Source organism: Pseudomonas sp. 05L36 (genome assembly GCF_056398125.1).
Genome location: NZ_JBFTOU010000034.1, coordinates 1 through 51109 on the forward strand (window position 1 = coordinate 1; position 51109 = coordinate 51109).

A 51109-nucleotide genomic window follows, 5' to 3' on the forward strand; every position below is an offset into this window, starting at 1 on the left:
TTTTGCAGAGGCCGTCCGGATGGTGAACGAGTCGGTGCAGATCTATAACAACGAGCGGCCTCATCTGTCGCTGAAATACAAAACGCCCGATGCGGTGCATCGGGCGTTTTGAGGCTGAAACAGGTGTAAACCTATTTCAGGACTAGACAGTGTGGAATTTGCCCCCCGACCCTCAATAAATAAGTTGCGTGACTGATAACCTGTTGCAGAACCGGCCGGTGCTTTCCCAGTCTTACGTACAGGCCCTGACTCTTAATGAGGAAAAGCATGAAATCGCGTTTCTGGCGTTTGGCCGGTGTTGGTTTGCTGTGTGTCAGTGTCACTGCGCAAACGATGGCCGATGAGCAGCAAAACCGTGGCCATGACGGCGGGCAACATGGCCAGGGGGAGCATCAGGGTGATAACCAGGGCCAGGGTGGCAACAACCAGCCGCACCCGCAAAACGGCCAGCAGCAGAATCAGCCCCGCGCGCAGAACAATGACAACCGCCAGTCCGAGCACAACGGCCAGAATCAACATCAGAACAATGGTCAGTGGCAGAACCGTCCAGCGCCGGACTTCAACAGCCGGGTTCGCTCGCCGCCTCCACCGCCGCAGGCGCCGGCCACTGACATGCCGATCCAGCCCCGCCCCGACACCGTGCACCAGACCCAGCCGCCGCAGCGCGGTTACTACCAGGATCAGCCGCGTCGCAACGATTACAACCAGCACTGGAATGGCTACACAGGCGCACCGTCCAATGACAATCACTGGCAGGGGCGCCCGAGTGGCCATGGTAACGGCTGGGGGGCAGGCCCCAGGTATCGCCCCGGCCAGGTGATCGACCGCTTCCCCGAGCGTAACTTCCGCGTGCCTTACCGTGGCATGGATTACTACTATTCCGGTGGCTACTGGTATCGCCCGCTAGGCCCGCGTTATGAGGTGGTAGAGCCACCGCGCGGGATTCGAGTCAGATACCTGCCCGATTACGCCCAGCAGTTGTGGATCGGCGGGGCGCTGCTGTTCCTCGCGGCGGGCTCCTATTACGCCTATCAGGAAAGCACTCAGGACTACGTCGTGGTCGAGCCGCCGGTTGGCCAATCGCAACCACCCGCCGGCAACAATGGTTATGACGTGGAGGCATATCCAGCCAACGGGCAGTCGCCGGAGCAGGTCAGTCGGGATGGTTACGAGTGCTATCAATACGCGGTGCAGCAGAGTGGTTTCGATCCACGAACCGCCACCTACCAGCCAGACCCGGCGGTGGTGCAAGCCTACCGACAGGCTCAGGGCAACTGCCTGAGCAGTCGCGGTTATCAGGTGAATTACTGAGCCCGGGCGGCTTTCACCACTTCCCGCGGGTCGGCGTGCACCAGCACTTCGGCGCGCGGGTAGGCGCTGTGAATGGCTGCGGCCGCCTGATCGCTGATGCCGTGGGCGACTGACAGCGTCAGTTCCCCCGGCAACTCCAGATGCAACTGCACAAACCACTGGTTGCCGGAGATCCGCGTACGCAAGTCATGCGCACCCAACACACCGGGCACGCTGCACGCCAATTCCAGCATGTGCTGGCTGACATCCGGCGGCAGTTCTTCATCCATCAACACCGCAAAACTCTCCCGGGCGATCTGCACCGCGCTCCAAAAGATATAAGCGGCGATGCCCAGACCAAACCAGGCATCGACCTGATCCCAGCCAAACCCGGCCAGTACCAGCGCCAGCAGAATGCTGCCGTTGAGCAATATGTCCGAACGGTAATGCAGCGAGTCGGCACGCACGGCGTTGGAGCCGGTTGCCTTGACCACCCGATGTTGCAACATCAGCAAGGCCAGGGTCAGGGCGAGCGAGAACACAATCACACCGATGCTGATCCACGGCGCGCCGACCGGTTCGGGGTGTTTCAGCCGATCATAGGCATGCAACGCAATCAGTACCGCACTGCCGCCAATGAACAGCGCCTGGGCCATGCCTGCCAATGACTCAGCCTTGCCGTGCCCGTAGCGATGATCATTGTCGGCGGGGCGCAGGGCGTAATGCACCGCCAGCAGGTTGAGCAATGACGTGACGCCGTCGAGTGCCGAGTCGGTGAGCCCGGCGAGCATGCTCACCGAGCCGCTCAGCCACCAGGCGATGCCTTTGGCGACGATCAAGGTGCACGCCACCGCCACCGAGGCACGGGTCGCCAGCCGCAGCAGGCGGGCGTGTTCGGAGCTGGAGGTCATAGTGGCCATCGTTCCTTGAGGATTCCTTTGGTGCGCAGGGATTACGCGGCTGGTTGCAGGCCGAACATCGCCAGTTGTTGGGCGCTGCCTTTGCTCTGGATCAGGCGTGGATCGTCCAGCGGGAAGCTGCGGCCCAGTTCGCTTTCCAGAATAGTCTGCAACTTGCGGTTATCGACCTTGCCGTCGGGACCGATGGCGTCCTTGAGTTTTTGTGGATCGACCTGGGCGGTCTTGCCCGGCTCGAAATAAATCGCGCCAGTGGCGAAGTCCACGGCAAACGCGATCAGGCCGGGGATGATGTAGAACAACAGGCCCACGGCGTCGAGCGCGGCGATGGCCGGGTCGATCTTGCCTTCGATCTGGCCGCGGCGATCGGGGTAGAAGATCGAACCGCAGGCTGTCACTTGAGTCAGCAAGGTTGCGACCAGAACACTGCCAATCAGGCGAAAGGGAGCACGCATTTGAAATCTCCTGAGTAATCTCGAAACGAAACGTCGTCGGTATGAATTAAGACCCTGACGAACGCCTTGCAGTTCGCCGTTATACTCGGCCCTCTGTTTTGGAGCCAGCATGATTTCTTTGCCGATCGATGAAGTTTTACCCGCTCTGCGTGAAGCCCTCGCTACACGCCACGAAGCCGTGCTCGAAGCGCCGCCCGGCGCCGGTAAAACTACCCGCGTACCTTTGGTCTTGCTCAACGAGCCGTGGCTGGCCGGGCAGACCATCCTGATGCTCGAACCCCGCCGGTTGGCCGCGCGTGCAGCGGCGGAACGGCTGGCCAATGAGCTGGGGGAGAAGGTCGGCGAGACCGTGGGCTATCGCATTCGGCTCGACAGCAAGGTCGGCCCCAACACCCGCATCGAAGTGGTCACCGAAGGCATTCTCACCCGGCGTTTGCAGGACGACCCGGCACTGGAAGGCGTGGGCCTGCTGATCTTCGACGAATTTCACGAGCGCAGTCTCGACGCTGATCTGGCGCTGGCCTTGAGCCTCAATGGCCGCGAACTGTTCCGTGACGATCAGCCGCTGAAAATCCTCTTGATGTCCGCCACGCTTGAAGGCGAACGCTTGGCCGGGTTGCTCGACGACGCGCCGATCCTGCGCAGCGAAGGGCGCATGTACCCGGTGGCGATGCGCTGGGGCCGGCCGTTCCAGTCTGGTGAATTCATCGAGCCGCGTCTGGTGCAGACCATCCTCGAAGCCTTGAACGACGAGACCGGCAGCGTGCTGGTGTTCCTGCCGGGGCAGGCAGAAATCCGCCGCGTGTATCAGCAGTTGGCCGATGCCTTGGGTGAAAACACTCAGGTTCTATTGTGTCCGTTGCACGGTGAACTCGACCTCGCCGCGCAACGGGCAGCAATCGATCCGGCACCGGCGGGCAAGCGCAAAGTGGTGCTGGCCACCAACATCGCCGAAACCAGTTTGACCATCAACGGCGTACGCGTGGTGATCGATGCCGGGCTGGCACGGGTGCCGCGTTTCGACCCCGGCAGCGGCATGACCCGCCTCGACACCCAGCGCATTTCCAAAGCCAGCGCCACCCAGCGCGCGGGCCGGGCCGGGCGACTGGAACCGGGCGTGTGTTATCGCTTGTGGTCCCAGGACCAACACGAGCAACTGGCGGCCTATGGCAGTGCGGAGATCCTTTCGGCGGACCTCGCCGGGCTGGCCTTGCAACTGGGACGTTGGGGCGTGACGCCCGGGCAACTGGTGTGGCTCGACGTGCCGCCGGCCGCCGCTTATGCACAGGCTCAGGACCTGCTCGAACGCCTGGGAGCTCTGGAGGGGGACGCATTGACCCGCCACGGTCAGGCCATGGCCGAACTGCCGGCGCATCCGCGTATCGCGCATTTGCTGTTGCGTGGCCAGGCACTGGGTCTGGCGGAAATGGCCTGCGATGTCGCGGCGCTGCTCGGCGAGCGCGATATCTTGCGTGGCGGCGGGGCGGACTTGCACAGCCGACTGGTACTGCTGTCTGGCGAAGAGCGCGCCACTCGGGGTGCTCAGGGCGGTGTGCAGCGCGCACGGCAACTGGCGCGGCAGTATCGTGGTTACCTGCGCGGCAAAGCGGCGGAGCCGGTCAGCGATCCGGATCATCCGCGCTGGCTCGGCGCGTTGCTGGCGCTGGCCTATCCCGACCGTGTCGCCCAACAGCGACGTGCCGGTGGCGCTGAGTATCGTTTGGCCAACGGCCGTGCCGCACTGTTCGCCGAGGCCGACAGTCTGATGAAGCAGCCGTGGCTGGTGATCGCCGATCTGGGCAGTCGCCAGGGCCAGCGTGAGGAGCGGATTTACCTGGCGACGGACTTCGATCCGGCGTTGTTCGATTCAGTGCTGGCAGAGCAGGTGCGCTGCGTCGATCAACTGGATTGGGATGAGCGTGAAGGCGTGCTGCGGGCCGAGCGTCAGCGCAAGGTCGGTGAACTGATCCTCAGTCGCGAGCCACTCACGGGCCTCGACGAAACCGCCCGCAGTCAGGCGCTGGTGAACCTGGTGCGGCGCAAAGGCCTGGAGCTGTTGCCGTGGACCCCGGAGCTGCGTCAGTGGCAGGCGCGGGTGGCGTTGTTGCGGCAACTGGACCTCGCCGGAAAGGGTGACAGCGAGTGGCCGGATGTCAGCGACACGGCGTTGCTCAAGAGTCTGGAGCACTGGCTGATGCCGTATCTGGGCAAGGTTTCGCGGCTCAGTCACTTCGCCAATCTGGACCTGTCGAGCATCGTCCACAACCAGCTGCCGTGGCCGCTGCCACAACGCCTGGACGAGCTGGCACCGCATCATTTGAGCGTGCCGTCGGGTTCGTCGATTCGTCTGGACTACAGCGAACAGCCGCCGATTCTGGCGGTGCGATTGCAGGAGTTGTTCGGCCTGGCCGAAACCCCGCGCATCGCCGGGGGCCGGCAGGTGGTCAAGCTGCATCTGTTGTCCCCGGCGCGCCGGCCGGTGCAGGTGACTCAGGACCTGGCCAACTTCTGGCGCAGCACCTACGCCGAAGTGAAGAAGGATTTGAAGGGGCGGTACCCGAAGCACTACTGGCCGGATGATCCGCTGGTGGCCGAAGCCACCGCGCGGATCAAACCGCGCAAGTAATCGCAGCGCGATAACGTAGGAGCTGCCGCAGGCTGCGATCTTTTGATCTTAAAAAATCAACGTCAAAAGATCGCAGCCTGCGGCAGCTCCTACACGGACGGCGTTGAGCTTTCGGATTTTGCGGTCAGCTGTTCGCGGCAATAGTCCGCGAACAACTGCGCCGGTTTGGTCAGTTGCCCGCGCTTGAGCCATGCCGCCACCAGCCCCGAACCGGTGACGTCTTCGGCGATGTCCACGCACACCACTTTCTGCCCGTCGTAGGTGCACTCCGAATGCGGCTTGGTCACCAGGATCGAAAAACCGAATCCCTGGCCAACCATGCCGCGCACCATCTCGATCGACGGTGAGCTGAAGGCAATGCGTGGCGTCAGGCCCAGCTCATCGAACAGGCTGACGAAGTAGGTCCGGCTCGGCTGCACGTCCAGAAGAATCATCGGCTCCAGGCACAGGTCCCGCAGCGACACCTGCGCCTGCTGGGCAAAGCGGTGATCCGCCGGCAGCAATGCGTAAGGCCGTTGCGCCGGCATCAAGGGTTCGGTTGCGATGGTGCCGTCGAGGTCGTGCTCGTAGAGGATCGCCAGATCGAAAGCACCGGAAGTCAGGCCCTGCACCAGCTCTTGTTGCTCGCCGTCGCGGATGCGGATTTCCACCCCCGGGTACAACGCCGAAAACCCGGCGATCAATTGCGGCAGGTACAGCGGTGCGACGGTTTCGAAACAGCCGATATCGATCTGCCCGGACACCACGTCGTTGTCGGCCAGGGCGTTCTGCTCGAACTCCTTGGCCATGCGCAGCAGCTCCTGGGCCTTGCGGTAAAAGCGGGCACCGCTGGGGGTCAACGACACGCCCTGGGCGTGATGGCGGATCAGCAGTTGCACACCGAAACTGTCTTCCAGCCCTTTGATGGCCGTGGAGATCGAAGGCTGGGCGATGTACAGCTTGCGCGAGGCCTCGGCGACGCTGCCGCATTCGACGGTGGTGATGAAGTATTTCAATTGACGCAGATTGTAGGCAGCCACAGCAAACCTCGGGGGAGAACGGATCAGGCATCCTGGCAATTTGCGCGCCACCCCTATCCGCTCGGGTAGCGATTTGTTGTGGTTGAACAATAACCACATGCTGCGCCAGAAGGGAGATTGGCTACGTAGTTTTTTCTTGGCCTGCGAACACATTTTTACTGGTTTTCCACCGCTCGGGCCTGAGCGACTATCCAATACACAAGAATGTCCTCTGGAGCATCTGAACGTGTTCGAGCTTGAGTATTGGCAACGCAAAGTCGCATCCCTGCGGTTTCCCGACCATGCCGTGATCGACGGCCAGCACCGTGGGGCGCAGTCGGGGCAGACTTTCGCAGCGATCAACCCTGCCACCGGGCAATGCCTGGCCAACGTTGTCGCTTGCGGCGAAGAAGACGTGAACGCGGCGGTGCGTAATGCGCGGCAGGTCTTCGAGGCGGGTACCTGGGCGGCGCGTTCACCGACCGAACGCAAGCAAGTGCTGTTGCGCCTGGCCGACTTGATCCTCGACAACCGCGAAGAACTGGCGCTGCTCGACTCGCTGAACATGGGCAAGCCTGTCGCGGACGCCTACAACATCGACGTGCCGGGTGCCGCTGGGGTGTTCCGCTGGTACGCCGAAAGCCTCGACAAACTCTACGATCAGGTCGCGCCGAGTGCGCAGAACGTGCTGGCGACCATCACCCGCGAAGCCCTCGGCGTGGTGGCGGCCGTGGTGCCGTGGAATTTCCCCCTGGACATGGCGGCGTGGAAACTCGCGCCGGCCCTGGCCGCCGGTAACTCGGTAATCCTCAAACCGGCCGAGCAGTCGCCGTTTTCCGCCCTGCGCCTGGCTGAGCTGGCGCTGGAGGCGGGTCTTCCTCCAGGTGTACTCAACGTGCTGCCGGGCCTCGGCGAGCAGACAGGCAAGGCCCTCGGCCTGCACCCGGACGTCGATTGCCTGGTATTCACCGGCTCCACCGAAGTCGGCAAATATTTCATGCAGTACTCGGCCCAGTCGAACCTCAAGCAGGTGTGGCTGGAGTGCGGCGGCAAGAGCGCCAACCTGGTGTTCGCCGATTGCCAGGACCTGGATCTGGCGGCCGAGAAAGCCGCATTCGGCATCTTCTTCAATCAGGGTGAAGTCTGCTCGGCCAACTCGCGATTGCTGGTGCAACGCTCGATTCATGACGAGTTCGTCGAACGCCTCAAGGCCCAGGCCGAGCGCTGGTTGCCGGGGGATCCGCTGGACCCGTCGAGCGCCGCCGGGGCCATCGTCGACAGCCGTCAGACCGCGCGCATCATGAAATTCATCCAGCAGGCCGAGCAGCAAGGCGCGACCAAGGTTTGTGGCGGTCGGCAGTCGATCTTCAACGGCTCGGACAACTTCATTCAGCCGACGATTTTTACCGGCGTGACCCCGGACATGCCGCTGTTTCGCGATGAAGTGTTCGGCCCGGTGCTGGCCGTCACGGCGTTCGACGACGAGGCCCATGCCTTGCACTTGGCCAACGACAGCGTCTACGGGCTGGCAGCTTCACTGTGGACCGACGACCTCAACCGCGCCCATCGTGTGGCCCGACAATTGCGGGCCGGTACGGTGTCGGTCAACAGCGTTGATGCGCTGGACGTGACCGTGCCTTTTGGCGGCGGCAAGCAGTCGGGTTTCGGCCGCGACCTGTCCCTGCATTCATTCGATAAATACACCCAGTTGAAGACCACCTGGTTTCAATTGCGCTGATAACAAAACGGAGAACTGGCGATGACCACATCACGTGACACCCGCGACTACCAGGCCGCCGACGCTGCGCACCACATCCATGCGTTCGTCGATCAGAAAGCCCTCAACGAAGAGGGGCCACGGGTGATGGTCCGTGGCGAACGCCTGCACCTGTGGGACAACGATGGCCGGCGTTACCTCGACGGCATGTCCGGGTTGTGGTGCACCAACCTCGGTTACGGGCGCAAGGACCTGGCCTTTGCTGCGAGCCAGCAACTGGAGCAGCTGCCGTACTACAACATGTTTTTCCACACCACCCACCCGCAGGTGATCGAGCTGTCCGAGCTGCTGTTCAGCCTGCTGCCGGGTCACTACAGCCACGCGATCTACACCAACTCAGGCTCCGAAGCCAACGAGGTGTTGATCCGCACGGTGCGTCGCTACTGGCAGGTGCTCGGCAAGCCCGAGAAGAAAATCATGATCGGCCGCTGGAACGGTTACCACGGTTCGACCCTGGCTGCGACGGCACTGGGTGGCATGAAGTTCATGCACGAAATGGGCGGCATGATTCCGGACATCGAGCACATCGATGAGCCGTACTTCTTCGCTCATGAGGGCAACCTCACGCCGGTGGAATTCGGTCTGCGTGCAGCGCAACAGCTGGAAGCGAAGATTCTCGAACTGGGCGCCGACAAGGTTGCAGGCTTCATCGCCGAGCCGTTCCAGGGCGCCGGCGGCATGATCTTCCCGCCGGAAAGCTACTGGCCGGAAATCCAGCGCATCTGTCGCAAGTACGACGTGCTGCTGTGCGCCGATGAAGTGATCGGCGGCTTCGGTCGTACCGGCGAATGGTTCGCCCACGAGTACTTCGGTTTCGAGCCGGACACCCTGTCCATCGCCAAGGGCCTGACCTCGGGCTACATCCCCATGGGCGGCTTGATCCTGTCGAAGAAAATGGCCTCGGTGCTGGTGGAGCAGGGTGGCGTGTTTGCCCACGGCCTGACCTATTCCGGGCACCCGGTGGCGGCGGCGGTGGCGATTGCCAACCTCAAGGCGCTGCGCGATGAAGGCGTGGTGACGCGGGTCAAGGATGACATTGGTCCGTACCTGCAACAGTGCCTGCGCGAAGTGTTCGGCAAGCACCCGCTGGTGGGCGATATCCAGGGCACGGGCATGGTCGCGGCGCTGCAACTGGCTGAAGACAAAACCAGCCGCAAGCGCTTTGCCAACGAGAACGACATCGCCTGGCGCTGCCGCACCATTGGTTTCGAGGAGGGGGTGATCATTCGCTCGACCTTGGGCCGGATGATCATGGCGCCGGCGTTGATTGCCAGCCGTGAAGAGATTGATGAGCTGATCAGCAAGACCCTGAAAGCGGTGGATCGTACGGCGCAGGAATACGGCCGGCTCTGACTTTGTAGCGCTCTAGCGGGCCTCTTCGCGGGCAAGCCCGCTCCCACAGGATTTGTGTCGGCCGCACGTTTTGGGCACGACACATAACCTGTGGGAGCGGGCTTGCCCGCGAATGCTATGGCCGATTCAACACATTTTTCATGCCTTGCACTGACCTTGTGCATCCTCGCCATTGCCGCCTTTTAGCAGTGCGCGCTAACGAGTTTTTTCATCGTTCGCATCCACATATTTCCTCATTTTCCTAATCCCGCCCTTAGGCCAACATCGATCTCGCCAGCCCGCCGAATGCTGCCCGCCGAAGGGTCCCCGAGAGACCACAGGTTGCAGCCGATTCAGAGCTCGCCGTACTGCCCATGACAAAACTAAATCAACAGCTTTGGGAGTGCTCCATGATCAAGTCCTTGCTTACGCGCGTTGCCCATCCACTGGCGGTCACCGCCATCGCCGCGACGGTCGCCACCAGCGCCCAGGCCGGCACCCTGTCCATCGGTCATACCACCTGGGTCGGCTACGGCACCCTGTACCTGGCCCAGGACCTTGGCTACTTCAAGGAAAACGGTTTGACCGTCGAGTTGCCGGTGGTCGAAGAAGCGGCGATGTACATGGCCGCACAAGCCTCCGGCGAGTTGTCCGGCTCGGCGTCGACCATCGACGAGGTGCTCAAGTACCGTCCGCAATTCTGCTTCAAGGCTGTGGCCGCGCTGGACGACAGCCATGGCGGCGACGGCGTGCTGGTCGGCAAGGACGTCAAGAACCTGCAGGAGCTCAAGGGCCAGGCCGTGGCAGTAAACGAAGGTTCGACTTCGCAATTCTGGTTGTCGTATCTGTTGAAAAAGAACGGCATGAAAATGAGCGACATCACCGTGCAGAACATGACGGCCGACGACGCCGCCACCGCGTTCATCGCCGGTCGCGTACCGGCTGCCGTGACCTGGGAACCGCACCTGTCGATGGTTCGCGACAAGAAGCAAGGCAAGGTGCTGGTCGACAGCAGCAGCACACCGGGGGTGATCGTCGATGTGGTCGCACTGAACTGCACCGTCATCGAAAAACAGCCGGAAGACGTCAAGGCACTGGTGGCCGGTTTGTATAAAGCCGTGCAGTACACCAAGGATCATCCACAGGAAGCCTACAAAATCATGGCCAAGGGCGTTGGCGGTTACCTGGCCGATCCGAAGGAGCTGGAAGCCGCCGCCCAGGGCGTGCGCTTCTACGATCAGGCCATGAGCGAAAAACTTCTGGGCGCACCGGGCAAGCCGGGTGACAGCGCGCCGCTGATCAAGCTGGCCAACGAGACCGCCAGCGAGCTGCAAGGCAAGCCCTACAACGTCAGCAATGACGACCTGATCGACAACCGCTTCGTCACCCCGCTCTAGGAGGCTGCATGTTCAAGCGCAATTCATGGCTGAGCCGTTGCATCACGCCCAAGACCGGATTGCCGGTCTCGGTGATCTGGAGCGCGAGCGGTCTTGCCTGGGTGCTGTTGGTCGGCCTGTGGGCCGGCTTGTCCTACGGTGGCGTGGTGCCGGGCATGTTCCTGCCGACGCCGGGCGCGGTGGTCGAGGCCGCCGTGCGCCTGGGGCGCGACGGCACCCTCGGCCAGCATGTGTGGGCCAGTGTCGAAGTGGTGATGGTCGGCTTCATCGTGTCGTCCCTGGTGGCGGTACCGCTGGGACTGCTGATGGGCAGCTTCCGCATCGTTCAGGCGTTCCTTGAGCCACTGGTGAATTTCATTCGCTACCTGCCGGTGACCTCGTTCGTGCCGCTGTTCATCCTGTGGATCGGCATCGGTCTGGAGCAGCGGGTGTCGGTGATCATCTTCGGCGTGTTCTTCCAGCAACTGGTGATGATCGCGGACGTGTCCAAAGGCATCTCCAAGGACCTGATCAATGCCTCCTATACCCTCGGTTCGAACCGTCGTGACGCGGTGCTGCATGTGATCGCCCCGGCGTCCCTGCCGGGCGTGCTCGACACTTTGCGGGTGACCATGGGCTGGGCCTGGACTTACCTGGTGGTGGCTGAACTGGTCGCCGCTTCCAGTGGCCTGGGTTACCTGAGCCTCAAGGCCATGCGTGGCTTTCAGGTGGATGTGATTTTCCTCGCCATCGCGATCATCGGCCTGCTGGGCCTGGTCACCGATCAACTGTTCCGTTTCCTACGTCTGAGGATCACCGCATGGGCTCAGTAACCGCCGCCACTCATCGTTTTGTTGCCCCTCAGGCTGCCCCGGTGAACGCCCCTCGGCTGCAAGTGGACAAGGTCAGCCTGCGTTACAAGAAACCCGATGGCGGTACCTTTACCGCGTTGGAAGAAGTGTCGTTCGAGGTGCCGGACCAGCAATTCGCGGTACTGGTGGGGCCTTCGGGTTGCGGGAAGTCGAGCCTGCTATACCTCACCGCCGGCCTGGCCGAACCGACATCAGGCGAGATTTACGTCGGCGGCCAACAGGTGGAAGGCCCCGGTGCGGATCGCGGCATGGTGTTCCAGAGCTACACGCTGTTCCCGTGGCTGACGGTGCGCCAGAACGTCGAGTTCGGCCTCAAGCGGCGCGGCATGCCAGCGGCGCAACGCAAGGACATCGTCGATTACTACGTCAATGAGGTGGGCCTGAGCGGCTTTGCCGACAACTACGCCAAGCAGCTGTCTGGCGGGATGATGCAACGCGTGGCGATTGCCCGGGCGCTGGCGAACGACCCGCAGATCCTGCTGATGGACGAACCCTTCGGCGCCCTCGACAGCCAGACGCGCCTGCAAATGCAGCAGTTGTTGCTGCGGGTGTGGGGCAACAGCAAGAAGACGGTGTTGTTCGTGACCCACGACATCGACGAGGCGATTCTGCTGGGCGATCGGGTCTACGTCATGGGCGCCAGACCTGGCCGGATCAAACAGATATTGGATGTGCCGATTGAGCGTCCACGCAACCTGGACATGGTCATGGAGCGCTCGTTCATCGAGATGAAGCGCGAGATCTTCGGGTTGCTGCATGATGATCTGGAGGAGGTGCATTAAGTCGGGCATACACAGACCCTGTGGGAGCGAGCTTGCTCGCGATGGCGGCGGCACATTCAACACATCTGTGTCTGATGAACCGCTATCGCGAGCAAGCTCGCTCCCACAGGTTATGTGTCTGACTGGAGTGAGGTGTCAGGGTGCAGCCGGCAACAGGAACCGCGCAATCACCGGCAGATGATCGGAGATTCGCAACGTATCGTCCTGCCGCACCATCGCCTCCACCCGTTTGATCCGCGGGCTGTAGAACAGGTAGTCGACGGTCCGGTCCGGTCCGTTCAGCCCGGGATCGTTCGGGTAATGGGTCAGCCAGCGTTCGCGGTCGATACCACTGGCTTCATTGTTGCTCGGGATCATCGGGTACTTGTCCCACAGCAGGTGTAGCGGGCTGTCGGCGGAGTAGGGTGCGCGTTGCGCATCGGACAGGCGCCGATACTGGCCCAGCGGTAACAGGTTGAAGTCCCCACCGATCAGCCACGGCGTGCCACGGCTTTCGAGTTTATCGAGGGCCCTGACCACGGCGGTCACCTGGTTTTGCAAGGCATTGTCAGCTTGGGTGGCGCGGTCCAGATGGGTATTGAGCACCGTTATTTGTCCGCCATCACTCAACGGCAAGTAGCTCACCAGCAAGGCGTCTTTGGGTTTGAATTGGCTGCTGACCGGATTTCCCGAGGCGATGGGCAGTTGCAGCCGTTCGGCATGTTCGATCTGGTAACGGCTCAGGGTCGCCAGTTGCCGGCCGACACTGCCGAAAATGTGCGGGTTCGGCACGAAATCGGCCTTCCAGTCGAATGCGCTGGTGCCACAGGGATACAAGTCGGCGAGCCGTTCTTGCAGCAGTTTGAACTGGTGCTGGTAATCACTGGCCTTGGCGCCATCGTCCAGTTCCTGCAACAGCACGATGTCCGGCTGTTCGTCGCGAATCACCCGCGCCACTTCGTCGAGGCTGAAAGCCATGTCTTCCGCTGTGGGACGTTCGTCGGGACCGGCGGCCAGGTCATTCCAGAACACGTAACGCTTGCCGGCAAGGTACTGGACGTTCCAGGTCATCACCTTCAACGCCTGCCCGGGGACCAGGGTGGGTGCCTGGGCGCTGCAACTGACTGGCAAAACTTCTTTGGCGTCGGGGCGCCAGGTCAGGCTGTAGATCATCACGGCGATCAGGCCGATCACGATCAGCAGGCCCAGCAGGGTGTAGCGCAGTAGACGGGTCATGGCTCGGCTTATTGGCGTTACAAAATTGTTCCCGAGCATACCCGAGAGCGATGGTCGCGCCCAAGGTCAGAGCGAGCTGTCATTTCTTTCAGTCAACGGGTTGATCAGCATGAACAGACGGAACAACACCACGCTGGTAAACAGCTGCAGGAAACTGTGGGCGCTGTCGATAAGCAGCGAGATCACCGGGTTTTGCGGTTCCGGATACACCGCCAGGGTTGCCCCCTTGAGCAGCCACAACGGCCCCATCACACTCAGGATGCACAGCAGGATGCGCAGAAAATGACCTTTGGTCATGCGCAGGCTTTCCTTCATGGCTGCCAGCGGCGCCAGGCCACGCAACACCAGCAGGTATTCGCCAAATGCCAGGGTCACCATCAGGTAGATACCCGGCAGGAAGTACAGTGACAGGCCCAGCAGAATCAGCACGGTATTGAGCGCCGTCAGCAGGGCGAAGCGTGGCCACAGGCTCGCCGCCGTCGCCAGCAGGTCGCGGTTGCGCGGCGACTCGCCGCGGCTGCGGGCGTCGAGAAACAGAATCAGCGCGGCGGTGTACAGCGGGTACACCAGCAAGCCGACAATCACGCTGATGCCGGGGAAACTGTCCGGCTCCGTGGAGTGGTCGACCACTTGTTGCAGCAGCGCCTCAAGCATCACCAGCGGCAGGCACAGCTGCACGATCTGGCCAAGATTGCGCTTGAAGAAATACAGCGAGTCACGCAGGACATCTAACGGATTCATCAGTGGGTATCGCAGGTTGGAAGCAGTCGCTCACTTTAACCGATCAAGTGCTCGGGGACGCAAACGTAAACGTTCGGTAAAGGTCATTGAAACATCTTGTTTCAGCCTCCATTAAGGTCGAGCACCTTATCCTCAGTGGAAAAGGGCAACGATTTCCCCCGGCAATCTACGAGGTCGCCATGAACAGCGAAGAACAAACCCTGATCGATGGACTGTTTTCCCGGCTGCAACAGGCCGAAACGGACTCAGCCCCGCGCGACGCCCAGGCCGAGGCGCGGATCAAGGAACACCTGACGCGCCAGCCGGCGGCAGGTTATTTCATGACCCAGGCGATTCTGGTGCAAGAGGCGGCGATCAAGAGCCTCGATGAACAGAACAAGCAACTGACCGGGCAAGTCCAGCAGTTGCAGGCCGAATTGCAACAGGTCAAGGCTCAGGCAGCCCCGGCTCCGGCTCCGAGTAACGGTGGCTTTTTGTCGAGTATTTTTGGTGGCGCTTCCCGTGATCCACAACCGGCACCCACCCAGAGCGCACCGCCATCGAGCGGTGGCTGGCGTGAGCCGGGACGCTCGTCGTTCGGTTCGCAACCGCCACAGCAGAACTTCGGTGCCCCACAGCAGAACTTTCCACAGCAAGGCTATGCGCCGCAACAGCAGGCTCCGGCAGCGGCCGGCAGCAGTTTCCTCGGTGGTGCGCTGAAAACCGCCGCCGGCGTGGCGGGTGGCGTGATGCTGGCACAAGGCATCAGCAGCCTGTTCCATCACAATCAGCAACCGGAAGTCGTCGAAGTCATCAAGGAAGAGCCGGCCAAGGTCAATGACCAGGGCAACAATGGCTGGGGCGATGACCAGCGCATGGCCGGTAACGACTCCTACGGCAACGATCAGGGCGGGTTCAGCGACGCCGACTACAGCGATGACAACTCATCGTTCTTCGGCGGCGACGACGATTCCTTCGTCTGACACATATGTGGCAAGGGAGCTTGCTCCCTTGCCACATAGCTGATTATTCGCGGAACAATCCTTTGGGCTGGCATACTGGGCGACCTTTCGGGCCTGGTGCCTGATTCAGCCTTGAGGAAAGCCGGTGAAAAAAATCGCAGTGTTCGCCGATGTCCAGAACCTCTACTACACCGTGCGTCAGGCTTATGGTTGCCACTTCAACTACGCCGCACTGTGGGCTGACATCAGCAAACAGGGCGAGATCGTCGAAGCCTACGCCTACGCCATCGACCGTGGCGACAGCAAACAGCAGCAGTTCCAGCAGATCCTGCGCAACCTCGGTTTCACCGTGAAGCTCAAGCCGTACATCCAGCGCAGCGATGGTTCGGCCAAGGGCGACTGGGACGTGGGCATTACTCTCGACATCATGGATGCCGCCGACCATGTCGATGAAATCGTCCTGGCCTCCGGCGATGGTGATTTCGACATGCTGCTGGAACGCATCATCAGCAAGCACGGGGTGCAGGCGGTGGCCTACGGCGTGCCGGGCCTGACCGCCAACTCGCTGATCCGCGCCGCCAGCCGCTACGTGCCGATCGAAGGCGCGTTGTTGCTCAAGAATTGATTTTTACGGAGTTGAACCAGGTTTGGAACGCATAGCAGTCATCGACTTCGAAACCACCGGGATCTCCCCGAGCAGCAGCTGCCGGGCCACGGAAATCGCCGTGGTGATCCTTGAACAGGGGCGCATCGTCGAGCGTTACCAAAGCCTGATGAACGCCGGTGTGCGCGTCCCGGCCTTCATCGAGCAACTCACCGGCATCAGCAACGCCATGCTGCGTACGGCGCCGTCGGCGGAGCAGGTGATGAACGAAGTGAATGAATTCGTCGGCACCACGCCACTGCTGGCGCACAACGCCGCATTCGACCAGAAGTTCTGGGACTTCGAACTGGGGCGAATCAAACGCACCCGCTTGCAGAACTTTGCCTGCTCGCTGCTACTGGCCCGCCGGCTGATGCCCGCCGCGCCGAACCACAAGCTCGGCACCCTCACCACATTCGCCAACCTGCCCCACACCGGCAAGGCCCACCGGGCCATGGCCGATGCCGAGATGGCCGCCAACCTGACGGCGCACCTGGCCGAGGAGTTGCGGCACAAGCATGGCTTGCGCGAGCTGTCCCATGACTTGTTGTGCAAATTGCAGAAAGTGCCGGCGGCGAAGGTGAACGAACACCTCAAGCGCTATCGCGGATTCTGAATTCACCACACATCCCCTGTAGGAGCTGCCGAGTGAAACGAGGCTGCGATCTTTTGATCTTGATCTTTAAAATCAACGTCAAAAGATCGCAGCCTCGTTTCACTCGACAGCTCCTACAGTCCTACAGAAAGCTATTTGCCATTGCCTTCGATATGCCCCAACGGCACCCGCTTCTCGATGGCGCTGGACAACACAATCGACGTCTTGCTGAACCCGAACGTTGCGATCCGGTTGATCAGTTCTTCCAGCTCCGGCATCGAGCCCACAGCCGCTTGCATGATCACGCATGGGTCACCCGTCACCCGATGGCATTCGGTCAATTGCGGGATTTTGATCAGGTCGTCGTAGGCTTTCTGGTTGCCGTGCTGGTTCAGGCGCAGTTCGATCACGCACTGGATCGGCAGGCCGAGCTTGGCCATGTCGACCTTTGCCTGATAGCCGGTGATCACGCCGCTGGCTTCGAGCTTGGCCACGCGCTCGGCCACCGCCGGGGCGGACAGGTTGACCTTGCGCGCAAGGTCCGCGTAGGACGCGCGACCGTTTTCCAGCAGGGCGCTGAGCAGCATGCGGTCGTACTTATCCATCGCGGTGACTCCTGAAAATGACCGACTTTCGAAAACACGGTTTATAGCGCTTAACTCCGTGTTTTGAAAAGTGTACTGGCGCTTTAAACAGGTTTTGTAACTTATTTTTCGACGCTGGCCTTTCTAGAATAGCCGTTCACTTGTCCTTGCCTGTGAGCTGCCCCATGTCCGGCCTTCGTCGCTTTCCCTTACCCTTGATCGCTGCCTTCTTCGCCTTGTATGTGATTTGGGGCTCGACCTACCTGGTGATCCGCATCGGCGTGGAATATTGGCCGCCACTGCTGCTTGCCGGCATCCGCTTCGTCATCGCCGGAACGTTGATGTACGCCTTCCTGCGCTGGCGAGGGGCACCGGCGCCGACCTGGGCACAGTGGAAGGCCGCCGGGGTTATCGGTGTGTTGCTGCTCGCCTGTGGTAATGGCGCGATCAGTGTTGCCGAGCACACCGGTGTGGCTTCCGGTGTCGCCGCGTTAGCGGTGGCGACGGTGCCGCTGTTTACCTTGCTCTGCGGCTATTTCTGGGGTGCACGTAATACCCGTCTCGAATGGGCAGGGATCGTGCTCGGGCTGGTCGGTATTGCCATGCTCAATCTCGGCTCCAACCTGCAATCGAGCCCGCTGGGCGCGGCCCTGCTGATTTTCGCGGCGGCGACCTGGGCCTTCGGCTCGGTGTGGAGCAAGCATCTGCCATTGCCTCAGGGCGCAATGGCCAGTGCCGTGGAAATGCTGGTGGGCGGCGTGGTGCTGCTGATTGGCAGCGCGGTAAGCGGTGAACACCTGGAAAAGATGCCGCCGATCGAAGGCTGGGCCGCGCTGGCCTACCTGACCGTGTTCGGTTCGATCATTGCCTTCAACGCTTACATGTACCTGTTGAAACACGTGCGCCCGGCGGCGGCTACCAGTTATGCCTACGTCAACCCGGCGGTGGCTGTGTTGCTGGGGATCGTGTTCGTCGGCGAAACCATCGGTATCGAAGAAGCCCTGGCGATGGCGGTAATCATCAGCGCCGTAGTATTGATTGGCCTGCCGCAGTGGCGTCGCACGCCAGCGCGGCCAGTGGTGGCGACGGTAGTACCGACAGAATCCCGTGTGAATTAGGGTAAACTGCGCGCCATTGCATCTTGTTTTGCACACTTGTTTTGAACAACCCGCGCTGAATTTTCCTACGGTACTCCCATGACTTTCGCCACCCTTGGCCTGATCGAACCCTTGCTGCGCTCCCTCGAGACGCTCGGCTACCAGACTCCGACGCCGGTTCAGGCGCAAGCCATTCCGGCGGTGCTGGCCGGTCGCGACCTGATGGCCGCGGCCCAGACCGGCACCGGCAAGACCGCCGGTTTCGCCCTGCCGCTGTTGCAACTGCTGGCCATGGAAGGGCCGAAAGTCACCGCCAACTCGGTGCGCGCGCTGATCCTGGTGCCGACCCGCGAACTGGCCGAGCAGGTTCACGAAGCCGTGCGCCAGTACGCCGAAAACCTGCCGCTGCGTACTTACGCGGTGTACGGCGGGGTCAGCATCAACCCGCAAATGATGAAGCTGCGCAGCGGTGTCGACCTGTTGGTGGCGACCCCGGGCCGCTTGCTCGACCTGTTCCGCCAGAACGCGCTGAAGTTCAACCAACTGCAGACCCTGGTGCTGGACGAAGCTGACCGCATGCTCGATCTGGGTTTTTCCGAGGAGCTGGCGAACATTTACCGCGCGCTGCCTGCGAGACGTCAGACGCTGCTGTTCTCCGCGACCTTCTCCGATGACATCCGCCTGCTGGCCGGGCAGATGCTCAACGACCCGCTGAGCATCGAAGTCAGCCCGCGCAACGTCGCGGCCAATACGGTCAAGCAATGGATCGTGACGGTGGACAAGAAGCGCAAGCCGGAACTGTTCGTGCACCTGATGCGCAAGGGCAAGTGGAAGCAGGTGCTGGTGTTCGCCAAGACCCGCAACGGCGTGGACGCGCTGGTGGATAAACTCCAGGGTCTGGGCATCAACGCTGACGGCATCCACGGCGACAAACCCCAGGCGACTCGTCAGCGCGCACTGGACCGCTTCAAGGCGAGTGAAGTGCAGATCCTGGTCGCCACCGATGTGGCGGCCCGTGGCCTGGACATCGAAGACCTGCCGTTGGTGGTCAACTTCGACTTGCCGATCGTCGCCGAAGACTACATCCACCGCATTGGTCGTACTGGCCGCGCGGGTTCGACGGGCGAGGCGATTTCCCTGGTCTGCGCCGATGAAGTGAATCTGCTGTCGGCTATCGAGATGCTGACCCGCCAGACCTTGAAGCGGCAGAACGAGCCGGACTTCGAGCCCGAGCACCGCGTACCGGACACCGATGCCAGTGGCCAGGTCGTCAAGAAGCCGAAGAAACCGAAGAAGCCCAAGGCTTCCGGTGGTGGCGGTGGTAAACGCAATCTGGGTAAGTGGGTGGATAGCGGAGAGGTTGCGCCGGCGGAGCCTTCGATCAAGCCTGTGCGCAAGGTGCCGGTGTTCAATACCGGGCCGCGTAAGCGCAAGCCTTAATAGCTGCAGCGTCGGCTAGACCGCTATCGCGAGCAGGCTCGCTCCTACAGGGGATTTGTGGACAACGCAGACCCCCTGTAGGAGCGAGCTTGCTCGCGATGGGTACGATTGGGTCTTCAGCCTAGCGCCGCAACCACTCCACCATCCCCAACCCCGCCGCTCGCCCACTGGCGAAACACGCGGTCAGCAGATAGCCGCCGGTCGGGGCTTCCCAATCGAGCATTTCCCCGGCGCAAAACACGCCAGGCAGTTGCTTGAGCATCAATCGCTCATCCATCGCCTCGAACAACACACCGCCAGCGCTGCTGATGGCCTCATCCAGTGGACGGGTTTTCACCAGCGTCAGGGGCAATGCCTTGATCGCGTTGGCCAGCAAGGCCATGTCAGCAAAGCAGTCGACGCCGGTCAGTTCACGCAATAGCGCCGCTTTGACCCCATCGATACCCAACTGACTGTGCAGGTGCTTGGCCATGGAGCGCGATCCCCGGGGTTTGCTCAACGCCGCCATAACTTTATCCACAGGCCGGCCCGGCAACAGGTCCAGATGAATCGTTGCCGAACCGTGCCGGTTGATCGCCTCGCGGATCGCTGCCGACAGGGCGTAGATCAGACTGCCCTCGATCCCGGTGGCGGTAATCACACATTCGCCGAGCCGCGGCACGTCATCGTTAAGGCCAATGGCGATGTTTTTCAGCGGCGCGCCAGCGAATTTGCTGACCATCAATTCGCTCCAGGCCTGTACCTCGAAGCCGCAATTACTGGGTTGCAACGGCGCCAGTCCCACGCCGTGTTGCTCCAGCGACAACATCCACGCGCCGTCCGAGCCCAGCCGCGACCAACTGCCGCCACCGAGGGCGAGCAGGGTGGCATCGGCTTGAACGGTCTTTTCGCCTTCCGGGCTGTCGATGCGCAATCCGCCACGCTCGTCCCAGCCGAGCCAGCGGTGGCGGGTGTGGATAACTACGCCGCTGTCGCGCAGACGCTTGAGCCAGGCGCGTAGCAGCGGCGCGGCTTTCATGTCGGTGGGGAATACCCGGCCGGAACTGCCGACGAAGGTTTCGATGCCTAGCTCGTGAATCCATTGGCACAGCGCATCGGCACCGAAGTCGCGCAGCAGCGGGGCGATCTGCGGGGCGCGTTCGGCGTAGCGCGAGAGAAACGCCGGGTAGGCTTCAGAGTGAGTGATGTTCATGCCGCCGACGCCGGCCAGGAGGAATTTTCGTCCGACCGAAGGCATGCCGTCGTACAGGTCGACCTTGATCCCGGCCTGGCTCAACACTTCGGCCGCCATCAGACCGGCGGGGCCGCCGCCGATGATGGCGACGTGAGGGGGGAGGGCTGGCGAGGATTGGGTCATGGGGTGCGCTGTGGCCTGGCGGGATAAGCCGGGCATTCTACCGCCCTGCCTTCTGTAGGAGCGAGCTTGCTCGCGAAGGTCTTGAACGATAACGCGGATGACCAGCTGCTCAGCGGCGACGGTGAGTTTTTCGCGAGCAAGCTCGCTCCTACAGAAATCATAGGTGCTTTTGAAGGTGGTTAAAAAACAACCACTACTCTGTAGCCTATACGTAGTTTGGGCTGCAGGCCCTTTCACTCAGGTTATCCACAGGCAGTTCCACAGGCATTGTGGGTAAAGCATCCACAGCTCAGTGACAACCTGATGACTGCCAGACGCGTTGCGCACTGTGATGAAGGATGCCGTGACGGCGGGCCAGGGCCTGGCGGTCCTTGCTGTAGCCACCGCCGATTACCCCGACCAGCGGAATGTCGCGAGCCAGGCAATGGCGCATCACGCTTTCATCGCGGGCGGCGACGCCTTCGTCTGTCAGCTTCAGATAACCCAGTGCGTCGTCCTTGTGCACATCGACTCCGGCGTCATACAGCACCAGATCCGGTTGGTAGAGCGGCAGCAGGTAGTTGAGTGCATCGTCCACCACCTTCAGGTAGTCGGCATCGCCCATGCCGTTGGGCAGCGCAATGTCCCAGTCGCTTTCGGCCTTGCGTGCGGGAAAGTTCTTCTCGCAGTGCAGGGAAACGGTCACTGCTTCCGGGGTGTTGTGCAAAATTCGTGCAGTCCCGTCGCCCTGATGCACGTCGCAATCGAAGATCAGTACCCGGTTCACCCTTCCACTTTCCAGCAGGTAATGGCTGATCACCGCCAGGTCATTGAAGATGCAGAACCCGGCCGGGTAGTCGTAGTGCGCATGGTGGGTGCCGCCCGCCAGGTGACAGGCCAGGCCATGCTCCAGCGCCTGCTCGGCGGCGAGCAACGAGCCACCGACCGCCCGCACCGTTCGCCGGGCCAGGGCTTCGCTCCAGGGCAGCCCGAGGCGGCGCTGGTCTTCGCGGGATAATTCGCCACTCATGTAGCGTTCGATATACGAAGGGTCATGGGCGAGGGCGAGAATCTCTGCGGGGCATAGATCCGGGCGCAACAGGTCGGTGTCGCGGGTCAGGCCGCTGTCCACCAGGTGATCGCGCAACAGGCGGAACTTGTCCATCGGAAAGCGGTGATCCGCCGGAAACTCGGGGCTGTAGTCTTCGTGATAAATCAGCGGGAGCGGCATGATGATTTCATTCAGGAATGAGAGAAGGATCCTACCAGCGTTGTAGACTTGCGGCATGCAAACGGAGGGCGGGGAGCAATGGAGCCAATACTGGAACTTGAAAGCGCTCGGCTGCTGTTGCGCCAGTGGCGCGATGAAGATTTAGCGGACTTTGCGGCGATGTGTGCCGACCCGCAGGTGATGCGCTATTTCCCGGCAACCTTGAGTCGGCTGGAAAGTGCATCATTGATCGGGCGAATCCGTGGCCATTTCGCCGAGCATGGTTTCGGCCTATGGGCTCTGGAACGCAAGGACACCGGCCAATTCATCGGTTTTACCGGGCTCGGTGTGGTCGGTTTCGACGCGCCTTTCACCCCTGCCACGGAAATCGGCTGGCGCCTGGCCCGCGAGCACTGGGGCCTGGGTTACGCCAGTGAAGCGGCGTGGACCGCTCTGCGCTGCGGGTTCGACCGCTTGCCGTTGAAAGAGGTTGTGGCCTTCACCACGCAAACCAATCTGCCGTCAGAGAAAGTCATGCAGGCCATCGGCATGCACCATGATCCGGAAAATGACTTCGATCACCCGCGACTCGAAGCCGATCATCCGTTGCGTCGGCATGTGTTGTATCGCATCAGCCGCGAACAATGGCTGCAAACCTTGCATGGATAACCTGACACGGACGTTTACAATGGCCTTCATGGGCCCGGTCCAGAAACTGAATCGACCGTTGCAGCCAAGGCTGCGCGGCAATGTGTTGCGTGAGGAGCATCTGAATGAGCCAAGTGTTGGATGATCTGGTCGACCTGCTGACCCTGGAACCGATCGAGGAAAACCTGTTCCGTGGCCGCAGCCAGGATCTGGGTTTTCGCCAGTTGTTCGGTGGGCAGGTGCTCGGCCAGTCGCTGTCGGCGGCCAGTCAGACGGTGGAAGAGGCGCGCCATGTGCATTCGATGCACGGCTATTTCCTGCGTCCGGGCGATGCCGGGCTGCCGGTGGTGTATCAGGTTGACCGGGTGCGTGACGGTGGCAGTTTCAGCACGCGCCGGGTGACGGCGATCCAGAAGGGCCACCCGATCTTCACGTGCAGTGCGTCGTTCCAGTACGACGAAGAAGGTTTTCAGCACCAGAGCGAAATGCCGCAAGTGGTCGGTCCGGAAAACCTGCCATCGGAACTGGAAATTACCCAGCAGCGCGCGCACCTGATCCCCGAGAAAATGCGCGAAAAACTGCTGTGCCCGAAGCCGATCGAATTTCGCCCGGTGACCGAGAAGGATCCCTACAACCCGCTACCCTCCGACCCGGTCAAGTACGTCTGGTTCCGCGCCGACGGGGCGTTGGCCGATTCGCCGGCGCTGCATAAGTATTTGCTCGCCTACGCATCGGACTTTGGCTTGTTGACCACCTCGATGCAGCCCCACGGCAAGTCGGTCTGGCACAAGGACATGCAGGTCGCCAGCCTCGATCACGCGTTGTGGTTCCACCAGGATTTGCGTGCCGATGACTGGTTGCTCTACGCGATGGACAGTCCGTGGGCCGGCAACTCCCGTGGATTCTCCCGTGGCAGCGTGTTCAACCGCGCCGGGCAACTGGTGGCCTCGGTCACCCAGGAAGGCTTGATCCGTCATCGCAAGGACTGGGCATGAGCCTGGCCGATGTACGTCACTGGGTGTTCGACATGGACGGTACCCTGACGGTCGCCGTGCACGACTTCGCGGCGATTCGCGTGGCGTTGGCGATCCCTGCCGAACACGACATCCTGACTCACCTCGCCGCACTGCCGGCCGATGAAGCCGCAGCCAAACATGCGTGGCTGCTGGAGCATGAGCGGGACCTGGCCCTCGGTTCGCAACCGGCACCGGGCGCGGTGGAGCTGGTGCGTGAACTGGCCGGGCGCGGTTATCGCCTGGGCATTCTCACGCGCAATGCCCGGGAGCTGGCGCATGTCACGCTGGAGGCCATTGGCCTGGCCGACTGCTTTGCACTGGAAGATGTGTTGGGTCGCGATGATGCACCACCCAAACCGCATCCGGGCGGGCTGCTGAAACTGGCCGAAGCGTGGAAGGTGCCGGCGAGCGAGATGGTGATGGTCGGTGATTACCGCTTCGATCTCGATTGCGGGCGAGCGGCGGGAGCGCGGACTGTTTTGGTGAATCTGCCGGATAATCCATGGCCGGAATTGACCGATTGGCATGCGGCGGATTGTGTCGAGTTGCGGCAGATGTTGTCGGCTTGAAGAATTTGTCGTCTGCTAAATCGCCATCGCGAGCAAGCTCGCTCCCACAATAGGTCTGTGTGGACTCGATATTGAATATCACTAGAGAACCACTGTGGGAGCGAGCTTGCTCGCGATGGCGTCAGATCAGGCAGTGCATAACCTACTGACCAAACAAAGCCTTCTGCCCCTCCGGCGAGGTAAACATCCCATCTCCGTCATGCCCGACTCCAGGTACTTCAATCAGTTGCTGATTCAACCCTTGCGGTTGCAGCCGCTTCAGATAATCAAAGTAAAAATGCCCGCGCGCCAATCGATAAGGTCCTTGCGCCCGAGCCTCGCAGCTCTTGTCCAGCGCCGGATGATTCGGGTCGGTGTCCTGCTGGCCCAGTAGATAAACGATGTCACGCGTGAGGTACTTTTCCTGCAGTTGTGCGAGAGTTTGTCCTTCGGCGTAGGCGGGCAAATCCGTCAGCCCATATTTCCAGCGATTGAATTGCGGGCAACCCGCGTGGCTGAACGCCACTGGCCGGCGCTCATCGAAATAGGCGTAGGACGACGGATTGGCGATCACGTATCGCACCTGCACGCCTGCTGCTTCAAGGGCTGGTTGATCGTGGCCGAGCAACGCATAGCGCTGAACCACCTGCGCGCCGCCGGAGTGCCCGGCGATGACGATTTGCTTCACATCCGGAAACTGCTGACGGTCACCCAAGCGGGCGATGATTTCGTCGAGCGCGGCGTAGGAACTCAGCCGAAACGGTGCCGTGGATTCGCCGCCAGCCATCCATTCATTGCCTTGCCAGCGCAAAACCGTGTCGGCCACCGGATGGACCGCAACGTCGGTTTCATTGAGAAACTGCGGGGCGATCACCAGGGTCGTTGCACTTTGTCCGGCCAGTTCGGCCGCGTGCTCACCGCTCTGCAGATAGGTTTGCGCATTGCGCAAGCGACCGTGGAGGATGATCAGCACCCGTTCGATTTTTGCCGGGGCGGGGCTGATGCCCACCGCGATTTCACCTGATTTCAACAGCAGGCGCCCTGAGCTGAGCTCCTTGACCTCATGCTCGGCGGCCTGGGACGTTGCGCAAGTAAACAGAACAACCAACAACCAATTCTTCATTTACAGATTTTTCGCCGCAAAGGTATCGCACTGGCCAACCTGGCCTTGGGCGAAACCGGTTTTGAACCAGCGCACCCGTTGCGCCGACGTACCATGGGTGAACGAGTCCGGGACCACGCGGCCCTGACCCTGTTGCTGCAAACGATCGTCGCCGATGGCGTTCGCTGCGTTCAGTGCTTCTTCGATGTCGCCCGGTTCCAGCCAGTTCAGGCGCTTCTGCGCATTGTTGGCCCAGACGCCGGCCAGGCAATCGGCTTGCAGTTCCTGACGAACCAGCAAACCACCGTCGCCCTCCATCTGCCGACCCTGCTGGCGCGCTGCCTGAATTTTCGCGGAAACCCCAAGCAGGGTCTGTACATGGTGTCCGACTTCGTGAGCGATCACGTAGGCCTGGGCGAAGTCGCCTGCGGCGGAAAAGCGTTGGGACATTTCCTGGAAGAACGCCATGTCCAGGTAGACTTTCTGGTCCGCCGGGCAATAGAACGGGCCGGTCGCCGAGGTGGCCAGGCCGCAGGCCGAATTCACGCGGTTGCTGAACAGCACCAGGGTCGGGTCTTTGTATTGGCGGCCAGCCTGCTGGAAAATCGCACCCCAGGTGTCCTCAGTATCGCCGAGGATCGAACGAACGAACTCCGCGCTTTCATCATTGACCGGCGGTGCCTTGCGACTCTGGTTGGTAGCGGGCGCCGTTTGCTGGCCCGTTTGCCCGGTCAGTTGTCCGAGGATTTGCAACGGATCCTGGCCGGTGATCCAGCCGATGCCGACGATCAGGAGGATTGCCGTCAGGCTCAGGCCCTTGCCACCGCCGAAGCGCATCCCACCGCCGCCACTGCCGACATCATCGCCACGGGCATCGACCACGTTGTCACTGCGTCGGCCTTTTTTCCATAGCATGCGGGAATCCTCTTTTGTTCCGGGTAAAGAGCCGTGCGATGAGTGTTGCTGCGAATTGAGAGCCGCGCCAGTCCGATAGTCAGACTGCCGGTTGTGCGACTGGTTCCAATTTTGCTTCGTGGGGCTTCTCTTCTAGAATCAGCCAAATTTTGTTTGGGACCTACCATGGCCGGCAGTCAGATCGAACGTGTCTTCAGCGTGCTGGAAAGCCTGACCGGTGAACCGCAGGGTCTGCCGATGCAGACGTTGGCCGAGCAATTGGAAATCCCTAAAAGCGCGACTCATCGGTTGCTCGCCGAACTGATTCGCCTGGGTTACGTGCGGCAGAATCCGGACAACCTGCGCTATCACCTGTCGACCAAGCTGGTGGCCATGGGCTTTCGATACCTGTCCGGCAGCGGTGCGGATATCGTTCAGCCGGTGCTTGATCGACTGGCCGGGGAAACCGGTGAACTGGTGCGTCTGGGGGTGATTCAGGGTGAGCGGCAGGTCTGGATCGCCAAGTCCCAGGGTGCCCGCTCGGGCCTGCGCTACGACCCGGACATGGGGCGTGATGCGCCTTTGTTCTACACGGCTTCCGGGCATGCGTGGCTGGCGTGCATGAGCGATGCCGAGGCGCTGTCGCTGGTCGAGCGGCAAGGGGGCGGATTGCCTCGGGACATCGGGCCTAATGCACCGCGTTCGAATATTGAACTGCTGGAGCGCTTGCGTCTGGCGCGGGAGCAAGGCTACGCCTGGGTCGAGGAAAGTTCGGCGGTGGGCACCTCGGCGATTGCCGCCGTGGTACGTCATCCACTGGATGGCCGGGTGATTGGCGTGCTCAGTATTGCCGGGCCAAGCGCGCGAATGCCCGGTGCGCGCTTGCATGAGTTGGCGTCGACCTTGTTGAAGTACGCCGAAGAGCTTTCGCTGGCGAGCCAGGCGTCAGAGTTGTTCAGTTGAGCGTGATGTCTGCTTGAATAGAGTGTGCGGTATTCGCACACTTTCTTGAGTCATTGATGTCATAAAGTGGAACTGGGTTCTAAATTATTCAAGTCTCGCCTCAACCCATAAAAGGACTTCGTCTTGACGTCGCCCAGCAGCACCCCGCTTTCCGGCGTCAATCAGCCCTTCAAAGGGATCCTGCTGATCGTTGTCGCGACCTTCCTGTTTTCCAGCCACGACGCCTTTTCCAAATATCTCTCGGGTTTCTATCCCATTGTCATGGTGGTCTGGGCGCGTTACGTGGTTCACACCTTGCTGATGGCCGGGATTTTCCTGCCGCAATCCGGGCTGCGAGTGCTGCGTACCAAACGGCCATTGCTTCAGCTGATCCGGGCGCTGTGCCTGCTGGGTACCAGTCTGTTTTTCACCACAGGCTTGATGTACATCCCGCTGGCCGAGGCTACGTCGGTCAACTTCCTCGCTCCGGTGCTGGTCACCGCGTTGTCGGTGCCGCTGCTGAAGGAGCGGGTGACACGAGGGCAATGGCTGGCGGTGATTTTCGGTTTTAGCGGGGTGCTGATCATCGTTCACCCCGGCGGTGATCTGTTTACCCCGGCGGTGTTGCTGCCATTCTGCTCGGCGCTGTTTTTCTGCTTCTATCAACTGCTGACGCGCAAGCTCAGCGAGATCGACAGCCCGACCACCAGCAACTTCTTCGCAGGCTTGTGCAACACGCTGGTGATGAGTGCGCTGGTGCCGTTCTTCTGGCAGACGCCAAACCTGATGCATGGCGCGATGATGCTGGCGCTGGGGGCCTGCGGGATGACGGCCCACCTGTTCCTGACCCAGGCTTTCCGCCTCGCGGCACCGGCACTGCTGGCACCGTTCAGCTATTGCCAGATTATCTTCGCCGGCCTGCTGGGCTGGCTGCTGTTTTCCCATACGCCGACACTGACCACCCTGCTCGGCATTGCCGTGATTTGCTGCAGCGGGTTGGCAGCGGCCTGGCAACAAAGCCGCCGCTAAAAAACCTGTGAGGGTGATGATGTTTTAGTCGGTGACGGTAGGAATCTTGCGCGGTGCCATGAAGTACATCCAGGTCAGCGCAATGAAGTACATCGCCGGAATCATGGTGAACAGCACGGTGTAGTTGTTGTTGGTGACGGTCAGGATGTGGCCGACCAGCTGGGTCATGAACATCCCGCCAATCGCCGCACACATGCCGCCGAAGCCGAACACCGTACTCATCATGTGCTTGGGCGTGTAGTCCATCACCAGGCTCCAGATGTTCGCGGTCCAGGCCTGGTGTGCGCCGATGGCCAGGGAGATGGCGAACACCGCGACCCACAGGTTGCTGGAACCGGCGGCCATGATCACGCCGATGATGCAGCAGGCGAACAGGAACATGGACATCAGTCGCGCCTTGATCGGGTTGACTCCGCGACCGATCAGGAACGAGGAGAGGATGCCGCCGCCAACGCTACCGAAGTCGGCAGTGAGGTAGATGATGATCAGCGGGATACCCATCTGGGTGACGTTGATGCCCAGATTGTATTGCTGGTTGAGGAACGGCGGCAGCCAGTACAGGTAGAACCAGAACACCGGCGCCGTCATCGAATAGGCGAGGGCGAAGGCCCAGGTGCCGCGCATGCGAAGGATTTTCGAGAACGGCACGCGGGTTTGTTCCGGTTCGACTTCGTTCTGGATGTAGTCCAGCTCCGACTGTTTGACGCTCGGGTGATCTTCCGGGTTGAAGTACTTCAGGCCCCAGAACAGCAGCCAAATCCCGCCCAGTGCCGACATGCACAGGAACGCGGCTTGCCAGCCCCAGACGTGCAGGATCAGTGGCAGTAGCATCGGCGTGAACATCGCGCCGACGTTGGTGCCGGCGTTAAAGATACCGGTGGCCACGGCGCGCTCGCCGGCCGGGAACCACAGGCGTGTGGTTTTCACGCAGGCCGGGTAGTTCGCCGCTTCGGTCAGGCCGAGGATGAAGCGACAAACCATGAAGCCGACCGCCGAAGTGGCCAGACCGTGGGCGCCGGTCGCCAGGCTCCAGAGCAGTACGGCGCAGAAGAACACGCGCTTGACGCCGACCCGGTCGATCAACCGGCCCTGCAGAACGAACCCGATGGCGTAACCCACCTGGAACCAGAAGTTGATGTTGGCGTAATCCATCGCCGTCCAGCTCATCTCCTTGGCCAGGATGGGCTGCATCACGCCCAGGGCGGCGCGGTCGATGTAGTTCAGGGTGGTGGCGAAAAACACCAGCGCCAGCATGCCCCAACGGGTTTTGCCGACCGCTATGGCGCCGCGGATTTTGTCGCCGATGCCACCGGCAGTGACGTTCATGGCCGGAGCCATGCGAGAGCTTTGGGAAGGAATCATGTGTACCACCCGTTTTTTGAATTTGTTATTTGGTGTTTTGGACATCGCGGCCGGTGCTGCGTGTCCGGACTTAATGTGGGGACGATGTTGGGCAGTGGACAAAAAATCGTCAATTCGCCAACCACCATTTTGTTCGATAATCGAACACAAAACTAACTGGGTAGTACACTTTGAATTGCCCAATGGACAACCCGGCTCAATAATCCGCTCACTCTTTTAAAAGCGGCGCAAATTCCCTGTAGCCGAAGCCTCCACCGGGAGCCGAAATATGCAGCGTTCCATTGCCACCGTATCCTTGAGCGGTACCCTGCCGGAAAAACTCGAAGCCATTGCTGCCGCCGGTTTCGACGGCGTCGAGATTTTCGAGAACGACCTTCTCTACTACGACGGTAGTCCACGGGAAATTAAACAGATGTGCGCCGATCTCGGGATCGCCATCACCCTGTTTCAACCGTTCCGTGATTTCGAAGGCTGTCGGCGAGATCGGCTGTCGCGCAATCTGGAACGCGCCGAGCGCAAGTTCGACCTGATGCAGGAGCTGGGCACTGACCTGGTGCTGGTGTGCAGCAACGCCTCGGCCGAGTCCATCGGTGATGAACGGATTCTGGTCGATGACTTGCGCCTGCTGGCCGAACGCGCCGGGGCACGCGGCCTGCGCATCGGTTACGAAGCGCTGGCCTGGGGCCGGCATGTGAACACCTGGCAACAGGTGTGGAACATCGTGCGGCAGGCCGATCACCCAAGCCTTGGTGTGTTGCTGGACAGCTTTCACACCTTGTCGCTCAAGGGCGATGCGAGCGCTATCGCCGAGATTCCCGGGGACAGGATTTTCTTCGTGCAAATGGCTGACGCGCCGATCCTGGCCATGGACGTGCTGGAGTGGAGTCGGCATTTTCGTTGCTTCCCGGGCCAGGGCGAATTCGACCTGCCGGGGTTCCTCGCGCCGATCATCAAGAGCGGGTACACCGGGCCTTTGTCGCTGGAGATCTTCAACGACGGTTTCCGCGCCGCGCCGCCACGAGCCAACGCCGCCGACGGCTTGCGCTCGTTGTTGTACCTGGAGGAGAAAACCCGCGAGCGTCTGGCCCGGGAAGCCAGGCCTGCGACCAACCCCGAAATTCTGTTCGAAACGCCCAAGGCCAGCGAGTACAACGGCATCGAGTTTCTGGAGTTTGCCGTGGACGAAAGCCTCGGCGCCAAACTCTCCCATTGGCTGGAACGGCTAGGGTTCGCCAAGGTCGGGCAGCATCGCTCCAAGAGCGTCAGCCTGCTGCGTCAGGGCGATATCAATCTGATCCTCAACACCGAACCTTACTCGTTCGGTCACAGTTTCTTTGAGGCGCACGGCCCTTCGTTGTGCGCCACCGCCGTGCGGGTCAAGGACAGCGCCAGCGCGCTGGCCCGAGCCGTGGCCTACAAGGGCCAGCCCTATCGCGGACTGGTCGGCCCCAATGAACTGGAACTGGCGGCGGTGCGTGCGCCGGATGGCAGCCTGATCTATCTGGTGGACCAGGATGCTGACGTCTACGGCACCGACTTCAATCTGTACCCGCAAGCGCCGGCCAGCGGCGGCCTCAAACGCATCGACCACATGGCCATGGCGCTGCCGGCCGACAGCCTCGACAGCTGGGTGCTGTTCTATAAGAGCCTGCTGGATTTCGAGGCGGACGATGAAGTCGTGCTGCCCGATCCTTATGGTCTGGTGAAGAGCCGTGCCTTGCGCAGTCGCGACAGTTCGATCCGCCTGCCGCTGAATATTTCCGAAAATCGTAACACCGCGATCTCACACGCGCTGTCGAGTTATCGCGGCTCCGGTGTGCATCACATCGCGTTTGATTGTGATGACATCTTTGCCCAGGTCAGCCGTGCAAAAGAGGCGGGCGTGCCACTGTTGGATATCCCGCTCAACTACTACGATGACCTGGCGGCGCGGTTCGATTTCGACGACGAGTTCCTCAGCGAACTGGCCTACTACAACGTGCTGTACGACCGCGACGCTCAGGGCGGTGAGCTGTTTCATGTGTACACCGAGCCGTTCGAGGGGCGATTCTTCTTCGAGATCATCCAGCGTAAAAACGGTTATGCCGGCTACGGCGCGGCCAACGTCGCGGTGCGGCTGGCGGCCATGGCCAAATCCCGTAGCGGCGCATTGCGCCAGGCGAAGTTGTAGGGAATTCGTAAACGCGGGATTAAACGTGGGCTGTGCAGCTTCCTTCACCGTGTCGCGCGGCCCATAATCGCCAGCCTGTGCAGTGATGGCCGTGAGCCCGCAATGACAATGACCTCAGAACTCCCCGCAGCCCACGTAGAATCGGGTACCGAGCCGCGCAAGAGTCGCAAGAACAATCCGGAAAAGACCCGCGAAAACATCCTGCAGGAGGCGATTGTCGAATTCGTCCAGCAGGGGCTTTCCGGTGCTCGCGTCGATGCCATCGCCGAGCGCATCCACACCTCCAAGCGCATGATCTATTACTACTTCGGCAGTAAGGAACAGCTCTACGTCGAAGTGCTGGAGAAGCTTTACGGCGATATCCGCAACACCGAAAGCCGCCTGCACCTGACCGAACTGCCTCCGGTGGAAGCCATTCGGCGGATGGTTGAATTCACCTTCGACCACCATGATCGCAACGTCGACTTCGTGCGCATCGTCAGTATCGAAAACATCCACAACGCCGAGTATGTAAAGCGTTCCGAGGCGATCAGGGCGATGAACAACACCGTTCTCGATTCCCTCGATGTGATTCTGCGTCGTGGTGTTGAAGAGGGTGTCTTCCGCGCCGGCCTGGTGCCGCTGGATGTGCATCTGCTGATCAGTTCGTTCTGCTTCTATCGCGTGTCGAACCGCCATACCGTGGGCGAGATTTTCCAGATCGACTTGCCGGACGAACGCATCAAGCAGCGTCATCGGGAGATGATTTGCGAGTCGGTTCTGCGCTACCTGCAGGCTTGAAAAGATCGCCCGGGCGATCTTTTGATTTTCAGTCATTCATGCTCTGGAAATGCTCAAGCATGCGCTGGGCATCGGGCACCACGCCGCTGAACAGCTCGAACGCCTTCACCGCCTGAAACACCGCCATATTGCCGCCGTCCAGCGTTCGGCAACCGAGGGCGCGGGCGTGGCGTAGCAGTTCGGTTTCCAGCGGGAAGTAAACGATCTCCGCCACCCACAATTCGGCCCGCAGCAACGCGACCGGCACCGGCATGCCCGGCAGTTTTTTCATGCCCATCGGCGTGGTGTTCACCAGGCCGTCAGCCCGCGCCATGGCGCTCGGCAGGTCATATCCGGCCACCGCCCGACCGACGCCGAAATGCTGATTGAGATTGTCAGCCAGATCCTGGGCGCGGCGGATGTCCACGTCAAAAATGCTCAGTTGTGGTACGCCTTCGCTCAACAACGCGTGGGCCACCGCCGCACCTGCGCCGCCGGCGCCCATCTGTACGACACGTTCAACGGCAACACCCTTCAAACCCCGGCGAAAACCCTCGGCAAAGCCCAGGCAATCGGTGTTGTGGCCGATGCGTTTGCCATCCTTGAGCACCACCGTGTTGACCGCACCGATACCGCGGGCCTCTGGCGAGAGCTCGTCGAGCAGCGGGATGATTGCCTGCTTGCAGGGAAAGGTGATGTTCAGCCCGGTGAAGTTCATCCGTTCGGCAGCCATCAACAGGTCGGGCAGGGCGTTGCTGTCGAGTTTCAACTGATCAAGATCAATCAGGCGATAGAGGTAGCGCAGCCCTTGGGCATCGCCTTCATGCTCGTGCATGGCCGGTGTGCGGGAAGCCTGGATGCCGGCGCCAATCAGGCCGGCCAGTATCACGTGGTTCTGAGTCACGGCGATCACCCCTTCAAACGATGACTGAAGTGTTCCAGCGCCAGGCGATAGCCGTGACTGCCAAAACCGGCCATCACCGCAGTCGCAATGGCGGAGACGAACGAGTGGTGACGAAAAGGCTAGCGGGCATGGACGTTGGACAGATGGACTTCGATGACTGGCAGTTCGCTGGCAACCAAGGCGTCGCGGATGGCGACCGAAGTGTGGGTCCACGCGGCAGGATTGATCACGATCCCGGCGCAGCGACCGCGGGCGGCGTGAATCCAGTCGAGCAATTCGCCTTCATGGTTGGTCTGGCGAAACTCCACTGCCAGGCCGAATTCTTCGGCGGCACGTGCGCACAAGGTCGAGATGTCTGCCAGGGTTTCGTGGCCGTAGGTCGCCGGTTCACGGGTGCCGAGCAGGTTCAGGTTCGGGCCGTTGAGCACCAGAACGATAGGGGACATCGGAATCTCTCCACTTATTATTTTTGGAATCGGCTGAAGTTTTCGGCCTGTGGAGATAAATTGTACTAACTAGTTAATTCGGTCAATTGAAGAGAAGACACGCTGACGGTTTGTGGGCGGTGATCGGACACTTTCGGTGTTCAGCGCGGCAAATGCTCCACCAGAAAATCAATGAACGCCCTCAAGCGCAGCGGCACATGACGACTTTGCGGGTAAAGCAGCGTGAATGGCCGCGAGCGCCCGCCATAGGGCTTGAGCACTTCCACCAGCGAGCCGTCGGCCAGTTCCTTTTCAACGATAAAACGATAGGTCTGAAACAACCCCGCCCCGTGTTTGGCCAGGGTCACACCGCCCAGCACATCGTCGGAACAACTGAGGTTGCCCTCGGCCAGAATCTCCCGGGGCACGCCTTCATCGTTGAACAACCAGGCAATGCGCCGGCCGCTGCTGGGCAATTCGTACTGAATGCATTCGTGGTTTTCGAGGTCGTCGAGGGTTTGCGGAGTGCCGGCCCGTTTCAGGTAATCAGAGCTGGCGATCAACACCAGAGCGGCATCTTCCAGCTGCCGGGCGATCAGGCCGGAGTCCGGGATGGCTCGCACACGAATCGCCATGTCGTAGCCTTCGCCGACGAAATCGATGTTGCGATTACTGATATGCGACTCGACCTTCACCGCCGGATAGCGCGCCCGAAATTCGGGCAACAAAGGCAGGATTCGATGATGCGCGTAGGTGGTCGGAATACTGATGCGCAAAGTACCGGACGGCACTTGCTGTTGGCCCATGACCTCACGCTGGGCCTCGACCAGTTGTGCCAGGGCCAGGCGGCACTCCTCGTAATAGCGGCGACCACTGTCGGTCAGCTTCACGCTGCGGGTGGTGCGCGCAAACAGGCGCACACCCAGGCGTTCTTCCATGCGCGACACTGAACGGCTCACAGCAGCGGGCGTGACACCTGCCACCAGCGCCGCGGCAGTAAAACTGCCGGCCTCGGCGGCCAGGCAAAACAGCTCGATGCTGCCTAACTGAAGATCGTCGAATTGTCGCTGCATTATTGATGACGCCGGGGATCAAATGAAGAAGCTGGATGAGTATTTATCAGGTGCCAGCGCCGCAATGAAAGGACTTCTTACCATTTCGCATGGTGTTCCACAGGCCCGGCAAGTGCCAGGACGCTAGCCTGTGGACGGAAGAAGTGATTCCTCTGCCAATGCCAGCGGTCGGATTTTCCAGGGAATATCGGATCCTCGGATTCATTAACCTAACGGATGGGTTAGCATGAAGGTATGCAATTACAAAGGACTGTCGGTAGTGATCATGTTGCGAGACGAGCATTGTCCGCCTCATGCGCATGTGGAGGCGGGTACGTGGAGTGCGAGATTCAGGTTCAGCTTTTGGCACAACGGTGTCGAGCTCTGGGATGTAGTTCCGCTATCGCGTCGGCCACCGATCGCGGTGCTTGAGGGATTGCGCCAATCGCTCCAGCAACCTGCCCATTTGCGGCGCGCCCGCGGCATCTGGTGGCGAAAATTACAAACAGCTTGTCTCGATAATCAATTGTGGGACTGGCAAAGCAACGAAGTCGTAGTGGTGAAAAGGGTTGTCAGTACCACCAATATGATTGGATCGGCTTGCTACGAACCTGAATCGAACAAGACGTTGCTGTCTCTGATAGGCGCACAGGAAAGTGTGGAGATCGAGTTATGAAAACGATAAAAGCCAAGGTTCAGGCCGATATTCCCGTAACGGAAAGTAGCCTGGACAAAGCCATTGAACGTGGCGAATCACGTAAAAAAAATAGCCTGCAAGCGACGGCGGTTACCTACCTGGCCCCCTGTCTGGCCGTCAGCTTCGAAGATGGCAGCGGCGTATTGTTGCCCGTGGCCAACTATCCGGAGTTCGATGATTTTGAGGTCGAGGACTACGCTGGACTGACTGTTGGCTACGCGGGTACTGCCCTGTGCCATGAAGGCAAGGACCTGCATGTATCGATCGCCGGGATGATTTCTGCGAGCAAGCCGCTGATGGCCATGGCGGCCTCGCTCGTCGCTTCGCGCAATGGTCGCCAGAGCAGCGCCGCAAAGTCTGAAGCCGCGCGGGCCAACGGCAGGAAAGGCGGGCGCCCGCGCAAGGTCGATGTTGTCTTGTAAGTGCCCACAAAAAAGCCGTCGTGAAGACGGCTTTTTTGTGCCTGGCAGGAGCCATCAACGCCGGGTGAGCATCACCCCGGACTCCATGTGATGGGTCCACGGGAACTGGTCGAACATCGCGCATCGGGTGATGCGGTGGGTGTCGTGCAGTTGGGCGATATTGGCCGCCAGGGTCTCCGGATTGCAGGAGATGTACAGGATGTTGTCGAAGCGCCGGGTCAGTTCGCAGGTGTCCGGGTCCATGCCGGCGCGGGGCGGGTCGACGAACACGCTGCCGAACTCGTAGCTCTTGAGGTCGATGCCATGCAGGCGGCGGAACGGGCGCACTTCATTCAGGGCTTCGGTCAGCTCTTCAGCGGACAAGCGCACCAGAGTGACGTTATCCACCACGTTCTCGCTGAGGTTGCTCAGCGCCGCATTGACCGAGGTCTTGCTGATTTCGGTGGCCAGCACTTTGCGCACGCGAGTGGCGAGCGGCAGGGTGAAGTTGCCGTTGCCGCAATACAGCTCCAGCAAATCATCGGAGCGATCGCCAAGCGCGTCGTACGCCCAGTTGAGCATCTTCTGGTTCACCGTGCCGTTGGGCTGGGTGAACGCGCCTTCCGGCTGGCGGTAGCTGAAGGTGCGGCCGCCGACTTCCAGCTTCTCGACCACGTAATCGTGACCGATGACTTCGCGCTTGCCCTTGGAGCGGCCGATGACGCTGACGTTCAGGTCCGTCGCCAGTTTCGACGCCGCCGCGTGCCAGTGCTCGTCCAGCGGGCGGTGATAGCACAGGGTGATCATCGCGTCGCCAGCCAGCGTGGTCAGGAACTCCACCTGGAACAGCTTGTGACTCAGGGCCGTGCTGGCTTGCCATGCTGCCTTGAGTTGCGGCATCAACTGGTTGATGCGCAGGCTGGCAATCGGGAACTCTTCGATCAGGATTGGCGTGCGTTTGTCTTCCTGGGAAAACATTGCGTAATGACGCTCGCCGGCCTCGCGCCACAGGCGGAACTCGGCGCGCAGGCGGAAGTTTTTCAGCGGCGAATCGAAAACGGCTGGCTCGGGTGCATCGAACGGGGCCAGCAGGTCACGCAGACGCGTGACCTTTTCTTCGAGCTGAACGGCATAGGCCTGGGAATCAAAAGTCATGCGTTGAACCAACCCAGCTTGATCACGAACAGAATCGACAGGATCACCAGTGCCGGGTTCAGCTCACGGCCGCGACCGGACATCAGCTTGATGGCGGTCCAGGAAATGAAACCGAAGGCGATGCCATTGGCGATGGAATAAGTGAACGGCATCGCCAGCGCAGTGATTACCACCGGCGCGGCAACGGTGATGTCGTCCCAGTCTATTTCGGCCAGGCCGGATGTCATCAGCACGGCGACGAACAGCAGGGCCGGTGCAGTGGCGAAGGCTGGAACGCTGGCGGCCAGTGGCGAGAAGAACAGCGCCAGCAGGAACAGGATCGCGACCACGACGGCGGTCAGGCCGGTGCGGCCACCGGCACTCACGCCAGCGGCGGATTCGATGTAGCTGGTGGTGGTCGAGGTGCCCAGCAGGGAACCGGCCATGGCTGCAGTGCTGTCGGCGATCAGCGCGCGACCCATTTTCGGCATGTGACCGTCCTTGCTCATCAATCCGGCACGCTTGGCGACGCCGATCAGAGTGCCGGAGTTATCGAACAGGTCGACGAACAGGAAGGCGAAGATCACGCTGACCAGACCGATGTCCAGTGCGCCCTTGATGTCCAGTTGCAAGAAGGTCGGGGCCAGGGACGGCGGCATCGACATCACGCCGCCGAACGGGGTGAAGCCCATCACGATCGAAACGATGGTCACCACCAGAATGCCGATCAGCACCGCACCGCGCACGGCAAGGGCTTCGAGGGCGACGATCAGGGCAAAACCGAGGGTAGCGAGGATCGGAGCCGGTTGTTTCAGGTCACCGAGGCCGACCATGGTCGCCGGGTTGCTGACCACGATTCCGGCATTGTGCAGGGCGATCAGCGCCAGGAACAGGCCGATACCGGCAGCAATCGCCGAGCGCAGCGGGAGCGGGATGCTATTGATGATCCATTCACGGATGCGGAAGATCGACAGCAGGAAGAAACACACCGCCGAGATGAACACCGCGCCCAGTGCCACTTGCCAGGTGTGGCCCATGTGCAGGACCACGGTGTAGGTGAAGAAGGCGTTCAGGCCCATGCCCGGTGCGAGGGCGATCGGGTAGTTGGCGATCAGGCCCATGGTCGTCGAGCCGATGGCGGCTGCCAGACAGGTGGCGACAAACACCGCGCCCTTGTCCATGCCGGTCTCGCCGAGGATGCTCGGGTTGACGAACAGAATGTAGGCCATGGCCAAAAAGGTCGTGACGCCCGCCAGAATCTCGGTCCGCACGTTGGTGTTGTGTGCCTTGAGTTGAAACAGCCTTTCCAGCATGTCTGCTCCCCGTGGCGCGCCGGGCGCCGTGAATGTATCGACCTCAACAGCAAAGCACAGGCAGCAGAGCGCGCCTGGAAATTACTGTGGGCCGGAAAAAGCCGCGCATCATACCAGTAGCTTGGGGATATGGCTGCTTATGGCGGTGATCGTCGTCGATGTTTTGCGACAACACCAAGTACGCCATACTGTGGGCCGGTTTTTTGGGTGGATGGGGCCTGCATGAAAAGGCGTCTGGTTAGCGTGTTCGGCGTATGGATGGCGTTGTTTCTCGGGGCTCAAACGGCCGTGGCGGCCTCTGCTACGCCACTGACGCAATTGAAGGTGCTCAAAGTCGCGTCGCCGTCCTGTGGTGTTGAAAACATCGACGAAGGGCAAACCCGGACTCGCTGCGATCACAATGGCCCGAACATCACGGTGTACGTGCTGGAAGTGGGTTATGGACGCGAGGCCCATGTCACCCTGGACGGTTTCGAAGTGAATGGCACCCGCACACCGGTCTGCGCGTTCAAGAACGGCAACCTGACCAGTTGCACCCCCGGGGAAAAAACCGTCGGCTATTTGTATGCCCTCGATCTGGCTGGCAAGCAGGAAGGCACGCTGACCTTCAGTAATACCTCGATCAACGCGCCCGGCAATACGATGTCGACGCAGCTTTTCATCAAGTAACCACAGGTCCCGAACACGGGGCAGGAAAGCTGGCTACGCTTAAAAGATCACTCTGTGGACAATACCTGATGACCTTTAGAGCCTTGATTGCCCTCGCCGAGGGCACCGATGACCTGCAAACCGTGACCCTGATCGACGTACTGCGCCGCGCCAAAATAGAAGTGGTGGTGGCCAGTATCGAAGGGCGGCGCATGCTCACCTGCGCCCGCGGCACGCGCCTGACGTCCGATGCCATGCTGGTGGATTTGCTGGCGCAGCCCTTCGACCTGATCGCCTTGCCGGGTGGTGCGGTGGGTTCGCAGCACTTGGCAGCACACCAACCCCTGCAACAATTGATCAAGGATCAGGCGGCAGCCGGTCGCCTGTTCGCCGGCATCGCCGAGGCGCCCGCCGTGGCGCTGCAGGCCTTTGGCGTATTGCGTCAACGGCGCATGACCTGCCTGCCCTCGGCCAGCCATCAATTGTTGGGCTGTAACTTCGTTGATCAACCGGTGGTGGTCGACGGCAATTGCATCACCGCCCAGGGCTCGGCTGGCGCCTTGGCATTTGCTTTGGCGCTGGTGGAACAACTCTGCGGAAAAGCCACACGTGCGGCGGTGGCGGGGGAATTGCTGGTTTAGCCTGCTTGGACTTTTGCTTCTTCCCTTTCTTCATCTTTAGCCACGTGCATGCGATCGCGGCTGGCCAGTGTCGGGAACAGTTTGACCCACGCCCCGGTTACCACCAGCGTGCCGATCCCGCCCATGACCACGGCTGGCACGGTACCGAACCAGTGGGCAGTCAGGCCCGATTCGAATTCGCCCAACTGGTTCGAAGCACCGATGAACAGACCATTCACGGCGCTGACCCGGCCGCGCATTTCGTCCGGGGTTTCCAGTTGCACGAACGAGGCGCGGATCACCATGCTGATCATGTCTGCCGCGCCCAATACCACCAGCACCGCCAGGGAAAACCAGAACGAGGTCGACAAGCCGAAGGCGATGGTTGCCACGCCGAAAACGCCCACAGCGGTGAACATCACCCGCCCGACGTTGCGCTCCACGGCAAACCGCGCCAGGAACAGCGACATCAGCAGCGCACCCACTGCCGGTGCCGAGCGCAACAGGCCCAGCCCCCACGGGCCGGTCAGCAGGATGTCCTTGGCGAACACCGGCAGCAACGCCGTCGCACCACCCAATAGCACCGCGAACAGATCGAGGGAGATCGCCCCGAGAATGTCCGGACGACTGCGGATAAAGCGAATGCCCGCCAGCAGTGAGTCCAGAGTGGCCTTGCCCTTGTTCAGCGGGGTTTGCCGGGCTGGCAGGTTGAGCATCAGCGAACAGGCGATGACATACAAAAGCACCGTCGGGCCATACACCCAGACGCTGCCGAAGGCGTAGAGCAAACCGCCGAGGGCCGGGGCGACGATGGTTGCCGATTGCTGGGCCGATTGCGCGGCGGCCACCGCACGGGGAAACAGCGCGCTGGGCACTATGCTGGGCAGCAGCGCCTGGGTGGTCGGCATTTCAAAGGAACGCGCGGCGCCGAGCAGGAAGGCCAGGATAAAGATCATTTCCCGGGTGACATGATCGGTGGCACTGCCGATGGCCAACGACAGGGCGATCAGTGCCTGCACGGACTGGCAGATCGCCGCGACCTTGCGCCGGTCATAGCGGTCGGCGACGTGTCCTGTGTGCAGCATGAACAGCACGCGCGGGGCGAACTCGACCAGGCCGACCAGACCCAGGTCGAGCACGTTGCCGGTCAATTGATACAGGTTCCAGCCGATGGCCACGGTGAGCATCTGGAAGCCGCTGGCGGTGAATACCCGGGCCATCCAGAACGCTAGAAAAGGGCGATGGTGACGTAACAGCAAGGGCTCTTGGCTGGGCATCTGCGGGACAATCTGGGGAGAGGGGAGCGGCGAGATTATCATCAACCTGTAACAGGAAGTTGTCATGGCACAAAATTTAGTTAGCCAGACATCGATTTTTCATACATCGAAAACCTTGTGGCGAGGGAGCAAGCTCCCTCGCCACAAGGAATGTGTTGCCGCAGATATCAAAAGCCGTGAGGCAACTTGTCACGCGGCAAAAGACCACGCGGTTCATCCCCGAAATTGGGACTACTCTTTCAACGTTGATTGATCCAGATCAAAACCCACAAAAGGAATTGATCCGGCGGCCGCAAGGCCAGATTCCCTGCGTTGTGATGCGTGCAAAAAAAAGAACAAACAGAGATTCGCCACACTCCATATCCGTGGGGACCGTGGGTGCAGGCTTCCAGCCAGCAGCCGTACTACCTGACAGAGGAAGACTTATGTTCGGTTTAGAGGCACTTGATCTCGCCCGAATTCAGTTCGCGTTCACCATCTCGTTCCACATCCTGTTTCCGGCCATCACCATCGGCCTGGCGAGTTACCTGGCGGTACTCGAAGGCCTGTGGCTGAAAACCCATAACGACACCTACCGTGACCTCTACCATTTCTGGTCGAAAATCTTTGCCGTCAACTTCGGCATGGGGGTGGTTTCCGGCCTGGTCATGGCCTATCAGTTCGGCACCAACTGGAGCCGCTTCTCGGACTTCGCCGGTTCCGTGACAGGGCCGTTGCTGACCTATGAAGTGCTCACGGCGTTCTTCCTCGAGGCCGGGTTCCTCGGCGTCATGCTGTTTGGCTGGAACAAGGTCGGACGTGGCCTGCACTTCTTCGCTACCGTAATGGTGGCCATCGGTACATTGATCTCGACGTTCTGGATTCTTGCCTCCAATAGCTGGATGCAGACCCCGCAGGGCTTCGAGATCGTCAACGGTCAGGTCATACCCACCGACTGGCTGGCGGTTATCTTCAACCCGTCGTTCCCGTATCGCCTGATGCACATGGCCACGGCGGCGTTCGTCGCCACGGCCTTCTTCGTCGGTTCCTCCGCGGCCTGGCATTTGCTGCGAGGCAGGGACAACCCGGCGATCCGCAAAATGCTCTCGATGGCCATGTGGATGGCATTGATCGTCGCGCCGATCCAGGCGGTCATTGGTGATTTCCACGGTCTGAACACGCTTGAGCATCAGCCGGCAAAAATCGCCGCGATCGAGGGGCACTGGGAGAACGTCGGTAACGAAGCGACTCCGCTGATCCTGTTCGGCTGGCCGGACATGAAGGAGGAGAAAACCAGGTTCGCTGTCGAGATCCCGTACCTGGGCAGCCTGATTCTCACGCACTCCCTGGACAAACAGGTGCCGGCGCTCAAGGAGTTCCCGCCTGAAGATCGGCCGAATTCGACCATCGTGTTCTGGTCGTTCCGGATCATGGTGGGCCTGGGCTTGCTGATGATTTTCACCGGTTTGTGGAGCCTGTGGCTGCGCAAGCGCGACACCCTCTACTCCTCGCGGCCGTTCCTGTACCTGGCGCTGTGGATGGGGCCGTCCGGCCTGATCGCGATTCTCGCTGGCTGGTTCACCACCGAAATCGGCCGTCAGCCGTGGGTGGTCTATGGCCTGATGCGTACGGCGGATGCGTCGTCCAACCATAGCTTCATGCAGATGAGCATCACCCTGATCCTGTTTGTCGTGGTTTATTTCGCGCTGTTTGGCGCCGGTCTTGGCTACATGATGCGCCTGGTGCGCAAGGGGCCGAAGACCGATGAAGGCAAGGAAACCAACGACGGGGGCCCCGGCCAGAAACGCACACCGGCCCGGCCGTTGTCCGCAGCCGACGACGATCACGCCGATGCCGGCCACAGCCTGACCAAGGAGATTTGAATCATGGGTATTGATCTTCCGCTGATCTGGGCCGTGATCATCATCTTCGGCGTCATGATGTACGTGGTCATGGACGGTTTTGACCTGGGCATCGGCATTCTCTTCCCGTTCATTCCGGGCAAGACCGATCGCGATGTGATGATGAACACCGTCGCCCCGGTCTGGGACGGCAACGAGACCTGGCTGGTGTTGGGTGGCGCGGCGTTGTTCGGCGCGTTTCCGCTGGCCTATTCGGTGGTGCTCTCGGCGTTGTACCTGCCGCTGATCCTGATGTTGATCGGGTTGATCTTCCGCGGTGTGGCCTTCGAGTTCCGCTTCAAGGCCAGGGACGACAAGCGCCACCTGTGGGACAAGGCGTTCATCGGTGGCTCGGTCACCGCGACGTTCTTCCAGGGCGTTGCGCTTGGCGCGTTCATCGATGGGCTGCCGGTGGTCAATCGGCAGTTCGCCGGTGGTTCACTGGACTGGCTGACACCGTTCACGATGTTCTGTGGTGCGGCGCTGGTGGTGGCGTATGCGCTGCTCGGTTGCACCTGGCTGATCATGAAGACCGAAGGCAAGTTGCAGGAACAGATGCATGACCTGGCCCGGCCATTGGCCTTCGTGCTGCTGGCGGTGATTGGCATCGTCAGCATCTGGACCCCGTTGGCCCACGCAGAAATCGCCGCACGCTGGTTCACCATGCCGAACCTGTTCTGGTTCATGCCGGTGCCGATTCTGGTGCTGGTGACGATGTACGGTCTGATCCGTGCCGTGGCCCGCAACGCGCACTACACGCCGTTCCTGCTGACCCTGGTGCTGATCTTCCTCGGTTACAGCGGGTTGGGCATCAGCCTGTGGCCGAACATCATCCCGCCGTCGATCTCGATCTGGGACGCCGCCGCGCCGCCGCAAAGCCAGGGCTTCATGCTGGTGGGCACACTGTTCATCATCCCGTTCATCCTGGGCTACACCTTCTGGAGCTACTACGTGTTCCGCGGCAAGGTCACCCATGAAGACGGTTATCACTAGCCCTGTGCACCGCGAACCTTTGTAGGAGCGAGCTTGCTCCGGGCGGCGTTCCGACGATGGCGTCCTCACAGACGCCATCCACCTTAAACGGAGTAATGAGCCATGCCTGGCAAACACACCCTGCACGACATTGAAGAAGCCGAAAAAAAGCCGCTGTGGCAGCGGCTCGGCTGGTTGGCCCTGATCTGGGTCGGCAGTGTGGGCGCCTTGTTCATCGTCGCCAGCCTGATGCGTCTGTTCATGAGCGCGGCCGGCCTGACCACGCACTGACATCTCTCCCGTGGCCTCAAGGCACGGATTTACGACCCTCCGACCGGAGGGTTTTTTTTGCCTGTTACTTGCGCGCCTTGAGGATGACGAATTTCGGATTGGTTGCCACTTGCTCGACACCGCGGAACAATCGCGCGAGCTTGCTGTGGTAACCCAGGTGACGATTGCCGACGATGTACAGCGCGCCGCCCACGACCAGCGCTTCGCGCGCCTGCTGGAACATCCGCCAGGCCAGGAAGTCGCCCACCACTTGTTGCTGGTGAAACGGTGGATTGCACAGCACAACGTCGAGCGATTGCGGTTCCTGGCCGGCCAGGCCATCACCGGCACGCACGATCACTTCCCGTTCACCCAACGCAGCGCGCCAGTTTTCAGAGGCCGATTGCACAGCCATGAACGACTCGTCCACCAGCGTGTAGTGGGCCTCGCGGTTTTGCAGGGCACTGGCGATGGCCAGAACACCGTTGCCGCACCCAAGGTCAGCGACTCGCGCCGAGCCGAGGTTTTTCGGCAGGTGCGGCAAAAACGCCCGGGTGCCGATGTCCAGGCCTTCGCGGCAAAACACATTGGCGTGGTTGAGCAGTTCGATGGGCGGTTCGTCGAGCCTGTAGCGCGTTGGGTAAGGCGACACAGCGGGAGTTTTGTCCTGGGCCGTGGCAATCAATAGCCTTGCCTTCTTCACCGCCAACGAGGCTTGCACCGGGCCGATGTAACGCTCCATCAAATCGCCCGCCGCCCGGGGCAGATGTTTGATCATGGACGCGGCGACCACTTGGGCGCCGGGTGTCAGTTGGCCTTGCAGGCGGATCAGTTGTTCTTCCAGCAGGGCCAGGGTTTTCGGTACGCGGATCAGCACGCAGTCGAACGGCCCGGCAGGGGCTTCGCTGGCGGGTACGCTCGGCACCGCATCAAACGCCAGGCCGTTGCGCACCAGGTTCTTTTCCAAGCCCTGAAAGGCCAGGAACGAGTCACCGCTGCTGACCACTTGCACCTTGCCTGCCAGGCTGGCCGCCAACGCGCCGAAACTGTCATTGAGCACCAATACCCGGGTGTCCGACGCCGGCTGCTGTTCGGCCAGATGATTGAGCAGGTATTCATCGGCCGCATCGAAAGCTTGCAGCGGTTCGTTCTGCTGTTCGGGCTGGCGGATCAGGTCGAGGCTGGCGAAGGGTGTTTCGAGCAAAGGCATGGGGTGGGGCTCTGGGTAATCGACGGATGTCCCGCTGCCTAAGGCGTTGGAGCGGGCGGAGCCGACCGAGTGTACTGCGTCGTGAAGGTCTACACGCCATCACTCAGGAGGGACCGCAAATGGTACGTTTTTTTTGCCTGGATTACCCGCAGGTTTTCCCGTAGTCGGGCGCTTTCAGATGGCTCCCGACCGAGCCGCGGCGATGACTGCCGCAATCTTGTTGTTGACGCCGAGCTTCTCGATAGCCCTGTGCACATGAAAGTTGATGGTGCGTTCACTCAAATTGAGGATCCTGGCAATTTCATAGGCCGTCTTGCCATCGGCCGACAGTTTCAATACTTCGAGTTCCCGCCGTGACAAGGGGGGAGCCTGGGGGCGAGCCGGTTTTTTCGGTTGCATTGCGTTCGCCAGAGCGTGCAAATGGCGGCTGATGAACACCGAGAATCCAAGATGCTCGTACAGCTCATAGGCTGAAATCGGGCAATGGCTTCTGGCCAGACTGAAAATGCTGCGCAGACCGGTTTCCTCATCAAAGATCGCCTGGGACCAGCCATGCTGCAAGCCTTGTTGTCGCAGCAACTGCCATAACCATGGCGTCCTGGAAAAAAGCTCTTCACTCCAGAGAACAGGCAACATTGAATGATTGCAATGCGCCACTATTGGATCTATTTGCATGGCGTTGTTTTTTTCATATTGAGTATTCCACTCATGGGGGTAGTTGTTCAGGTTCACCGTACTGGTGTCGACCCCGAATGAGTTTGAAGTAATTGAAAAGCCACAAAATTTATATCCAAGGTTTCTAGCGAAATTGAGCGCGATTCGATAGGCAGTACTGATCTCTTGTGTGCGCGCCAATTGTTTGAGCTGTGACTCCTTCCAGATCTCCATACAGTGATCTCCATTAGTGTGTCTTCTGGGTGCAGAATTGGATCCAAGATCCGGCACGCCACGAAGTGTAGGACATTTCCTGCGGAAGTGATTCGACAATTTTGCTCTTTTGACTGTTGGAAAAGTGTGCTCAAGGTTCTTAGGGAATAAATGGTTATGAAATGCCACATGTAATTTTATATGTAGGGTTGTGTTCGTATTCTGTAATCGACTACTAGTGCGCATTAATGTCACTACAAATTGTCGGTGGTTACGCTGCGTTCTTTGCGGGACACTGGGGTATCTGTTGATTGGAGCCTTCCATGTCCGTCAGTGAAGAAAAATTTACGCGCCAGACCTTGCTCGAGGTGCATCCGCTGACCCCGAACCTGTTTACCCTGCGCGCCACGCGGGATGCAGGGTTTCGTTTTCGGGCGGGGCAGTTTGCCCGGTTGGGCGTCACCAAGGCTGATGGCAGCACGGTATGGCGCGCCTACTCCATGGTGTCCTCGCCCTTTGACGAGTTCCTCGAGTTCTTTTCCATTGTCGTACCGGGCGGTGAGTTCACCAGTGAACTGAGCCGCCTGGGCGTTGACGATACGTTGCTGGTCGACCGCCAGGCCTTCGGCTACTTGACGCTGGACCGTTTTGTCGATGGCCGCGACCTGTGGTTGTTATCCACAGGTACGGGCATCGCACCGTTCCTGTCGATACTCCAGGATTTCGACGTCTGGGAGAGATTCGAGCGGATCATCCTGGTCTACAGCGTTCGCGAAGCCCGGGAACTGGCTTATCAGGAGCTGATCGCGGGGCTGGCGCAACTTGAGTATCTGGCGGAGTACGCACACAAATTGCAATTCATCGCCACAGTCACTCGTGAGCAGCATCCTGGCGCATTGAACGGACGGATCACCACACTGATTGAAAACGGCGAGTTGGAGCGCAGCGCGGGAGTTGCGCTGACGCCTGAGCATTCACGGGTCATGCTGTGCGGCAACCCGCAGATGATCGATGACACGCGCAAGTTGCTTAAACAGCGGGACATGCACTTGAGCCTCAGCCGGCGACCTGGCCAAGTGGCGGTGGAAAACTTCTGGTAAGCAAAACGGCGCCTCAAAGGCGCCGTTTTTTGCCAGTGCAGTCAAGGTCGGTTGTTTTGGGCCTTGAGCAAGTCGCGGATCTCGCTCAGTAACTCTTCTTCCTTGGTGGGAACCGGCGGCAGGCTAGGGGCCACGGACTCCTCACGCTTCAGGCGGTTGATGGCCTTGACGCCCATGAAGATCGCAAAGGCGACGATGACGAAGTCGATGATGGTCTGGATGAATTTGCCATAGGCCAGCACCACCGCAGGAATGGCGCCGTCTGCTGCCTTGAGCGTTATGGCCAGGTCACTGAAGTCCACGCCACCGATCAGCATCCCGATTGGCGGCATGATCAGGTCACCGACAAACGACGTAACGATCTTGCCGAAGGCCGCACCGATGATGATGCCGACGGCCATGTCGACCACGTTGCCTTTGACCGCGAAGGCCTTGAACTCGTTTAGCACGCCCATAGGTTATTCCTTGTTACAGATGAGGTAGATGAACGCAGTGTAAATCAGCAAATCGCATCCTGCTCGAATCAACGGCCTGCTGCGTTTGCCAGCCATTGACCCGGGTGGTGTTGAAAAATTCACCGATTGATCTCATCTGAGGTCGGTCAGGCCTTCTTTGGAGTTCGCATACGACGTTTTTTTCAGCGAAATGGCGTCATTTGTGTGGGCGAGCCAAGGTTGAGCGACCACTCCTGAATCGGGACGCTCAAGATGATCGGGCAGTTAGTGGCCAAGAGGCTGCATTGAAAATTAAATGCAGCCGTAGTGATATGAACTGTTTCGTTAGTTTGAGGTGTCTGACAAGTTGCGCGTTTCTCTGAATCATGGCTGCGTTTTGTTTGAATGTTTTCGAAGTTGTGCATGAAGTATGGAAGTGAACAAAGTCTGTATAGGTTTTCAAAGTGTGCGGTATGGCATGTCCCTAGAGTTTGTTGGCCGAGTTGAGCGAAAAACTTATACAAGGTTTTGTAGGGTGGGTGTATCTCAATATGCCTGTGTTTAATAAGGTTATTTGAAGTCATCAAAAGGGTTGCGAAATATCTGGCCGCACTCGCGCGCCTTGGCTGAGCTATCATCGCGTTTTTTTCCAGGAGTTCCGATGGCCAAGGCCAAGCGCATGTACGGCTGCACCGAGTGCGGCTCAACCTTCCCCAAATGGGCCGGCCAGTGCGGTGAGTGCGGGGCCTGGAACACGCTTACCGAAACCATGGTGGAAAGCGGCGGGGCAGCCGCCCCCAGCGGTCGTACCGGCTGGACCGGCCAGCAGGCGCAGATCAAGACCCTGGCCGAAGTCAGTGTCGAAGAAATTCCGCGCTTCTCCACTGCTTCCAGCGAGCTGGACCGGGTTCTGGGTGGGGGTCTGGTGGATGGCTCGGTGGTGCTGATCGGTGGCGACCCTGGCATCGGCAAGTCGACCATTCTGCTGCAAACCTTGTGCAACCTCGCCAAGAGCATGCCGGCACTGTATGTCACTGGTGAGGAATCCCAGCAGCAAGTGGCCATGCGTGCGCGGCGCCTGGGGTTGCCTCAGGATCAACTGCGGGTCATGACCGAAACCTGCATCGAAACCATCATTGCCACGGCCCGTCAGGAAAAACCCAAGGTCATGGTAATCGACTCGATCCAGACGATCTTTACCGAGCAATTGCAATCGGCACCGGGCGGTGTATCCCAGGTGCGCGAAAGCGCGGCGTTGCTGGTGCGCTATGCCAAACAGAGCGGTACGGCGATTTTCCTGGTGGGCCACGTCACCAAGGAAGGCGCGCTGGCTGGCCCTCGGGTACTGGAGCATATGGTCGACACCGTGCTGTATTTCGAAGGCGAGTCCGACGGGCGCCTGCGTCTGCTGCGGGCGGTGAAGAACCGCTTCGGTGCCGTCAATGAACTGGGCGTTTTCGGCATGACCGACAAAGGTCTGAAAGAAGTCTCCAACCCGTCGGCGATTTTTCTGACCCGTGCCCAGGAAGAAGTCCCGGGCAGTGTGGTGATGGCAACATGGGAAGGCACACGGCCGATGCTGGTGGAGGTTCAGGCACTGGTGGACGACAGTCACCTGGCCAACCCGCGTCGGGTCACGCTGGGGCTGGATCAAAACCGGCTGGCGATGTTGCTGGCGGTGCTGCACCGTCACGGTGGCATTCCGACCCACGATCAGGACGTCTTTCTCAACGTGGTCGGTGGGGTCAAGGTGCTGGAAACGGCGTCCGACCTGGCGTTGATGGCGGCGGTGATGTCCAGTTTGCGCAACCGGCCGTTGCCCCACGATCTGCTGGTGTTCGGTGAAGTCGGGCTTTCCGGTGAAGTGCGTCCGGTGCCGAGCGGTCAGGAGCGTTTGAAAGAAGCCGCCAAGCACGGCTTCAAGCGGGCCATCGTGCCCAAGGGCAATGCGCCGAAAGAGGCGCCGGCAGGGTTGCAGATCATTGCCGTGACCCGGCTGGAGCAGGCGTTGGACGCGTTGTTCGAATAGTTTCTGGTTAATACACAGCCCTGTGGGAGCGAGCTTGCTCGCGATGAGGGCATGACATTCAAGTAGATGTTGCTTGTCAGGCCGCCATCGCGAGCAAGCTCGCTCCCACATTGAATTGATTCCGGGGCGTCAAATCTCGATCAGCGCACCCAATTCTCGTTCCAGTTCCTGCGGGTCAGCGAGATTGAGCTCGATCAATCGCCGCAGGCGTTCGATGGACTCCAGGCTGATGTGCAGACAGACAAAGCCGAGTTGGCCATGGTCGTCGTGGGCCAGTTGCACATCCATGGTGATGTCGGCCTCTTCGCTCAGATGAATGTCCACCAGAAAATCCTGCTGCGGATTTCCCAACCACGGATCGGGTCGCTCGATCAGCAACCCCTTGAGCGACAGGTCGATCAACTTCACCTGCCAAGTGGACTCACCCTGACTCAGCTCGGTTCGGGCATCGAACGCAATACGTTTGAAGCGGCGACGTTCGGCAGGGTGCTCGCTCATGGCGCGATCCTCGGAGATGTACGCTGACTATAGACCTGCACTCTTGAAGGCGGCCAGCGCGTGCAGGTATCCAGCCCGATATCGGGGTATGGTCTTTGCCGTCAGGAGCGCTAAACTCGGGGTGGTTGTCTTTCTTGTCCACTCTGGCTGGAATATCAAAATGAAAAATAATAATAGCCCGCTACGCCATTTGCCTTGGCTGGTGCTGGCAATCACAGGTGCGTGCGCCCTGGGTGTCGTGGCATTGCGCCGGGGCGAGGCAATCAACGCCTTGTGGATTGTGGTCGCTGCCGTGGCCATCTATCTGGTCGCCTATCGCTACTACAGTCTGTTCATCGCTAACAATGTCATGCAACTCGATGCGCGGCGGGCCACTCCCGCTGTACTCAACAATGACGGTCTGGACTATGTGCCGACCAACAAGCACATTCTCTTCGGTCACCACTTCGCGGCCATCGCCGGCGCGGGGCCGCTGGTCGGCCCGGTGCTGGCAGCGCAGATGGGCTACTTGCCCGGCACGCTGTGGCTGATTGCCGGCGTGGTGCTGGCCGGTGCGGTGCAGGACTTCATGGTCCTGTTCATGTCCACCCGCCGCAACGGCCGTTCGCTGGGCGACATGGTCCGTGAGGAAATGGGCCGCATCCCCGGGACCATTGCGCTGTTCGGTTGCTTCCTGATCAT

Annotated in this window: 50 protein-coding genes and 1 pseudogene; 30 read left to right on the forward strand and 21 right to left on the reverse strand. The window is 60.5% G+C overall.

All coding sequences use genetic code 11. The annotated features are described in order from the left end of the window. Positions 1-112: integrase core domain-containing protein (locus AC1DKH_RS26740; RefSeq protein ID WP_477798863.1), on the forward strand; the 112-nt coding region annotated here is incomplete at its 5' end. 155 nt (positions 113-267) lie between these two features. Next, a complete protein-coding gene (locus tag AC1DKH_RS26745) occupies positions 268-1311 on the forward strand; it encodes a DUF6515 family protein (protein WP_477799824.1) in 1044 nt (347 codons plus the stop codon). Here the strand turns inward: AC1DKH_RS26745 and AC1DKH_RS26750 are convergent. Together AC1DKH_RS26750 and AC1DKH_RS26755 are read right to left on the reverse strand one after the other, a co-directional pair. Then, positions 1305-2201, reverse strand: a complete 897-nt coding sequence (locus AC1DKH_RS26750) for a cation diffusion facilitator family transporter (protein ID WP_477755747.1) — start codon at positions 2199-2201, stop codon at positions 1305-1307. The two genes, AC1DKH_RS26745 and AC1DKH_RS26750, sit on opposite strands and share 7 nt — an antisense overlap. Before the next feature lie 41 nt (positions 2202-2242). Beyond that, entirely contained in the window at positions 2243-2662 is a 420-nt protein-coding gene (locus tag AC1DKH_RS26755) for a polyribonucleotide nucleotidyltransferase (RefSeq protein WP_477759722.1), read from the reverse strand. A 109-nt stretch (positions 2663-2771) separates the two neighbouring features. Between AC1DKH_RS26755 and hrpB the strand changes: the two genes are divergently transcribed. Then, on the forward strand, positions 2772-5288 hold the full coding sequence (gene hrpB, locus AC1DKH_RS26760) for an ATP-dependent helicase HrpB (RefSeq protein ID WP_477799825.1): 2517 nt from the start codon (positions 2772-2774) through the stop codon (positions 5286-5288). An 89-nt stretch (positions 5289-5377) separates the two neighbouring features. Here hrpB and AC1DKH_RS26765 read toward each other — a convergent pair whose 3' ends face one another. Further along, complete coding sequence (locus AC1DKH_RS26765) at positions 5378-6307, reverse strand: LysR family transcriptional regulator (RefSeq protein WP_477799826.1); 930 nt, start codon at positions 6305-6307, stop codon at positions 5378-5380. A 226-nt stretch (positions 6308-6533) separates the two neighbouring features. On the opposite strand from AC1DKH_RS26765, the gene AC1DKH_RS26770 reads away from it, so the two are divergent. The 5 genes from AC1DKH_RS26770 (at position 6534) to AC1DKH_RS26790 (ending at position 12425) form a co-directional block, all read left to right on the forward strand. Beyond that, on the forward strand, positions 6534-8024 hold the full coding sequence (locus AC1DKH_RS26770) for an aldehyde dehydrogenase (protein ID WP_477799827.1): 1491 nt from the start codon (positions 6534-6536) through the stop codon (positions 8022-8024). A 21-nt stretch (positions 8025-8045) separates the two neighbouring features. Beyond that, complete coding sequence (locus AC1DKH_RS26775; protein ID WP_477799828.1) at positions 8046-9416, forward strand: aspartate aminotransferase family protein; 1371 nt, start codon at positions 8046-8048, stop codon at positions 9414-9416. A gap of 389 nt (positions 9417-9805) precedes the next feature. Next, complete coding sequence (locus AC1DKH_RS26780) at positions 9806-10792, forward strand: ABC transporter substrate-binding protein (protein ID WP_477799829.1); 987 nt, start codon at positions 9806-9808, stop codon at positions 10790-10792. An 8-nt stretch (positions 10793-10800) separates the two neighbouring features. Beyond that, positions 10801-11604, forward strand: a complete 804-nt coding sequence (locus tag AC1DKH_RS26785; protein ID WP_007990681.1) for an ABC transporter permease — start codon at positions 10801-10803, stop codon at positions 11602-11604. Beyond that, positions 11592-12425 (forward strand): ABC transporter ATP-binding protein, encoded by an 834-nt coding sequence (locus tag AC1DKH_RS26790; protein WP_007975815.1) that lies wholly within the window; start codon positions 11592-11594, stop codon positions 12423-12425. Before AC1DKH_RS26785 ends, AC1DKH_RS26790 begins: the two co-directional genes overlap by 13 nt. Positions 12426-12560: 135 nt before the next feature. Here the strand turns inward: AC1DKH_RS26790 and AC1DKH_RS26795 are convergent, their stop codons facing one another. Then, a complete protein-coding gene (locus AC1DKH_RS26795) occupies positions 12561-13640 on the reverse strand; it encodes an endonuclease/exonuclease/phosphatase family protein (RefSeq protein WP_477799830.1) in 1080 nt (359 codons plus the stop codon). A gap of 66 nt (positions 13641-13706) precedes the next feature. After that, positions 13707-14381, reverse strand: a complete 675-nt coding sequence (locus tag AC1DKH_RS26800; RefSeq protein ID WP_477755000.1) for a YciC family protein — start codon at positions 14379-14381, stop codon at positions 13707-13709. A gap of 179 nt (positions 14382-14560) precedes the next feature. On the opposite strand from AC1DKH_RS26800, the gene AC1DKH_RS26805 reads away from it, so the two are divergent. The 3 genes from AC1DKH_RS26805 to AC1DKH_RS26815 all read left to right on the forward strand — a co-directional run bounded on the left by AC1DKH_RS26805 (position 14561) and on the right by AC1DKH_RS26815 (position 16581). Beyond that, on the forward strand, positions 14561-15343 hold the full coding sequence (locus tag AC1DKH_RS26805) for a DUF2076 domain-containing protein (protein ID WP_477799831.1): 783 nt from the start codon (positions 14561-14563) through the stop codon (positions 15341-15343). 124 nt (positions 15344-15467) lie between these two features. Further along, on the forward strand, positions 15468-15947 hold the full coding sequence (locus AC1DKH_RS26810; protein ID WP_007990686.1) for a LabA-like NYN domain-containing protein: 480 nt from the start codon (positions 15468-15470) through the stop codon (positions 15945-15947). Positions 15948-15969: 22 nt separating this feature from the next. Beyond that, complete coding sequence (locus AC1DKH_RS26815) at positions 15970-16581, forward strand: 3'-5' exonuclease (protein WP_477755002.1); 612 nt, start codon at positions 15970-15972, stop codon at positions 16579-16581. Between the two features lie 131 nt (positions 16582-16712). On the opposite strand, the gene AC1DKH_RS26820 is transcribed toward AC1DKH_RS26815, so the two are convergent. Next, positions 16713-17165, reverse strand: a complete 453-nt coding sequence (locus AC1DKH_RS26820) for an Lrp/AsnC family transcriptional regulator (RefSeq protein ID WP_007990688.1) — start codon at positions 17163-17165, stop codon at positions 16713-16715. A 164-nt stretch (positions 17166-17329) separates the two neighbouring features. On the opposite strand from AC1DKH_RS26820, the gene yedA reads away from it, so the two are divergent. Further along, positions 17330-18262, forward strand: a complete 933-nt coding sequence (gene yedA, locus AC1DKH_RS26825) for a drug/metabolite exporter YedA (RefSeq protein WP_477799832.1) — start codon at positions 17330-17332, stop codon at positions 18260-18262. Between the two features lie 78 nt (positions 18263-18340). Then, the gene (locus tag AC1DKH_RS26830; protein WP_477799833.1) at positions 18341-19681 is read left to right on the forward strand and encodes a DEAD/DEAH box helicase; all 1341 of its coding nucleotides are present in this window, start codon (positions 18341-18343) and stop codon (positions 19679-19681) included. 121 nt (positions 19682-19802) lie between these two features. Here the strand turns inward: AC1DKH_RS26830 and AC1DKH_RS26835 are convergent, their stop codons facing one another. Beyond that, complete coding sequence (locus tag AC1DKH_RS26835) at positions 19803-21038, reverse strand: TIGR03862 family flavoprotein (RefSeq protein ID WP_477799834.1); 1236 nt, start codon at positions 21036-21038, stop codon at positions 19803-19805. Positions 21039-21327: 289 nt separating this feature from the next. Next, positions 21328-22248: a histone deacetylase family protein gene (locus AC1DKH_RS26840; RefSeq protein WP_477799835.1), complete on the reverse strand. Its 921-nt coding sequence runs from the start codon at positions 22246-22248 to the stop codon at positions 21328-21330. 78 nt (positions 22249-22326) lie between these two features. On the opposite strand from AC1DKH_RS26840, the gene AC1DKH_RS26845 reads away from it, so the two are divergent. The 3 genes from AC1DKH_RS26845 to AC1DKH_RS26855 all read left to right on the forward strand — a co-directional run bounded on the left by AC1DKH_RS26845 (position 22327) and on the right by AC1DKH_RS26855 (position 24460). After that, positions 22327-22896, forward strand: a complete 570-nt coding sequence (locus AC1DKH_RS26845; protein WP_477799836.1) for a GNAT family N-acetyltransferase — start codon at positions 22327-22329, stop codon at positions 22894-22896. A gap of 104 nt (positions 22897-23000) precedes the next feature. Then, a complete protein-coding gene (tesB, locus tag AC1DKH_RS26850; RefSeq protein WP_007995359.1) occupies positions 23001-23870 on the forward strand; it encodes an acyl-CoA thioesterase II in 870 nt (289 codons plus the stop codon). Then, entirely contained in the window at positions 23867-24460 is a 594-nt protein-coding gene (locus AC1DKH_RS26855; protein WP_008052432.1) for an HAD family hydrolase, read from the forward strand. Before tesB ends, AC1DKH_RS26855 begins: the two co-directional genes overlap by 4 nt. Positions 24461-24602: 142 nt before the next feature. Here AC1DKH_RS26855 and AC1DKH_RS26860 read toward each other — a convergent pair whose 3' ends face one another. Together AC1DKH_RS26860 and ypfJ are read right to left on the reverse strand one after the other, a co-directional pair. Continuing rightward, positions 24603-25562 carry an alpha/beta fold hydrolase gene (locus AC1DKH_RS26860; protein WP_477799837.1) on the reverse strand — a complete coding sequence of 320 codons (960 nt, stop codon included), beginning with the start codon at positions 25560-25562 and terminating at the stop codon, positions 24603-24605. Next, on the reverse strand, positions 25563-26456 hold the full coding sequence (gene ypfJ, locus AC1DKH_RS26865) for a KPN_02809 family neutral zinc metallopeptidase (RefSeq protein WP_477799838.1): 894 nt from the start codon (positions 26454-26456) through the stop codon (positions 25563-25565). 165 nt (positions 26457-26621) lie between these two features. On the opposite strand from ypfJ, the gene AC1DKH_RS26870 reads away from it, so the two are divergent. Continuing rightward, positions 26622-27398 (forward strand): IclR family transcriptional regulator, encoded by a 777-nt coding sequence (locus AC1DKH_RS26870; RefSeq protein ID WP_477753946.1) that lies wholly within the window; start codon positions 26622-26624, stop codon positions 27396-27398. 123 nt (positions 27399-27521) lie between these two features. Beyond that, complete coding sequence (locus tag AC1DKH_RS26875; protein WP_477753945.1) at positions 27522-28406, forward strand: DMT family transporter; 885 nt, start codon at positions 27522-27524, stop codon at positions 28404-28406. A 24-nt stretch (positions 28407-28430) separates the two neighbouring features. Here AC1DKH_RS26875 and AC1DKH_RS26880 read toward each other — a convergent pair whose 3' ends face one another. Continuing rightward, on the reverse strand, positions 28431-29768 hold the full coding sequence (locus AC1DKH_RS26880; RefSeq protein WP_477787847.1) for an MFS transporter: 1338 nt from the start codon (positions 29766-29768) through the stop codon (positions 28431-28433). Positions 29769-30036: 268 nt separating this feature from the next. Between AC1DKH_RS26880 and quiC the strand changes: the two genes are divergently transcribed. Continuing rightward, entirely contained in the window at positions 30037-31938 is a 1902-nt protein-coding gene (gene quiC / locus AC1DKH_RS26885; RefSeq protein WP_477799839.1) for a 3-dehydroshikimate dehydratase QuiC, read from the forward strand. Positions 31939-32040: 102 nt separating this feature from the next. Continuing rightward, positions 32041-32718 (forward strand): TetR/AcrR family transcriptional regulator, encoded by a 678-nt coding sequence (locus AC1DKH_RS26890; RefSeq protein WP_477799840.1) that lies wholly within the window; start codon positions 32041-32043, stop codon positions 32716-32718. A 28-nt stretch (positions 32719-32746) separates the two neighbouring features. Here the strand turns inward: AC1DKH_RS26890 and AC1DKH_RS26895 are convergent, their stop codons facing one another. From AC1DKH_RS26895 to AC1DKH_RS26905, 3 genes and pseudogenes are all read right to left on the reverse strand, one after another. Next, complete coding sequence (locus AC1DKH_RS26895; RefSeq protein WP_477799841.1) at positions 32747-33601, reverse strand: shikimate dehydrogenase; 855 nt, start codon at positions 33599-33601, stop codon at positions 32747-32749. A gap of 5 nt (positions 33602-33606) precedes the next feature. Then, a pseudogene (gene aroQ / locus AC1DKH_RS26900) lies at positions 33607-34047 on the reverse strand (type II 3-dehydroquinate dehydratase). Between the two features lie 140 nt (positions 34048-34187). Further along, the gene (locus AC1DKH_RS26905; RefSeq protein WP_477799842.1) at positions 34188-35099 is read right to left on the reverse strand and encodes a LysR family transcriptional regulator; all 912 of its coding nucleotides are present in this window, start codon (positions 35097-35099) and stop codon (positions 34188-34190) included. 226 nt (positions 35100-35325) lie between these two features. Between AC1DKH_RS26905 and AC1DKH_RS26910 the strand changes: the two genes are divergently transcribed. Both AC1DKH_RS26910 and AC1DKH_RS26915 read left to right on the forward strand, forming a co-directional pair. Further along, positions 35326-35754 (forward strand): DUF4160 domain-containing protein, encoded by a 429-nt coding sequence (locus AC1DKH_RS26910; protein WP_477799843.1) that lies wholly within the window; start codon positions 35326-35328, stop codon positions 35752-35754. After that, the gene (locus AC1DKH_RS26915) at positions 35751-36197 is read left to right on the forward strand and encodes a DUF2442 domain-containing protein (RefSeq protein ID WP_477799844.1); all 447 of its coding nucleotides are present in this window, start codon (positions 35751-35753) and stop codon (positions 36195-36197) included. The genes AC1DKH_RS26910 and AC1DKH_RS26915 overlap by 4 nt, the downstream gene beginning before the upstream one ends. A gap of 54 nt (positions 36198-36251) precedes the next feature. Here the strand turns inward: AC1DKH_RS26915 and trmA are convergent, their stop codons facing one another. Both trmA and AC1DKH_RS26925 read right to left on the reverse strand, forming a co-directional pair. Then, on the reverse strand, positions 36252-37331 hold the full coding sequence (gene trmA, locus AC1DKH_RS26920) for a tRNA (uridine(54)-C5)-methyltransferase TrmA (protein WP_477799845.1): 1080 nt from the start codon (positions 37329-37331) through the stop codon (positions 36252-36254). Beyond that, the gene (locus AC1DKH_RS26925) at positions 37328-38623 is read right to left on the reverse strand and encodes an NCS2 family permease (RefSeq protein WP_223461025.1); all 1296 of its coding nucleotides are present in this window, start codon (positions 38621-38623) and stop codon (positions 37328-37330) included. The genes trmA and AC1DKH_RS26925 overlap by 4 nt, the downstream gene beginning before the upstream one ends. 222 nt (positions 38624-38845) lie before the next feature. On the opposite strand from AC1DKH_RS26925, the gene AC1DKH_RS26930 reads away from it, so the two are divergent. Beyond that, positions 38846-39292 (forward strand): DUF4879 domain-containing protein, encoded by a 447-nt coding sequence (locus tag AC1DKH_RS26930; RefSeq protein ID WP_477799846.1) that lies wholly within the window; start codon positions 38846-38848, stop codon positions 39290-39292. A 68-nt stretch (positions 39293-39360) separates the two neighbouring features. After that, positions 39361-39912, forward strand: coding sequence for a DJ-1 family glyoxalase III (locus AC1DKH_RS26935; RefSeq protein WP_108231207.1), 552 nt, complete (start codon positions 39361-39363; stop codon positions 39910-39912). Here AC1DKH_RS26935 and AC1DKH_RS26940 read toward each other — a convergent pair. Next, positions 39909-41168 (reverse strand): MFS transporter, encoded by a 1260-nt coding sequence (locus tag AC1DKH_RS26940; protein ID WP_477764512.1) that lies wholly within the window; start codon positions 41166-41168, stop codon positions 39909-39911. The two genes, AC1DKH_RS26935 and AC1DKH_RS26940, sit on opposite strands and share 4 nt — an antisense overlap. Before the next feature lie 425 nt (positions 41169-41593). Between AC1DKH_RS26940 and AC1DKH_RS26945 the strand changes: the two genes are divergently transcribed. From AC1DKH_RS26945 to AC1DKH_RS26955, 3 genes are all read left to right on the forward strand, one after another. Then, on the forward strand, positions 41594-43030 hold the full coding sequence (locus AC1DKH_RS26945) for a cytochrome ubiquinol oxidase subunit I (RefSeq protein WP_477764513.1): 1437 nt from the start codon (positions 41594-41596) through the stop codon (positions 43028-43030). Positions 43031-43033: 3 nt separating this feature from the next. Beyond that, the gene (gene cydB, locus AC1DKH_RS26950; protein WP_223459181.1) at positions 43034-44041 is read left to right on the forward strand and encodes a cytochrome d ubiquinol oxidase subunit II; all 1008 of its coding nucleotides are present in this window, start codon (positions 43034-43036) and stop codon (positions 44039-44041) included. Positions 44042-44143: 102 nt separating this feature from the next. Further along, positions 44144-44311 carry a DUF2474 domain-containing protein gene (locus AC1DKH_RS26955; RefSeq protein WP_477799847.1) on the forward strand — a complete coding sequence of 56 codons (168 nt, stop codon included), beginning with the start codon at positions 44144-44146 and terminating at the stop codon, positions 44309-44311. Between the two features lie 64 nt (positions 44312-44375). Here AC1DKH_RS26955 and AC1DKH_RS26960 read toward each other — a convergent pair whose 3' ends face one another. Next, on the reverse strand, positions 44376-45500 hold the full coding sequence (locus tag AC1DKH_RS26960; RefSeq protein WP_477799848.1) for a methyltransferase: 1125 nt from the start codon (positions 45498-45500) through the stop codon (positions 44376-44378). A 174-nt stretch (positions 45501-45674) separates the two neighbouring features. Further along, positions 45675-46388, reverse strand: coding sequence for an autoinducer binding domain-containing protein (locus AC1DKH_RS26965; protein ID WP_477799849.1), 714 nt, complete (start codon positions 46386-46388; stop codon positions 45675-45677). 302 nt (positions 46389-46690) lie between these two features. On the opposite strand from AC1DKH_RS26965, the gene AC1DKH_RS26970 reads away from it, so the two are divergent. After that, entirely contained in the window at positions 46691-47467 is a 777-nt protein-coding gene (locus AC1DKH_RS26970; protein ID WP_477753929.1) for a ferredoxin--NADP reductase, read from the forward strand. 41 nt (positions 47468-47508) lie between these two features. On the opposite strand, the gene mscL is transcribed toward AC1DKH_RS26970, so the two are convergent. Then, a complete protein-coding gene (mscL, locus tag AC1DKH_RS26975) occupies positions 47509-47922 on the reverse strand; it encodes a large-conductance mechanosensitive channel protein MscL (protein ID WP_477799850.1) in 414 nt (137 codons plus the stop codon). 640 nt (positions 47923-48562) lie between these two features. Between mscL and radA the strand changes: the two genes are divergently transcribed. Continuing rightward, positions 48563-49930: a DNA repair protein RadA gene (radA, locus tag AC1DKH_RS26980; RefSeq protein ID WP_223541998.1), complete on the forward strand. Its 1368-nt coding sequence runs from the start codon at positions 48563-48565 to the stop codon at positions 49928-49930. Between the two features lie 129 nt (positions 49931-50059). Here radA and AC1DKH_RS26985 read toward each other — a convergent pair whose 3' ends face one another. Continuing rightward, positions 50060-50428 carry a PilZ domain-containing protein gene (locus tag AC1DKH_RS26985; RefSeq protein WP_223449022.1) on the reverse strand — a complete coding sequence of 123 codons (369 nt, stop codon included), beginning with the start codon at positions 50426-50428 and terminating at the stop codon, positions 50060-50062. Between the two features lie 160 nt (positions 50429-50588). Here AC1DKH_RS26985 and AC1DKH_RS26990 point away from each other — a divergent pair. Then, a partial coding sequence (locus AC1DKH_RS26990) for a carbon starvation CstA family protein (protein WP_477799851.1) occupies positions 50589-51109 on the forward strand: 521 nt, incomplete at its 3' end.

Coding starts and splice junctions, on each gene's coding strand:
- hrpB (WP_477799825.1), top strand. CDS start 2,772: ATGATTTCTTTGCCGATCGATGAAGTTTTACCCGCTCTGCGTGAAGCC.
- AC1DKH_RS26800 (WP_477755000.1), bottom strand. CDS start 14,381: ATGAATCCGTTAGATGTCCTGCGTGACTCGCTGTATTTCTTCAAGCGC.
- AC1DKH_RS26880 (WP_477787847.1), bottom strand. CDS start 29,768: ATGATTCCTTCCCAAAGCTCTCGCATGGCTCCGGCCATGAACGTCACT.
- AC1DKH_RS26935 (WP_108231207.1), top strand. CDS start 39,361: ATGACCTTTAGAGCCTTGATTGCCCTCGCCGAGGGCACCGATGACCTG.
- AC1DKH_RS26835 (WP_477799834.1), bottom strand. CDS start 21,038: ATGACCCAATCCTCGCCAGCCCTCCCCCCTCACGTCGCCATCATCGGC.
- yedA (WP_477799832.1), top strand. CDS start 17,330: ATGTCCGGCCTTCGTCGCTTTCCCTTACCCTTGATCGCTGCCTTCTTC.
- AC1DKH_RS26780 (WP_477799829.1), top strand. CDS start 9,806: ATGATCAAGTCCTTGCTTACGCGCGTTGCCCATCCACTGGCGGTCACC.
- AC1DKH_RS26985 (WP_223449022.1), bottom strand. CDS start 50,428: ATGAGCGAGCACCCTGCCGAACGTCGCCGCTTCAAACGTATTGCGTTC.
- mscL (WP_477799850.1), bottom strand. CDS start 47,922: ATGGGCGTGCTAAACGAGTTCAAGGCCTTCGCGGTCAAAGGCAACGTG.
- AC1DKH_RS26905 (WP_477799842.1), bottom strand. CDS start 35,099: ATGCAGCGACAATTCGACGATCTTCAGTTAGGCAGCATCGAGCTGTTT.
- AC1DKH_RS26945 (WP_477764513.1), top strand. CDS start 41,594: ATGTTCGGTTTAGAGGCACTTGATCTCGCCCGAATTCAGTTCGCGTTC.
- AC1DKH_RS26870 (WP_477753946.1), top strand. CDS start 26,622: ATGGCCGGCAGTCAGATCGAACGTGTCTTCAGCGTGCTGGAAAGCCTG.
- AC1DKH_RS26915 (WP_477799844.1), top strand. CDS start 35,751: ATGAAAACGATAAAAGCCAAGGTTCAGGCCGATATTCCCGTAACGGAA.
- AC1DKH_RS26930 (WP_477799846.1), top strand. CDS start 38,846: ATGAAAAGGCGTCTGGTTAGCGTGTTCGGCGTATGGATGGCGTTGTTT.
- tesB (WP_007995359.1), top strand. CDS start 23,001: ATGAGCCAAGTGTTGGATGATCTGGTCGACCTGCTGACCCTGGAACCG.
- AC1DKH_RS26855 (WP_008052432.1), top strand. CDS start 23,867: ATGAGCCTGGCCGATGTACGTCACTGGGTGTTCGACATGGACGGTACC.
- AC1DKH_RS26845 (WP_477799836.1), top strand. CDS start 22,327: ATGGAGCCAATACTGGAACTTGAAAGCGCTCGGCTGCTGTTGCGCCAG.
- AC1DKH_RS26830 (WP_477799833.1), top strand. CDS start 18,341: ATGACTTTCGCCACCCTTGGCCTGATCGAACCCTTGCTGCGCTCCCTC.
- AC1DKH_RS26755 (WP_477759722.1), bottom strand. CDS start 2,662: ATGCGTGCTCCCTTTCGCCTGATTGGCAGTGTTCTGGTCGCAACCTTG.
- AC1DKH_RS26805 (WP_477799831.1), top strand. CDS start 14,561: ATGAACAGCGAAGAACAAACCCTGATCGATGGACTGTTTTCCCGGCTG.
- ypfJ (WP_477799838.1), bottom strand. CDS start 26,456: ATGCTATGGAAAAAAGGCCGACGCAGTGACAACGTGGTCGATGCCCGT.
- AC1DKH_RS26860 (WP_477799837.1), bottom strand. CDS start 25,562: ATGAAGAATTGGTTGTTGGTTGTTCTGTTTACTTGCGCAACGTCCCAG.
- AC1DKH_RS26785 (WP_007990681.1), top strand. CDS start 10,801: ATGTTCAAGCGCAATTCATGGCTGAGCCGTTGCATCACGCCCAAGACC.
- AC1DKH_RS26965 (WP_477799849.1), bottom strand. CDS start 46,388: ATGGAGATCTGGAAGGAGTCACAGCTCAAACAATTGGCGCGCACACAA.
- cydB (WP_223459181.1), top strand. CDS start 43,034: ATGGGTATTGATCTTCCGCTGATCTGGGCCGTGATCATCATCTTCGGC.
- AC1DKH_RS26745 (WP_477799824.1), top strand. CDS start 268: ATGAAATCGCGTTTCTGGCGTTTGGCCGGTGTTGGTTTGCTGTGTGTC.
- AC1DKH_RS26910 (WP_477799843.1), top strand. CDS start 35,326: ATGAAGGTATGCAATTACAAAGGACTGTCGGTAGTGATCATGTTGCGA.
- AC1DKH_RS26955 (WP_477799847.1), top strand. CDS start 44,144: ATGCCTGGCAAACACACCCTGCACGACATTGAAGAAGCCGAAAAAAAG.
- AC1DKH_RS26940 (WP_477764512.1), bottom strand. CDS start 41,168: ATGCCCAGCCAAGAGCCCTTGCTGTTACGTCACCATCGCCCTTTTCTA.
- AC1DKH_RS26925 (WP_223461025.1), bottom strand. CDS start 38,623: ATGCTGGAAAGGCTGTTTCAACTCAAGGCACACAACACCAACGTGCGG.
- quiC (WP_477799839.1), top strand. CDS start 30,037: ATGCAGCGTTCCATTGCCACCGTATCCTTGAGCGGTACCCTGCCGGAA.
- AC1DKH_RS26960 (WP_477799848.1), bottom strand. CDS start 45,500: ATGCCTTTGCTCGAAACACCCTTCGCCAGCCTCGACCTGATCCGCCAG.
- AC1DKH_RS26790 (WP_007975815.1), top strand. CDS start 11,592: ATGGGCTCAGTAACCGCCGCCACTCATCGTTTTGTTGCCCCTCAGGCT.
- AC1DKH_RS26820 (WP_007990688.1), bottom strand. CDS start 17,165: ATGGATAAGTACGACCGCATGCTGCTCAGCGCCCTGCTGGAAAACGGT.
- AC1DKH_RS26970 (WP_477753929.1), top strand. CDS start 46,691: ATGTCCGTCAGTGAAGAAAAATTTACGCGCCAGACCTTGCTCGAGGTG.
- AC1DKH_RS26795 (WP_477799830.1), bottom strand. CDS start 13,640: ATGACCCGTCTACTGCGCTACACCCTGCTGGGCCTGCTGATCGTGATC.
- AC1DKH_RS26750 (WP_477755747.1), bottom strand. CDS start 2,201: ATGACCTCCAGCTCCGAACACGCCCGCCTGCTGCGGCTGGCGACCCGT.
- AC1DKH_RS26775 (WP_477799828.1), top strand. CDS start 8,046: ATGACCACATCACGTGACACCCGCGACTACCAGGCCGCCGACGCTGCG.
- radA (WP_223541998.1), top strand. CDS start 48,563: ATGGCCAAGGCCAAGCGCATGTACGGCTGCACCGAGTGCGGCTCAACC.
- trmA (WP_477799845.1), bottom strand. CDS start 37,331: ATGACTTTTGATTCCCAGGCCTATGCCGTTCAGCTCGAAGAAAAGGTC.
- AC1DKH_RS26890 (WP_477799840.1), top strand. CDS start 32,041: ATGACAATGACCTCAGAACTCCCCGCAGCCCACGTAGAATCGGGTACC.
- AC1DKH_RS26840 (WP_477799835.1), bottom strand. CDS start 22,248: ATGCCGCTCCCGCTGATTTATCACGAAGACTACAGCCCCGAGTTTCCG.